Origin of the sequence: Campylobacter sp. 1569 (assembly GCF_024723675.1) — a bacterium.
Taxonomy (GTDB): Bacteria; Campylobacterota; Campylobacteria; order Campylobacterales; family Campylobacteraceae; genus Campylobacter_D; species Campylobacter_D jejuni_C.
The window spans coordinates 1-57,671 of record NZ_JANQDB010000009.1; the positions used below are offsets into that span (position 1 = coordinate 1).

55 protein-coding genes, 1 tRNA gene, 1 other RNA gene and 1 pseudogene (1 of these 58 running past the window's edge) are annotated in these 57,671 nt (G+C 29.9%); 27 read left to right on the plus strand and 31 right to left on the minus strand.

Translation table 11 applies throughout. The annotated features are described in order from the left end of the window. Positions 1–65 precede the first annotated feature (65 nt). Positions 66–1,694 carry a multidrug ABC transporter permease/ATP-binding protein gene (locus CAMP5060_RS05465; protein WP_337218038.1) on the plus strand — a complete coding sequence of 543 codons (1,629 nt, stop codon included), beginning with the start codon at positions 66–68 and terminating at the stop codon, positions 1,692–1,694. Positions 1,695–1,703: 9 nt separating this feature from the next. Then, positions 1,704–2,177, plus strand: a complete 474-nt coding sequence (locus CAMP5060_RS05470) for a GlcG/HbpS family heme-binding protein (RefSeq protein WP_337218039.1) — start codon at positions 1,704–1,706, stop codon at positions 2,175–2,177. A 23-nt stretch (positions 2,178–2,200) separates the two neighbouring features. Here CAMP5060_RS05470 and cgb read toward each other — a convergent pair whose 3' ends face one another. After that, positions 2,201–2,629, minus strand: a complete 429-nt coding sequence (gene cgb, locus CAMP5060_RS05475) for a single-domain globin Cgb (RefSeq protein ID WP_039619438.1) — start codon at positions 2,627–2,629, stop codon at positions 2,201–2,203. Between the two features lie 189 nt (positions 2,630–2,818). On the opposite strand from cgb, the gene CAMP5060_RS05480 reads away from it, so the two are divergent. From CAMP5060_RS05480 to CAMP5060_RS05495, 4 genes are all read left to right on the plus strand, one after another. Further along, complete coding sequence (locus CAMP5060_RS05480) at positions 2,819–3,823, plus strand: extracellular solute-binding protein (RefSeq protein ID WP_214100417.1); 1,005 nt, start codon at positions 2,819–2,821, stop codon at positions 3,821–3,823. A gap of 19 nt (positions 3,824–3,842) precedes the next feature. Next, on the plus strand, positions 3,843–5,426 hold the full coding sequence (locus CAMP5060_RS05485) for an ABC transporter permease (RefSeq protein ID WP_337218040.1): 1,584 nt from the start codon (positions 3,843–3,845) through the stop codon (positions 5,424–5,426). Continuing rightward, entirely contained in the window at positions 5,426–6,424 is a 999-nt protein-coding gene (locus CAMP5060_RS05490) for an ABC transporter ATP-binding protein (protein WP_337218041.1), read from the plus strand. The genes CAMP5060_RS05485 and CAMP5060_RS05490 overlap by 1 nt, the downstream gene beginning before the upstream one ends. A gap of 63 nt (positions 6,425–6,487) precedes the next feature. Then, positions 6,488–7,711, plus strand: a complete 1,224-nt coding sequence (locus tag CAMP5060_RS05495; RefSeq protein WP_214126526.1) for an HD domain-containing protein — start codon at positions 6,488–6,490, stop codon at positions 7,709–7,711. A gap of 4 nt (positions 7,712–7,715) precedes the next feature. Here CAMP5060_RS05495 and ffs read toward each other — a convergent pair. Next, positions 7,716–7,813, minus strand: an RNA gene (gene ffs / locus CAMP5060_RS05500) — signal recognition particle sRNA small type. Positions 7,814–7,865: 52 nt separating this feature from the next. Between ffs and CAMP5060_RS05505 the strand changes: the two genes are divergently transcribed. Continuing rightward, on the plus strand, positions 7,866–8,309 hold the full coding sequence (locus CAMP5060_RS05505; RefSeq protein WP_087699830.1) for a hypothetical protein: 444 nt from the start codon (positions 7,866–7,868) through the stop codon (positions 8,307–8,309). Between the two features lie 10 nt (positions 8,310–8,319). On the opposite strand, the gene CAMP5060_RS05510 is transcribed toward CAMP5060_RS05505, so the two are convergent. The 4 genes from CAMP5060_RS05510 to CAMP5060_RS05525 are packed head-to-tail and all read right to left on the minus strand — an operon-like array spanning position 8,320 to position 13,152. Continuing rightward, a complete protein-coding gene (locus CAMP5060_RS05510; RefSeq protein WP_337217369.1) occupies positions 8,320–9,945 on the minus strand; it encodes a flagellar hook protein FlgE in 1,626 nt (541 codons plus the stop codon). Positions 9,946–9,949: 4 nt separating this feature from the next. After that, on the minus strand, positions 9,950–10,963 hold the full coding sequence (locus CAMP5060_RS05515; RefSeq protein WP_442863348.1) for a flagellar hook capping FlgD N-terminal domain-containing protein: 1,014 nt from the start codon (positions 10,961–10,963) through the stop codon (positions 9,950–9,952). A gap of 50 nt (positions 10,964–11,013) precedes the next feature. After that, complete coding sequence (gene fliK / locus CAMP5060_RS05520) at positions 11,014–12,810, minus strand: flagellar hook-length control protein FliK (RefSeq protein ID WP_337218042.1); 1,797 nt, start codon at positions 12,808–12,810, stop codon at positions 11,014–11,016. Between the two features lie 3 nt (positions 12,811–12,813). Next, positions 12,814–13,152: a hypothetical protein gene (locus CAMP5060_RS05525; protein WP_039619431.1), complete on the minus strand. Its 339-nt coding sequence runs from the start codon at positions 13,150–13,152 to the stop codon at positions 12,814–12,816. A 126-nt stretch (positions 13,153–13,278) separates the two neighbouring features. On the opposite strand from CAMP5060_RS05525, the gene typA reads away from it, so the two are divergent. Both typA and CAMP5060_RS05535 read left to right on the plus strand, forming a co-directional pair. Continuing rightward, positions 13,279–15,087 carry a translational GTPase TypA gene (gene typA / locus CAMP5060_RS05530; protein WP_039629177.1) on the plus strand — a complete coding sequence of 603 codons (1,809 nt, stop codon included), beginning with the start codon at positions 13,279–13,281 and terminating at the stop codon, positions 15,085–15,087. Next, on the plus strand, positions 15,087–15,719 hold the full coding sequence (locus tag CAMP5060_RS05535; RefSeq protein WP_337218043.1) for a poly(A) polymerase: 633 nt from the start codon (positions 15,087–15,089) through the stop codon (positions 15,717–15,719). The genes typA and CAMP5060_RS05535 overlap by 1 nt, the downstream gene beginning before the upstream one ends. Before the next feature lie 11 nt (positions 15,720–15,730). Here CAMP5060_RS05535 and CAMP5060_RS05540 read toward each other — a convergent pair whose 3' ends face one another. Continuing rightward, positions 15,731–16,471, minus strand: coding sequence for a carbonic anhydrase family protein (locus CAMP5060_RS05540; protein WP_337218044.1), 741 nt, complete (start codon positions 16,469–16,471; stop codon positions 15,731–15,733). Positions 16,472–16,589: 118 nt separating this feature from the next. Here CAMP5060_RS05540 and CAMP5060_RS05545 point away from each other — a divergent pair, with 118 nt between their 5' ends. Continuing rightward, the gene (locus CAMP5060_RS05545) at positions 16,590–16,973 is read left to right on the plus strand and encodes a GNAT family N-acetyltransferase (protein WP_337218045.1); all 384 of its coding nucleotides are present in this window, start codon (positions 16,590–16,592) and stop codon (positions 16,971–16,973) included. Here the strand turns inward: CAMP5060_RS05545 and CAMP5060_RS05550 are convergent, their stop codons facing one another. The 9 genes from CAMP5060_RS05550 to CAMP5060_RS05590 form a co-directional block, all read right to left on the minus strand. Continuing rightward, positions 16,974–17,603, minus strand: coding sequence for a protein-L-isoaspartate(D-aspartate) O-methyltransferase (locus tag CAMP5060_RS05550; RefSeq protein ID WP_214126353.1), 630 nt, complete (start codon positions 17,601–17,603; stop codon positions 16,974–16,976). 90 nt (positions 17,604–17,693) lie between these two features. Beyond that, a complete protein-coding gene (gene dsbI, locus CAMP5060_RS05555; protein ID WP_214126332.1) occupies positions 17,694–19,211 on the minus strand; it encodes a disulfide bond formation protein DsbI in 1,518 nt (505 codons plus the stop codon). 11 nt (positions 19,212–19,222) lie between these two features. Next, positions 19,223–19,390, minus strand: coding sequence for a disulfide bond formation protein Dba (dba, locus tag CAMP5060_RS05560; RefSeq protein WP_087699845.1), 168 nt, complete (start codon positions 19,388–19,390; stop codon positions 19,223–19,225). Between the two features lie 124 nt (positions 19,391–19,514). After that, the gene (locus tag CAMP5060_RS05565) at positions 19,515–20,537 is read right to left on the minus strand and encodes a ribonucleotide-diphosphate reductase subunit beta (RefSeq protein ID WP_087699847.1); all 1,023 of its coding nucleotides are present in this window, start codon (positions 20,535–20,537) and stop codon (positions 19,515–19,517) included. Continuing rightward, the gene (locus tag CAMP5060_RS05570) at positions 20,534–20,950 is read right to left on the minus strand and encodes an RDD family protein (RefSeq protein WP_087699849.1); all 417 of its coding nucleotides are present in this window, start codon (positions 20,948–20,950) and stop codon (positions 20,534–20,536) included. The genes CAMP5060_RS05565 and CAMP5060_RS05570 overlap by 4 nt, the downstream gene beginning before the upstream one ends. Then, the gene (pyrE, locus tag CAMP5060_RS05575; RefSeq protein ID WP_337218046.1) at positions 20,950–21,558 is read right to left on the minus strand and encodes an orotate phosphoribosyltransferase; all 609 of its coding nucleotides are present in this window, start codon (positions 21,556–21,558) and stop codon (positions 20,950–20,952) included. The genes CAMP5060_RS05570 and pyrE overlap by 1 nt, the downstream gene beginning before the upstream one ends. Before the next feature lie 2 nt (positions 21,559–21,560). After that, positions 21,561–22,118, minus strand: coding sequence for a ribosome recycling factor (gene frr / locus CAMP5060_RS05580; protein WP_066006378.1), 558 nt, complete (start codon positions 22,116–22,118; stop codon positions 21,561–21,563). A gap of 13 nt (positions 22,119–22,131) precedes the next feature. Beyond that, entirely contained in the window at positions 22,132–22,476 is a 345-nt protein-coding gene (secG, locus tag CAMP5060_RS05585; protein ID WP_337218047.1) for a preprotein translocase subunit SecG, read from the minus strand. 101 nt (positions 22,477–22,577) lie between these two features. Next, entirely contained in the window at positions 22,578–23,279 is a 702-nt protein-coding gene (locus CAMP5060_RS05590) for a Bax inhibitor-1/YccA family protein (RefSeq protein ID WP_087699855.1), read from the minus strand. Between the two features lie 160 nt (positions 23,280–23,439). On the opposite strand from CAMP5060_RS05590, the gene CAMP5060_RS05595 reads away from it, so the two are divergent. Beyond that, on the plus strand, positions 23,440–24,078 hold the full coding sequence (locus CAMP5060_RS05595; RefSeq protein WP_087699857.1) for a carbonic anhydrase: 639 nt from the start codon (positions 23,440–23,442) through the stop codon (positions 24,076–24,078). Further along, positions 24,075–25,946, plus strand: coding sequence for a mechanosensitive ion channel family protein (locus CAMP5060_RS05600; protein WP_087699859.1), 1,872 nt, complete (start codon positions 24,075–24,077; stop codon positions 25,944–25,946). Before CAMP5060_RS05595 ends, CAMP5060_RS05600 begins: the two co-directional genes overlap by 4 nt. Here the strand turns inward: CAMP5060_RS05600 and CAMP5060_RS05605 are convergent. Together CAMP5060_RS05605 and CAMP5060_RS05610 are read right to left on the minus strand one after the other, a co-directional pair. Then, complete coding sequence (locus CAMP5060_RS05605) at positions 25,943–26,257, minus strand: hypothetical protein (RefSeq protein WP_261545158.1); 315 nt, start codon at positions 26,255–26,257, stop codon at positions 25,943–25,945. The genes CAMP5060_RS05600 and CAMP5060_RS05605 overlap by 4 nt on opposite strands. Positions 26,258–26,288: 31 nt before the next feature. Further along, positions 26,289–26,651, minus strand: a complete 363-nt coding sequence (locus CAMP5060_RS05610) for a hypothetical protein (RefSeq protein WP_087699863.1) — start codon at positions 26,649–26,651, stop codon at positions 26,289–26,291. Positions 26,652–26,749: 98 nt separating this feature from the next. On the opposite strand from CAMP5060_RS05610, the gene CAMP5060_RS05615 reads away from it, so the two are divergent. The 4 genes and pseudogenes from CAMP5060_RS05615 (at position 26,750) to CAMP5060_RS08330 (ending at position 36,510) form a co-directional block, all read left to right on the plus strand. Continuing rightward, positions 26,750–32,035 carry an MG2 domain-containing protein gene (locus CAMP5060_RS05615; protein ID WP_337218048.1) on the plus strand — a complete coding sequence of 1,762 codons (5,286 nt, stop codon included), beginning with the start codon at positions 26,750–26,752 and terminating at the stop codon, positions 32,033–32,035. 47 nt (positions 32,036–32,082) lie between these two features. Beyond that, the gene (gene pbpC / locus CAMP5060_RS05620) at positions 32,083–34,236 is read left to right on the plus strand and encodes a penicillin-binding protein 1C (RefSeq protein ID WP_250325601.1); all 2,154 of its coding nucleotides are present in this window, start codon (positions 32,083–32,085) and stop codon (positions 34,234–34,236) included. Positions 34,237–34,428: 192 nt separating this feature from the next. Next, a pseudogene (locus CAMP5060_RS08325) lies at positions 34,429–35,058 on the plus strand (PDC sensor domain-containing protein); the annotation flags it as partial. A 999-nt stretch (positions 35,059–36,057) separates the two neighbouring features. Then, positions 36,058–36,510, plus strand: coding sequence for a methyl-accepting chemotaxis protein (locus CAMP5060_RS08330; protein WP_391527400.1), 453 nt, complete (start codon positions 36,058–36,060; stop codon positions 36,508–36,510). 23 nt (positions 36,511–36,533) lie between these two features. Here the strand turns inward: CAMP5060_RS08330 and CAMP5060_RS05630 are convergent, their stop codons facing one another. Next, entirely contained in the window at positions 36,534–37,517 is a 984-nt protein-coding gene (locus tag CAMP5060_RS05630; protein ID WP_214100431.1) for an argininosuccinate synthase, read from the minus strand. Between the two features lie 65 nt (positions 37,518–37,582). Then, positions 37,583–39,370 (minus strand): DNA primase, encoded by a 1,788-nt coding sequence (gene dnaG, locus CAMP5060_RS05635; protein WP_087699139.1) that lies wholly within the window; start codon positions 39,368–39,370, stop codon positions 37,583–37,585. A 74-nt stretch (positions 39,371–39,444) separates the two neighbouring features. Here dnaG and CAMP5060_RS05640 point away from each other — a divergent pair, with 74 nt between their 5' ends. Genes CAMP5060_RS05640 through CAMP5060_RS05665 form a run of 6 tightly spaced genes read left to right on the plus strand, consistent with a single transcriptional unit; the run spans position 39,445 to position 44,346 of the window. Next, positions 39,445–40,407, plus strand: coding sequence for a hypothetical protein (locus CAMP5060_RS05640; RefSeq protein WP_087699141.1), 963 nt, complete (start codon positions 39,445–39,447; stop codon positions 40,405–40,407). Then, on the plus strand, positions 40,404–40,844 hold the full coding sequence (rnhA, locus tag CAMP5060_RS05645) for a ribonuclease HI (protein ID WP_087699143.1): 441 nt from the start codon (positions 40,404–40,406) through the stop codon (positions 40,842–40,844). Before CAMP5060_RS05640 ends, rnhA begins: the two co-directional genes overlap by 4 nt. After that, positions 40,837–41,505, plus strand: a complete 669-nt coding sequence (gene rnc / locus CAMP5060_RS05650) for a ribonuclease III (protein ID WP_087699145.1) — start codon at positions 40,837–40,839, stop codon at positions 41,503–41,505. The genes rnhA and rnc overlap by 8 nt, the downstream gene beginning before the upstream one ends. Then, positions 41,502–42,590, plus strand: a complete 1,089-nt coding sequence (gene aroC, locus CAMP5060_RS05655; protein ID WP_087699147.1) for a chorismate synthase — start codon at positions 41,502–41,504, stop codon at positions 42,588–42,590. The genes rnc and aroC overlap by 4 nt, the downstream gene beginning before the upstream one ends. A 54-nt stretch (positions 42,591–42,644) precedes the next feature. Next, the gene (locus tag CAMP5060_RS05660; RefSeq protein WP_337218049.1) at positions 42,645–43,688 is read left to right on the plus strand and encodes a Cj0069 family protein; all 1,044 of its coding nucleotides are present in this window, start codon (positions 42,645–42,647) and stop codon (positions 43,686–43,688) included. 31 nt (positions 43,689–43,719) lie between these two features. After that, positions 43,720–44,346 (plus strand): trimeric intracellular cation channel family protein, encoded by a 627-nt coding sequence (locus CAMP5060_RS05665; RefSeq protein ID WP_214100433.1) that lies wholly within the window; start codon positions 43,720–43,722, stop codon positions 44,344–44,346. Here the strand turns inward: CAMP5060_RS05665 and CAMP5060_RS05670 are convergent. The 11 genes from CAMP5060_RS05670 to folE form a co-directional block, all read right to left on the minus strand. Then, positions 44,343–44,786, minus strand: a complete 444-nt coding sequence (locus tag CAMP5060_RS05670; RefSeq protein WP_337218050.1) for a GNAT family N-acetyltransferase — start codon at positions 44,784–44,786, stop codon at positions 44,343–44,345. The two genes, CAMP5060_RS05665 and CAMP5060_RS05670, sit on opposite strands and share 4 nt — an antisense overlap. 63 nt (positions 44,787–44,849) lie before the next feature. Beyond that, positions 44,850–44,924: transfer RNA gene (locus CAMP5060_RS05675), tRNA-Glu, on the minus strand. Positions 44,925–44,980: 56 nt separating this feature from the next. Continuing rightward, positions 44,981–46,135, minus strand: a complete 1,155-nt coding sequence (nhaA, locus tag CAMP5060_RS05680; protein ID WP_087699156.1) for a Na+/H+ antiporter NhaA — start codon at positions 46,133–46,135, stop codon at positions 44,981–44,983. Then, complete coding sequence (nhaA, locus tag CAMP5060_RS05685) at positions 46,132–47,292, minus strand: Na+/H+ antiporter NhaA (protein ID WP_214100434.1); 1,161 nt, start codon at positions 47,290–47,292, stop codon at positions 46,132–46,134. The genes nhaA (CAMP5060_RS05680) and nhaA (CAMP5060_RS05685) overlap by 4 nt, the downstream gene beginning before the upstream one ends. Positions 47,293–47,377: 85 nt before the next feature. After that, positions 47,378–48,349 carry an iron-sulfur cluster assembly scaffold protein gene (locus CAMP5060_RS05690; protein WP_087699159.1) on the minus strand — a complete coding sequence of 324 codons (972 nt, stop codon included), beginning with the start codon at positions 48,347–48,349 and terminating at the stop codon, positions 47,378–47,380. A gap of 10 nt (positions 48,350–48,359) precedes the next feature. Continuing rightward, the gene (locus CAMP5060_RS05695) at positions 48,360–49,538 is read right to left on the minus strand and encodes a NifS family cysteine desulfurase (protein WP_087699161.1); all 1,179 of its coding nucleotides are present in this window, start codon (positions 49,536–49,538) and stop codon (positions 48,360–48,362) included. 127 nt (positions 49,539–49,665) lie between these two features. Then, the gene (locus CAMP5060_RS05700) at positions 49,666–50,826 is read right to left on the minus strand and encodes a hypothetical protein (RefSeq protein ID WP_442863349.1); all 1,161 of its coding nucleotides are present in this window, start codon (positions 50,824–50,826) and stop codon (positions 49,666–49,668) included. Positions 50,827–50,888: 62 nt separating this feature from the next. After that, positions 50,889–51,068, minus strand: coding sequence for a putative motility protein (locus CAMP5060_RS05705; RefSeq protein ID WP_087699165.1), 180 nt, complete (start codon positions 51,066–51,068; stop codon positions 50,889–50,891). Between the two features lie 53 nt (positions 51,069–51,121). Continuing rightward, a complete protein-coding gene (locus CAMP5060_RS05710) occupies positions 51,122–51,610 on the minus strand; it encodes a hypothetical protein (RefSeq protein ID WP_087699167.1) in 489 nt (162 codons plus the stop codon). Between the two features lie 54 nt (positions 51,611–51,664). Continuing rightward, positions 51,665–52,975 (minus strand): flagellar protein export ATPase FliI, encoded by a 1,311-nt coding sequence (gene fliI / locus CAMP5060_RS05715; protein WP_087699169.1) that lies wholly within the window; start codon positions 52,973–52,975, stop codon positions 51,665–51,667. Beyond that, positions 52,975–53,547, minus strand: a complete 573-nt coding sequence (folE, locus tag CAMP5060_RS05720; protein ID WP_012662169.1) for a GTP cyclohydrolase I FolE — start codon at positions 53,545–53,547, stop codon at positions 52,975–52,977. The genes fliI and folE overlap by 1 nt, the downstream gene beginning before the upstream one ends. Before the next feature lie 109 nt (positions 53,548–53,656). On the opposite strand from folE, the gene tig reads away from it, so the two are divergent. The 5 genes in view from tig to CAMP5060_RS05745 are tightly spaced (at most 14 nt apart) and all read left to right on the plus strand, a layout consistent with a single transcriptional unit that may run on beyond the window. Next, a complete protein-coding gene (gene tig, locus CAMP5060_RS05725) occupies positions 53,657–54,976 on the plus strand; it encodes a trigger factor (protein WP_214100435.1) in 1,320 nt (439 codons plus the stop codon). Further along, entirely contained in the window at positions 54,976–55,566 is a 591-nt protein-coding gene (clpP, locus tag CAMP5060_RS05730; protein ID WP_087699173.1) for an ATP-dependent Clp endopeptidase proteolytic subunit ClpP, read from the plus strand. The genes tig and clpP overlap by 1 nt, the downstream gene beginning before the upstream one ends. 14 nt (positions 55,567–55,580) lie before the next feature. Continuing rightward, positions 55,581–56,621: a GGDEF domain-containing protein gene (locus tag CAMP5060_RS05735; RefSeq protein ID WP_087699175.1), complete on the plus strand. Its 1,041-nt coding sequence runs from the start codon at positions 55,581–55,583 to the stop codon at positions 56,619–56,621. Beyond that, positions 56,618–57,142 (plus strand): peptide deformylase, encoded by a 525-nt coding sequence (gene def / locus CAMP5060_RS05740; protein WP_087699176.1) that lies wholly within the window; start codon positions 56,618–56,620, stop codon positions 57,140–57,142. The genes CAMP5060_RS05735 and def overlap by 4 nt, the downstream gene beginning before the upstream one ends. Further along, positions 57,139–57,671, plus strand: partial view of a YifB family Mg chelatase-like AAA ATPase gene (locus CAMP5060_RS05745; RefSeq protein ID WP_214135924.1) — the 5' end (the start) only. The gene runs 976 nt beyond the window's last position; the window shows 533 of its 1,509 coding nt (coding positions 1–533); its start codon is at positions 57,139–57,141; its stop codon lies beyond the right edge, outside the window. Before def ends, CAMP5060_RS05745 begins: the two co-directional genes overlap by 4 nt.

A 57,671-nucleotide genomic window follows, 5' to 3' on the forward strand; every position in this document is an offset into this window, starting at 1 on the left:
AAGGATATATTATATTATCAATAAGTGGTTATAATTTCACATTTATTGCTTGAAAAGGTATCATTGTGAGTTTTTTGTGGATTTTATTTCAAGAAAATAAATTTAAAATCATTCTTTTTTTACTTTTTAGTATTTTTACAAGCTTGTTAGGTGTATTGACTTTAGTTTTTATCAATGAATTTTTATTAAAAACTAGTCTTGAAAACTCAAATATTATCGTGTATTTTGTGCTTTTATTGCTTGTGTTTTTTGCGAGTTCTTCTTTTGTAGAAATTGCTCTAAGCTCGTTTGGGCAAAGTTTTATTTTTAAAATGCAAAGAAGGGTTGTAAAGCAAATTTTAGATACAAGTGTTTTGAGTATTTTAAACACCACCAAAGCAAAGATTTTAGCTTCTTTAAATAATGATGTGCGTAGTATTTCTTTTGGACTTTTAAGACTTCCTGAATTTATACAATCAAGTGTTTTAATTATTTGTGTAAGTGCTTACATAGCTTACCTTTCTTTGGAAATTTTCTTTTTGTGTTTAGCATGGATAGTGTGTGTTTTTTTGGTAGATAATTTTTTGATGAGCAAAGTGTATTTTTATTTTAAAAATGCTAGAGAAAATGATGATGCTTTGCAAAAAAACTATCAAAATATTTTACAAGGACATAAGGAACTAACCTTAAATCCTTTAAGGGCGAAGTATTATTATGAAAATGAGTTTGAAAAAAATGCTCTAAAAAAGAAAAAAAGTTCCACTATGGGAAATATCTTGCATATTTTATCTAACAACTGGAGCAATAGTGCTATGCTAGCTTTAGTAGGAGTGGAGTTTTATATAGCCTTAAGCTATGAGCTTGCTAGTTTGCAAAGTGCTACGACTATTGCTTTGAGTGTGCTTTTTTTAAGAGCGCCACTTGGAGCTATGATAGGAAGTTTTCCTACGCTTATGATGGCAAAAATCGCTTTGGATAAAATTTCAAATTTAAATTTAGAAAATTATTCTCATGAGTTTAAACTCAGTCAAAATAAAAAAACTTGGCAAAAACTTTGTTTTAAAGATGTATCCTTTGCATACAATGAAAAATTTGCACTAAGACCTGTAAATTTTGAGCTTAAAAAAGGCGAATGTGTATTTTTAATAGGTAAAAACGGTAGCGGTAAATCTACTTTTTCTATGATTTTAGCAGGGCTTTTTACAGACTTTAAAGGAAGTATTTTTTTAGATGATGAAAAAATAACTTCAGAAAATATTTATGAGTATAGAAGTTTAATTAGTGCTATTTTTAGTGATTTTCATTTGTTTGAGCATGTTTTAGAAGATGAGAAATTTAGCAAAGAGGACTTGGTATATTGGCTTGAAATTTTAGAGCTAAATGAAAAAGTAGAGCTTGTAGAAAATACTTTTAGCACTATAAAGCTCTCAGCTGGACAAAAAAAGCGTCTAGCTATGCTTAATGCTTTACTTGAAAAAAGGGATATTTTGATCTTAGATGAGTGGGCCGCTGATCAAGATCCTATGTTTAGAAAGTTTTTTTATACTAAACTTTTGCCACTTTTAAAGCAAAAAGGTATTACTATATTTGCTATAACTCATGATGATGTGTATTTTGATATGGCTGATAGAATTTTACTCGCACAAAATGGTCAAATTTGTGAATTAAAAGGCGATATAAAAGAACTATCAAAAAATGCAGTAGAGAAATTTTAAAGGAAAAAAATGAAAAAATTACTCATTTTATGTGTATTTTTAGGAGTAAGTTTGATGGCAAAATCTTTTGAGCTTGTAAAAGAGCCTGTTTTAACTACGCAAATGGTTGAAGGGATTTTGGATCTTGCAAAGAAAGAAGCAAGAAAAAATGGCTTTCATGTAAGCATTACCATAGTAGATAAATCCGGTCAAATTTTAGCGGTTTTAAGAGATGACAAAGCAGGAGTGCATACGCTTAATGCTAGTTATAAAAAAGCTTACACAGCCACTTCACAAAAAAGAGAAACAGCGATTATTTTTAAAGGTGTAAAAGAGGGTAAAATACCTGAAGATATTCGTTATTTAGATGATAAGTTTTCCATTATGCCTGGTGGGGTGCCGATTTTTATAGATGGAGTTGTTGTTGGTGGTATAGGTGTGGGTGGAGCACACTTAGATGAGGATGTAAAAATAGCTAAAGCAGGAATAGCATTTTTACAATAGGCTTTGAAAATCAAAGCCTATGATTACTTAGCTTTTGCATAAATTTCTTTTTCAATGTCTATGTAAAATTGTGCGATAGCTTTGTAAGCTTCTTCCCAAGCTTTTAGTGTAGTTTCATCTGCATTTAATACTACTTTAATAGCCTTTAAAAGACAAGCGCCTACTATAGGGTAATGTTCTTCTTTGACATTTAATTTTGTATGAGTGATAGCTACTTTATCAACAAAGCTTCTCATATTTTCTAAATTTTCTACATTTTTTGCTGCCATTAAAATAGCCATTGCTAAAGCTTTTGGTTGCTCTCCTGAAGCTTGTTTTTCCATATTAAACATAGGTTTTACTTCAGGATATTCTTCAAACATGATTTTATAAAATTCTTTAGTTAAAACTTCACCGTTTTTTTGTAAAACCGGCACACAATCTTTGATGATTTGAATTTGTTCTTGTGTCATTTTTTCTCCTTTGTATATTGTATTTTTGATGATTATATAAAAATGAGAGAAAAAATATCTTGATTTATGTTAATTTTGTATCATTTTATTTTAAAATGATTATGTGTATCAATTTAAGTAAATATAAAGTGAATTATTAATATAATAATCCTTATCAATTTCAAAATTTAAATTAAGGAAATTTATAAAATGAAAGCAAAAGTAGTTTTACTATCTTTACTAGCTGCTATGAGTTTAAGCGCTCAAGAGCTTACGATTTATTCTCATCGTCATTATGATTCTGATAAAGGAATTTTCAAATTATTTCAAGAAAAAACAGGCATTAGTGTAAATGTGGTGCAAGCTAAGGCTAATGAGCTTGCTAAAAGATTAGAAGTTGAAGGTAAAAATTCAAAAGCAGATTTGTTTATGACTGCTGATGCGGGAAATTTAGAACAAGTTCGCACAAATAATCTTTTTGTTTCAGTTAGCTCACCTGAGTTAGAAAAACTTTCTCCAAAAGAATTAAGAGGTAAAAACAACGAATGGTATGCTTTTACAACAAGAGCAAGAATTATCGTTGCTTCTAAAGATAGAGTTAAAGATGGAGAGATTAAAACTTATGAGGATTTAACTGATCCTAAATTTAAAGGTAAAGTTTTAGTAAGAAGTTCAAATAATGTTTATAATATCTCTTTATTAAGTGCAATGATTGATACTTTGGGCAAAGAAAAAGCAAAAGAATGGGCACAAGGCATAGCAAATAATCTTGCGCGCACTCCAAAAGGCGCAGATCGTGATCAAATTCGTGCAATCTATGCCAAAGAAGGCGATGTGGCTATATCAAATAGTTATTATCTAGGACACTTAGCAAATTCAAAAAATCCTAAAGATGTTGAAGCTGCAAATTCAGTAAAAGTGATTTTTCCAAACCAAGATGATAGAGGAACACATATTAACGTAAGCGGTATAGGTGTTTTAAAAACTTCTAAAAATAAAGAAGCTGCGGTTAAATTTATCGAGTTTATGCTTTCAAAAGAAGCACAAGAAATTTTAACAAACCAAAATTATGAGTATCCGGTAAACAAAGAAGTAAAACCTGCTAAAATTTTACAATCATGGGGCGAGTTTAAAATCGAAAAACCAAATTTTGAAGCTTACTGGGGTAATGCTAAAGAAGCTTTAATGATTTTTGATGAAGTTCAATGGAAATAATTTTAAGGAAAAATAAAATTTGAAATTTTTAAGTCTAAGGTGGTCTTTTGCCACCTTTTTTTTCTGTAGTTTAATCATACTGCCTATACTTGCTATTATCTTGCATCTTCCTTTTATAGATATTAATACCTTAAAACATTTGAGTAAAAATGTCTTGCCACGATATATTTTTGGTAGTGCTTTTATATTGTTTGGGACTTTAGTGCTGTGTTTGATTATAGGTTTAGTTAGTGCTTATTTGATAGCTTTTTATAAATTTTTTGGCTCGAAATTTTTTGAATGGTTTTTGATTTTACCTTTGGCTATACCTTCTTATGTGATGGGTTTTGTTTGGATTGATTTGTTTGAATTTCAAGGCTTAATCCCTACTTTTTTAGGTGTTGATAGGCGTATAGATATCATGAATGCTTATGGTGTGATCGTGATTTTATCTTTTGCGCTTTATCCTTATGTGTATTTTTTTGCTAAAAATACCTTTGCTTATGGACTTGGAAATATCATTTTAAGTGCTAAAACGCTTAAGGCTTCTAATTTAAAAACATTTTTTAAAGTGATTTTGCCATTTTGCCGTGTGGGTATAGTGGGTGCTTTGCTGTTGGTGGCTATGGAAGTTTTGAGTGATTATGGCTTGGTAGCGTATTTTGGTGTAGATACTTTTAGTGCAGGAATTTTTAGAACATGGGGAAGTGGTGGCGATGAAGTCAGCGCTGTGGCTTTGAGCGTAGCTTTGCTTGTGTTTATCGCACTTTTAATGCTTTTAGAAAAAATTCAAAGAGGTAAAAAAGGCTTTAATCAAAATGTATTTTTGCTCACTCCAAAAGATGAGTTAAAAGGCTTTAAAGCATTTCTAGCCTTTTTATGGTGCTTTTTAGTGGCATTTTTAGCTTTTGTAGTGCCTATTATATGGCTTGTTTATTGGACTGGGTTTGATTTTATGCAAAATTTAAGCAATGTCTTAATACCTGCATTTTATAGCCTTAGCGTGGCTTTGGCGAGTTCTTTTACTATTGTGGGGGTGGCGTTTTATTTATGTTTTGTGGTGCGTTTAAATGATACAAAAGCTTCTAAAACCATCCTTTGGCTTACGACTTTAGGGTATTCTTTACCTGGAGCTGTGGTGGCTGTGGGAATTTTAGTGATTTTGGGTGTGTTAAATTATATTTTTGATCTTTTGTCTTTTGAATATGCCATAGGTGGTGGATTTTTAGTGTTGTTTTTTGGGTATTTTGTGAGATTTTTAGCTTCAGGGATTTTTGCAACTCAATCAGGCTATGAGCGAATTTCTAAAAATATAGACTATGCAAATTTAACCTTAAAATCAAAACCATTTAAAATTTTTGCTCAAATTCATTTTCCTTTGATGAAGCATTATTTGGCTTTGGCTGTGGTGATTATTTGTGTGGATATTTTAAAAGAATTGCCTATTTCGACTATACTTTCACCTTCAGGCTTTCAAACTCTTTCATCACTTGTGTTTGCTTATAGCGAAAATGAGTTAATTTATAATGTTTCTTTGCCATCTTTGATTATAGTGTTATTTGGGATTATCCCTACATTTTTAATGCATTATTTGCAAAATAAAAACAACCAAAAAGGACAATAATGGAAATCTTAAAAATTGACAATATTTACAAGTCTTTTGGAAAAACAGAGGTTTTAAAAGGAATTTCTTTAAGTTTAAGAGAAGGTGAGATTGTCAGTATTTTGGGAGAAAGTGGCTGTGGTAAGAGTTCTTTGCTTGGTTGTATAGCAGGTTTTTTTGAAATCAATGATGGTAGCATTTATATAGGGGATAAACTAGTTGCTTCTAAGAATGTATATTTAGCCCCACAAGAGCGTGATGTTGGGGTTTTGTTTCAAGATTATGCTTTGTTTCCGCATTTAAATGTAGAAGAAAATATATGCTTTGGTATAAGCTCTTTGGGTAAAAACGAGCAAAAACAAAGACTTGATGAAGTTTTAGAAATTTTAAATTTAAATACACTTTTAAAGCGCTATCCAAATGAACTAAGCGGTGGACAAGCTCAAAGGGTAGCGCTAGCAAGAACCATAGTCGCAAGACCAAAAATCATACTTTTTGATGAGCCTTTTTCAAATTTAAATCACACTTTAAGCGTTAAAATGCGCAAAGAAATCAAAAATATCTTAAAAGAGCATAAGCTTAGTGCTATTTTTGTCACACATGATAAAGATGATGCTTTTTATTTATCAGATAATATCGCTTTGATTAAGGATGGGAAAATTTTAGACTATGGAAGCGCCAAAGAGCTTTTTTACAAGCCTAAAAATATAGATAGTGCTTGCTTTTTGGGCGAGGCATTTTTTATAGATCCAAATACAATTTTAGATGAGAAATTCAAAGCATATTTGCAAAGTAAAAATGGTATTTTACGCCCTAATGATATACAAATTTCAACTTCACAAACTCCTTTAAAAGCTAGCGTTTTAGAATGCGTGTTTTATGGGGATTTTTATGAGCTAAATGTGAGTTTGGAAGGACATATTTTTAGCATTTACCATGATAAAGAGCTTAGTAAAAATGAGGAAATTTATCTTAAGTTAAGCGATAGAGAAAAATTTAACCACTCTAATTCATTTTAAATATATCTAAAATTTGCTAAAGATTATAAAATAAAGTAAAATCACAGCAAAAAAAGGAAATAAATGATTAGTGTAGAATTAATAGAACATATTTTTAAAGCCGCTTCTATATCAAGATGGAATGATTATCCTAGAATGACAAATTTAGTCGAGCTTGATAAACAAGCGCATAAATTTATCATTGCTTATTTCATTGCTAAAATGGAAAAAGATGTGAATATGCGTTTTATTATAGAAGCGGGGATTTTTGAGTTTTTAAGCAGGGTAGTAGTGACTGATATACGCCCTGATGTGTATCATGAGATAACGCGTGCAAAAAATGAGCAAGTAAGTGCTTGGGTATTAAGCAAAATCGCACCGATGATTCAAGATATTGAAAATGGTGCATTTTTAAAACGCTATGAGCTTTTTTTACAAGGTAAAGATTATTCTAAAGAAAGGCTTATTTTAAAAGCTGCTTCGTATTTTGCGACAAGATGGGAGTTTAATATAGTTTATCAAACTAGTTCATTTTTAAGTGATATTGATGAGATTAAGGCTAAGGTTGAAGAAGAATTAGAAGATTATTATGAGTTAATCGGCGCAAGAAAAATCGCCCTTAATCAAAAAATTTCTAAAATAATTGATCTAAGCGGACGTTTGCGTTTTCAAAAAAGATGGGCGCAAACTCCAAGAATTCCAGAAACTGCGGTTTTAGGGCATATGCTTGTGGTGGCTATTTTGTCTTATTTTTATTCTTTAGAAGTAAAAGCATGTGATGGTAGAATAGAAAGCAATTTTTATTGTGCTTTGTTTCATGATTTACCTGAAAGTTTAACTAGAGATATCATCTCTCCGGTAAAATATGGCATAGATGGTTTAAATGAGATCATCAATGAATATGAGATGAAGCTTATTAATGAGAAAATTTTACCTTTTATACCGCTATCTTTTAGAGAAGAATTTAGTTATATACTTGGTATTAGAGAAGGACAAAATGAAGAAAGCGCCTTTGTAAAAAATGAATTTGAAAATCGTATTTTTAATAATAAGCCAAGTGTTTATAGTGGTAGTTTAGATGCTGTTAATGAAGATCGTTTTAAGGCTATTGATGGAAAAGCTTTGAAGTATTGTGATAAACTAGCAGCTTTTATAGAAGCGGCTTTGTCAATTAGCTATGGAGTAAAGTCTAAAGAGCTTGAAAATGGTTTTTTAGGAATGTGTGAGTATTTCAAAACAAATCCGACCATTAATGGGGTAAATTTCTTTAGAATTTGTGAGGATATTAAAGGATATTTTAAACTTTAAAAACCCTCTCCCAGATGACTGCGGCACACACTAAGTCTAAGTGCTCTGCTGTGTTCCCACCCTGAAGCGGTGCTTAAAAATAGCATTGCACAGGTCTAAGAGAAGGCAGTTGAAATAATATCTTAAAATATCTTAAAAAACATTGAGGTGAAGTATGTTGAGTATATTTGCAAACTTTTTATCTAAATTTAGAGAATTTTTTGTTCCAAGTCATTTGTCTTTAGAATTTAGAGCAAAATCTTTTGCTGCTATTATCGTGGCGAATAAAAATATAAAAGCAGAAATTTGGCAAGTTTTAGCTGATATTGCAAATGAAGTTTATCCAAATGATAAAAGCAGACAAGCAATTTTGGTGCAAACTTCTAAAGAATATGTAGATAGAGTTTTAAAAAATGAGCTTAGTTTGGATGCTTTGCTTAAAAATATTGCCTTGCTTTTAAAGAAAAATCCAAGATATGCAAAAAAGATTAATTTTCATAGACTTGAGCGTTTGATGGATAAAAATGAAGAAGAAGCTTTGATACAACTTAGGGTGTATGAGTTTTTTGAGCAAGAAATAAAATATATTTTAGAGAAAAATTCAAAAGAATCAATATGAAAAGCTGAAATTAGCGTTTCATATTGATTGCTTTTTGTATCATTTGATCAGCTGTTGTGATACTTTTACTGCTTGAATCATAGGCTTTTTGTAAGGTGATTAAGTTTGTAAAAGCTACTGATAAATCCACATTAGATTGCTCTAGTTTTCCACCTTCAAAGGTAGCTGTGCTGAAATTTCCATTAGCATCAAGCAAAAAGGTTGGATTACCACTATTTCCTGTTTGCCCATAAAGATTTTCTCCTAGCTTTTCTAAGCCTTGTTCATTTGTAAAATTAAACAAAGCAAGTTTTGCCATAGCTATTTGATCTCCATTTGTAAAAGTCGCTATGATAGTACCATCTGTATTAATAGAATAGTTATTTAAAAATCCCTCACCCTTGCCATCTGTTTGTGTGTGTACCGAAGGTTGTTTATTTTGTAAAGCATGAAGTCCATCATAACCTGAATTTGGTATATTTGGATCATAATAAGAACCAAGATTTATGTTAACCTTTGTGCCATTATTATCTACTGAATTTAAGGTGTTAGATACCAAGGCTCCGGCCTCGTTAAAGGTAATTAAACCTTCGGTAGTTCCGCCTGTTTTGTTGCCATCATTATCATATACTTGAGCAACTGCTTTGTATTCTAAGTCTGTACCATTTTGCGGTAAAACTCTATCTAATTTAACCTTAACCCAGCTAGTAGAACCATCAGGATTAATTAATTTTGCAGAAAGCTCTGAGCTGTCAGCTACTTCTTTTTCTACACTTAAATGAGATGATTCTAATTTAGCTGTTTCTAAATCTACTTTATCTAATTTTTGATTATCAATACTAAAAGCCAAATTCTCATCTAAAGTAGCTTGTAATGTTTGACTAGCACCTTTTTCATCAGTGATTTTAAAATATATAGTATCGCCAGGTTTTAAGCCATAAATTTGCTCATCTTTTACACTTCCTGAAATTTTTACACTACCATCTTCATTTTTGATAAATTCAAATTTAGAAGCATCTACATCTACATTTACCGCTTCTGTTTTAGTGCTTGTATCTAAATTGCCACTCCAAGTGATATTTTGTGTTGGTTGAGGTGGCAAATAAAGATTTTTAGGTACAGAGATAGGTCCTTGAGTATTAACTCCACCTATTTGGAAATTTTCTCCAGGCGTTCCACTCCAAGCTGTGGTAACTTTTTGTCCCATAACTTGACCAAACATATTTGAAACCCTATCGCTTAGTTGAATTTCTTTTAATGATGGATTCATAGTTCCAAGCACATAATTGCCATTTGAATCTACTAAAAAGCCATTTGCATCGGGTTTAAAAGCACCATTTCTAGTATAATAAACTCCATTGGCATTACTTACACCAAAAAAGCCTTTTCCGGCAATTGCTACATCAAATTCATTATCAGTAGAAACTAACGGACCTTGTTCAAAAATATCATTAGTAGCTCCTGCTACACTACCATAACCAGTTTGACCTTTATTGTATGATTGTGTTGTTATGGTGCTATAAAATACATCTTTGAAAGCTACGTCAGAGTATTTAAAACCAACTGTATTGACATTGCTTATATTATGAGCAGTATTGTCTATACCATAACTTTGAGATTTTACTCCATTTACTCCATTATAAAATGCTGTAAACATGATTTTATCCTGTAATCTCTTTAATATCTTCCCATTTAACCCAGCTACCTCCCATACCAACTAGAGCTTCACCTTCTTCAAATCTAACTCCAGTAATAGGATAAGCACCATAAGTTGAGTTCACTGTTGTTCCATCTTCACCTATATAGCTTGCTCTTACATAGTATTTTCCAGATGGCACAGGATTTCCGCTATCATCGGTTCTATCCCAAACAATTTGCTTCATACCAGCACTCATATCTTTAACACTCATTGTTCTTACAGGATCTCCTGCTTCATTGTAAATAGTAAATGTTACAGGTTCACTATCTGATTTATAAGCTGAATCAATCTTAGCTGTTTTTATATCAACACTTGGAGTGTGTCCTACTATTTTAAATGTTTGATCTTCTCCAACTATTGCCTGAACAGTCTCTTCTTGTCCTTTATCGTCCTTCAATTTAATATGTATGGTTTCCCCAGGTTTTGCTACTTCTTTATCAACTTTACCACTAATATCAAGTTTATCTTCACCATTTTTATTAAGTTCAAAACCTTCTATATCAATGTCAGTCTTTTTACCCTTTTGAGGTTCTTTTGGTAAATACATATTAATTTGAAATTGTATATCATCATCTGCTACTACAAGATAATCATCCTTAACCGTTGCGAGTTTTCCAACTGCAGCTAATGCACTCATACCAGTACTTGCTGCAATAGAATTTTGTAATTTAGTCATTGCTACTACAAGTTGAGTCATGGTTTTATTGGTGTTATCTTGCATTTCAAGTGCTGAAAGTTGTGCTGTTTGAGTAAGCATTTTTTCAGTATCCATAGGATCAGTTGGATCTTGATGTTGAAGCTCTATTAGAAGAAGTTTTAAAAATGCATCCTTGTCAAGCTCTGCCCCAGGGTTGTAAATCAACCCGCTATCGTTACCACTCTCATCAGCTCTAGCATTTCCTTTAGTATTTGGCATATCTTTGGTGTTAAGTGCTGCTAAAGGACCTTGAAGAGTTTGTGTATTTATATTTGACATAAAAATCCTTTTTTATATATTTTTAAAGCTTAAAGCAAAAAATATTCCATTTAAAAATATTTTGCTAAAACCATTTCCAAGCTTGGTTTTTCTTGAATTTCTTTTTCAAAATTCACCTTATCTTCTTTATTATTGCTGCTTTTTTGTTTTTGTTGATTATTTTGTTCTTTTCTTTCTTGGTTGTTAAAATTCATTTCTAAATTTGTAAAGCCCATGTTTACAAGAGCATTTTTAAACTCAGCTTGATGTTGTATGAAAAGATTTAAAGTGTTTTGATTAGAATTAAAGCTGATGTTTAGGTTAGATCCTCTTTGGACTAAAGTAACTTCTACTTCCCCAAGATTATGTGGATTTAAAGTTATACTAAAGCGTGTTATAGGTGCTTTATAACTTTCTAGTTTTTCTTTAAATTCTTGAGCAAAATCATTGAAAGTTTCTTTCATAGGAATATTTTGATTTCTTACAAAATTATTAGAAACTCTATTCATTTCTTTCACGTAAGAATTTAAATTTTCTTCATTATGATCACTATCATCTTTTGTAAGTTCTTTGGTGTTTTTGAAAATATCGTTAAAAACATCTGTGTTCTGAGTATTTTTGTCTGTTTTTAATTGTTTGTCTTGAGTATTTAGTAAATTTTCTAAGTTAATTTTCAAATCTTGATTTTGATTTTGTAAATTTTGGATATTTTTTGTATTTGTTAGTTCGGTTTTTAAATCTTTTGAATTTTCTAAAACAGAACTTATTTTTTTACTAAAACTATCTTCGCTGGTGGTTAATTTTTCACTTTTTAATATTTCTTTAAAATCTATCTTTTCTTTGTCTTTAATTTCTTTTTTTAAGTTTGGATTTTGAGTGAGATTGATAAGCTCAATATCATTGGCTTTATCGTTATGTTTATTAGATGTATTTTGAATATTTTTGATTTCTTTTTTCAAGTTTGGATTTTGAGTGAGATTGATAAGCTCAATATCATTGGCTTTATCGTTATGTTTAGTGGTTATATTTTGTATGTTTTTTGTATATTTTATTTCTTTTTCATCTTTATCTTGAATTTTTTCTACTAATTTTTCTTTAAAATCTATATTTTGAATATTATCTTTATTTGGTGTTTTTTCATTTTTTTTAGGAAGTTCTATATTTTTTAAAGCAGAAGAAAGCAAAGAAATACCTTCATTTTCTTTGCTTTTTATATTTTTACCTGAATTTGGTTCTTCTTTTAAAAGTTTAGTGATTTTTTGATTGATTAAATCTTGAAAAACATTAGTATTGTTTTGTTTTTGTGGTTCAATTAAGTCTTTATTGTTTAAATTTGAAGTTTTAAAAAAACCTTTTTTATCAAGATTTGGAAAGGCTTCTTTTAAATCTTTAATTTGTTCAAATTTTATATTTTTGATGTTTAATCCAAGATCTTTTGCTATGTTAAAAAGCTCATTAATATTTTTTATATTTTTTAGCTTGTGCAAGTTTTTTTCAAGAGTTAAAATAGCAGTATTATCTTGCACGAGTTTGTTTAATTTTATATCCTTGCTATCACTTTGTAAAACCTCTAATAAAGAAAGAATTTGCATAAAACTCGTACCTTCAAAAAGTTTTATAGCATCTTTTTCATCTAGTGAAAGTTTATTATTGGTATCTTTTAAGTCTTTATCTTTGCTTGTGTTTTCTTTTTGTGGTGCTTTAAAATCTTTTGATATACTTCCATCTTTTTCATTTATTGCTTGTAACAAGGAATTTAAAAATTCCTCTCCATTGTTTTGTGAATTAGTACTCTCTTTGCTAGGATTTTCATTTTGTGGAGCGATGCTTAATAAATTTAAAGCATCGCCTGCTTGGATATTTGACATTAATTAACCTACTAAAAAATTATTTTTTGCTAAATTTGGAAATAAATTTTGCAATTGTGCTGCACAATCAAGTTTTAAATTTTCATGAGAAAGATTAAAATTTTTAAATATTACTAACAATTCTTCTATATTTTTAGCGTTTAAAACCGCATTTTCATTATGAGCATCATCTAAAATTTCGCTTACTTTGCTTGAAAGCTTTGCATAGTTTAGTTCTTTTTCTTCGTTTGAATTTACAACTTCTAAATAATTTAAAAGTTCCATAAAATGCTTACTATTTAAAACTGAAGTTCCTTGTTTTTCTAAGTTAGCGTTGAAGATTTGAGTATTTAGGTTTGACATATTTTTCTCCTTAAAAATAATTCTTACCCAAACAAAAGCAACAAGTGTTCCAATTTGTTAATCTTAATTTTTAAGCATTTTTTTTATATAATATTAGATTTTAAATTTAAGACTTTGGAGAAAAACTTGGATAATATTAGAAATATAGCCGTTATAGCTCACGTAGATCATGGTAAAACAACGATGGTAGATGAGCTTTTAAAGCAATCAGGAACTTTTAGCGAGCGTGAGCAAATAGCAGAACGCGTAATGGATAGCAATGATATAGAAAAAGAAAGAGGTATTACTATACTTTCTAAAAATACTGCTATTAATTATAAAGGTACTAAGATAAATATTATAGATACTCCAGGCCATGCTGATTTTGGTGGTGAAGTTGAGCGTGTGTTAAAAATGGTTGATGGGGTTTTACTTTTAGTTGATGCACAAGAAGGGGTTATGCCTCAAACTAAATTTGTGGTAAAAAAGGCTTTATCTTTGGGTCTTAAACCTATTGTTGTTATTAATAAAATCGACAAGCCAGCTGCTGATCCTGAAAGAGTAATCAATGAAATTTTTGATCTTTTTGTGGCTTTAGAGGCAAATGATGAACAACTTGATTTTGCAGTGGTTTATGCAGCTGCTAAAAATGGTTATGCAAAACTCGCACTTGAAGATGAAAGCACTAATATGGAGCCATTGTTTAAGACTATACTTGAGCGTGTGCCTGCTCCAAGTGGTAGTGATGAAAATCCTTTACAACTTCAAGTTTTTACTCTAGGTTATGATAATTTCGTTGGTAAAATAGGCATTGCAAGAATTTTTAATGGCAAAGTAAAGAAAAATCAAAATGTAATGCTTGCTAAGGCAGATGGTTCTAAAATCAATGGAAGAATTTCAAAACTTATTGGTTTTATGGGACTAGAAAAAATGGACATTGAAGAAGCAGGGACAGGTGATATCGTTGCGATTGCAGGTTTTGAAGCTTTAGATGTAGGAGATAGCGTGGTAGATCCAAACAACCCTATGCCACTTGATCCTTTACATATAGAAGAGCCAACTTTAAGCATAGTATTTTCAGTAAATGATGGTCCTTTAGCGGGTACTGAAGGCAAGCACGTAACTTCAAATAAAATCGCAGAACGCCTAGAAGCTGAGATGAAAACTAATATTGCTATGAAATATGAAAGTACAGGTGAGGGTAAATTTAAAGTAAGCGGAAGAGGCGAACTTCAAATAACTATCTTGGCTGAAAATATGCGTAGAGAAGGTTTTGAGTTTTGTATGGGAAGACCTGAGGTTATCGTTAAGGTAGAAGATGGGGTTAAAACAGAGCCATTTGAGCATTTAGTGATTGATGTGCCTGATGATTTTACCGGAGTGGTGATTGAAAAACTAGGTAAAAGAAAAGCTGAAATGAAAACTATGACACCAACTGGAGATGGTCAAACAAGACTTGAGTTTGAAATTCCTGCGCGTGGGCTTATAGGATTTAGATCACAATTTTTAACAGATACTAAAGGCGAGGGCGTGATGAACCATAGCTTTTTAGAGTTTCGTCCATTTAGTGGAGCAGTTGAAAAAAGAAATAATGGCGCGTTAATTTCTATGGAAAATGGTGTTGCGCTAGGGTATTCTTTATTTAACTTGCAAGATAGAGGGGTATTGTTTATCGATCCTCAAACAAAAGTATATACAGGTATGATTATAGGTGAGCATTCACGCCCAAATGATTTAGATGTTAATCCTATTAAAGGTAAAAATTTAACTAATGTTAGGGCAAGTGGTAGTGATGATGCGATTAAGCTTGTACCACCTAGAAAATTAAGCCTTGAAAGAGCATTAGAGTGGATAGAAGAAGATGAGCTTGTAGAAGTTACTCCACAAAATATTAGAGTTAGAAAAAGATATCTTGATCCTACTCAAAGAAAAAGAATGGAAAAGGCTAAGTCTTAATGGATTTTGAAGCCATAAGACAAGCTTTAAATAAAAGACTCAAAGCTTTACAAATTTTAGCATTTGCTGAAGCTTTGGTTATATTTTTTCTTGCTTTTCAATTTAGTAAAGATGTGATCATGGCTTTGTTTTTTGCTGTTTTAGCAGGAGTTTTGTTTTTTAGAATTTTAGGAAGAAAGCTTATGTGGGGACGCAACGAGCTTGTGTTTAAAATGTGCGAAGAATTTTTAAAACAAAACAAAGCTAAATTTGACAAACAAGGCTTTGTTCAAAAAGATTTTGAAAAAATTGCGTTTGATTTTTCTTTAAAAACTTATCATTCTCAAAATTCTTTTATTTTTGATGATTTTGTTCTTTATGATGTAAAATTTAAAGATGAATTTGGGAATTTCTTTTGTGGAATTTTGCTTTATAGTAAGAAATTAAAAGAAGATATTAGTTCAAATGAAAGTATTTTTGAAAAAGTAAAAGATAAAGAATTTTCTACACAAAGAGTTTTGAAAAAAGATGATTATTTGCTTATAGCAAGTTTGAAAAATCCTTTTTTTGCTGATTTAAAAATATCTTGCGAGTTAAATTTTAAACTTTTTAGAGCTAATTTAGAAAAAATTCAAGTTTTTATACATGATTAAGTTTAGCTTACTTAATCATTTTGTTCTAAATTATTAATTTCTTGTATTTTTAAATTCTCATTTTTTCCCATTAAATTTTGTATAGTTTGGATTTGGTCTTTAGAAGCATAGTTCATATCTTTTAAAACTATCCAAGTGATTTTTTGATTACAAGGCTTGTTGAGTTTGTTTTTAAAGATATAAAAAGATTGAAGATTATTTGGCAATAACTCATTAGCGCTTAAGCCTTGAACATAAAGCTTATCACCTTCTTTTTTAGGAAAAGCACGGATGATTTTTTTAATAAAAGGATTTTCTATACCTTCTTGTAAAAACAGCACAACCACTGCTATATCACCTTTTTGACTTACATGACTAAAATGAATTTCTAAAGGATAAGATTTTTTATCAATAGAAATCTTTGATGGACTATGGAAGTGAAAATGCGATAAATTATAAGCTGTATTATCTAGCACGATATGACTTCCATTGCTTGCAAAATGCATTTTTATAGTATAACCATCATTTATTAAACCAAAAGAATCATTTGAGTAGTTAAATTCTAAAGAATGATTTTTATTTGTAGCCTTTTTACTATTTATATTGATAAAATCTTGATTTAAACCACTTTCACAATAAATCCAGTTTTTATCTAAATTTTTCCATTTGTCTTTGTCTATAAAATTTCCATGCGAGGCATTTTGAGGCATTTGCTCATAGGCAAAAAGCATGCTAGTGGTAAATAAACCAAAAAGTATTTTTTTAAAACTCATAATATTCCTTTTTTTAGTATAATTATAAAAAAATAAATCCTATAAGAAGCTTATGTTTAAAAATAATTATATTAAAATTAAATATTTTAAAGAAATTACAGATAATATTAAGGATAAATTGATCGATATATGGGAGGATAGTGTAAAACATTCCCATGATTTTTTATCTGACTTTGATAGAGAAAAGATTAAAAATGATCTTTTAAATTCTCAAGTATTTTTTAGTTTAAATTATTTGATTTGCTATGATAAAGACGAAATGATTGGATTTTTAGCATTTGTGGACGATAAAATTGAAATGTTGTTTATAAGATCAAAATATTTTAACAAAGGTATAGGCACCACTTTAATATTTAAAGCTGTAAATGATTATCATTTGAAATATGTTGAAGTAAATAAAGACAATTATAAGGCGTATAAATTTTATCAGAAAAATGGTTTTATACAAGAGGGTGAATATAAAGATGAATATGGTTTTATTGTTTTAAAAATGAAATTTTAACTATTCTTTGCCATCTTTGATAGGCACAAAAAGACATTCATCTAAAACTTCTTTGCTAATCTCACCATCTTTTTTGGTAAATTTAGTGATGAATTGTTGATTTCCTATAAGTAAAGGAGCTACTAAAATTCCGTTATTTTCAAGTTGATCAAATAATACATTTGGGATATGCTCTATATAAGCTGAGAATAAAATTCTATCATAAGGTGCATAATTTTTCCAGCCATTTTGCCCATCATCAAATTTTACATGAATATTAGCATAGTTTAGTTTTTTAAATTTTTCTATAGCGCTAATTGCAAGTTTTTCAATGCGCTCTATGGTAAAAACTCTTCTAATAAGCTTACTTAAAATCGCGGCTTGATACCCGCTACCACAACCTATTTCTAAAACACTATCAGCATTTTTAAAATCAAGCGCCATGGTCATTTTAGCCACAGTTAAAGGCGAGCTTATCCATTGATTGCCCATTAGAGGAAGCGCATCAAGTCTATAAGCATGCATTTTTAAAGGTGAAAAAATTTCTCTTGGAGTAGAACAAAAAGCTTCAAATAATTCTTCATTGATGAAAGTATTTTTGCGAATTTCTTCTGCCATAGTTTGACATTGTTTTTGTTCAAATATATGAATCAATAAGCACTCCTTGATAAAAAGCGTTATTTTATCTTAAATTTTATTTATCTAGCTTTAAAATCCTTAAGGCGTAAAAACGCCTTAAGATTAATCAAGTGTATAAAGGATGTTTGACCCATCTTGATAAGATAAGATGTGTGCTTTGCCATCTTTAAAGAATAAGCTTCTTGCATTAGTTATATTTTCTGGATAAGAAATAGTTTTTACAACTTCTTCTTTATCTAGATCAATTACAGCAATAACATTATGCTTTTTACTTAATGCATAAATCTTGCCATCTTTAAATGCCATTGAAGTTACATAAAGATCGCCCAAAGTTTTTCCTTCTTTTAGTTCAGCTTTAGGAGTAAACTCAGCTGAAAGAACTCTATCTGCTAAAGAAATTTTAGAAATTACAAAAGTTTTAGCGTCTTTATTATTTGGAACAGTTGCTGTATACATATATTTTCCATCGGTAGTTGTACTTAAAATATGATGGAATTTAGCTCTAACTGTATCAATTCTACCACGACCAAGATCTTTACCTTGCCCTTCGAAATTATTTGCTCCTCTCATAAAATCAGCATATTGTAAAGCTTCATCTGCATTAGGATTTTGAGCAAATCTTAAGAAAGATTTATTAGAACCCATTAAGATGTATTTGTTATCTAAATAAGGAATAATTCCTACGATAGGATTAATTGTAGCTGAAAAATATGGATCTAATAGAAAATCAACTTTAGTACTAAAATTATCATCTAAGAAAAATACTTCCCATTTAGAACTTGCAACATACTCTCCATTAATATAATCAAGAGTATTAATAGGCTTAGGAAAATCAATTTTTGTTTCATTTGTTATTTTTAGATTTTCATCAATACTTGCAAATGGAGCATTGCTGATATTATTATCAAACTGAATGCCTAGTTTTTCACTAGCAGGTGCAAAAGCAAAATCAGGTTCTTTAACATCGCGTTTTCCTAAGAAAGAAACACTTTTCCAGCTTTTACTCCAACCTGAATCATCCCAAATGATGTATTTAGGATTTAAACTAAAGCGAACTGGATCACCTTGCCCACTATATGGAATAGGACCAGTGCTTACGAAAGCTTGGAATACATTTGAAGCTACAATAAAAGCAACAATAACCATAGCGGCTAAGTTAAATTTAGTTAATTTTCTAAAGCTAGCTCCTTCCATTTCTTTTTCAAAAGATCCAAATTTTGGAGCAAAAGCAAAAATAACACCTAGTAGTAAAACAACCGCCCAAAACACTACTTCAGCCCAAAAATAAGTGTGTAGACCAAAAATAGGTAAACCAAAACCTTGATCAAGATCACGATGTGCGTGACCACTTATATGATTAAATGATTGCCATAAACCAAACGCAGTTGCAAATAAAAGGAATGCTAAAAATTTACCTTTCATGCCATAACGCACAACAAATAAAGCCGCTACACCAATATAAATCATTGATTCTCTTTGACCCCAGCAAGAAGTACAAGGGCTATCACCTAGCATATAGCCAAAAATTAAATTTGCAATTCCAACAGGTAATAAAATTATTAAAAAACCTGCCATGCACATTAAAAAATAAAAGAATTTAGTTTTATTAATATCATACATATTCGTCACCTTTATAGATTCATTAGGCCTAAGATTGCGCCTGATTTACGACCTAAATAGTCAAATACCATAATAGCCCATGAAATTACAAGTATAGAAAAAGCTAACTTTTCTTTTTCAGGTTTAGCTATCATGAGAACTATGGCAACAAAAATTAATAAAAGTTCTAAAAACTCCATAATTACTCCTTATGATTAAAATAAAAACCGCGGATTTTACTGTATTAGAATAAATAAAAATAAAATATTAAATTAAATAAAATTTTTAGTTTAAGAAATATAAAATTTTGGGTAGTTTTGTGACTTAAAAGTCATCAAAACTCAAACTTCCCTTGGAATAATTTGTAACTTTGCTTTCAAAGAAATTGCTTTTTTGATCATTAAATTTAGAAAAATCATCCACCCATTTAATAGGATGTTTTGCATTATAAATTTTATCAAGATTAATAGCGATTAGTCTTTGATCAACAAGATAGTGAATATACTCTTCTATAATATCATCTGTAAAGCCCATGATTTGATTTTGAGTGATGTATTTACCCCATTTGATTTCAAGTTCGCCTGCTTTTTTAAACATATCATAGATTTTGCTTATATTAGTATCATTAAATAAATCAGGTCTTTCTTTACGTACAGAATTAATCATATTTTGAAATAATAACAAATGAGTAATCTCATCTCTTTGTATAAAGCGTATCATTTGCGCTGATCCTAGCATTTTCCCTGCGCGTGCTAAAGCATAAATAGCGGTAAAACCGCTATAAAAATATACCCCTTCTAAAATTTGATTTGCTACCATAGCAAGCAAGAGTTTATTATCATCTACTTCGCCAGCTAGTTCTTCATAAATACTTGAAATGAAATCATTTTTTTCTCTTAAAGTTTCATCGTGTTTTTCCATTTCATAAATTAAGTCTGTATTTTCACAGATTGCTTCAACCATTACCGCATAAGATTTTGAGTGGTTTGCTTCCTCATAAGCTTGTCTTGCTAAAACTGCATTGATTTCAGGTGCTGTGATGTAAGGATTAATATTATCAGCAAGATTGTTTGTTTGAAAACTATCCATTGAGATAAGTTGAGACCAAACTAAATCATACATTCTTTTTTCTGCTACGGTTAGATTACAGCGATAATCAAGCGCGTCTTTGGTTGTATCTACTTCTTTTGGAAACCAAGTATTTGCTTCCATTAAATCCCAAAGTTTTAAAGCCCAAGTATATTTTGCTTTGGTGAAATTTAAAATCCCATGAGGATTACCATTGAATACTTTTCTATCATTTAAAGTTTCATTTGATTTTGGGTTGTAAATTCTTTTTCTATTCATTTTTCTACCTTTGTTACAATAACACTTTGGCTTAAAATATCATGCAAAGCCAAAGTATCTTTTCTTAAAAAACTTACCAAAAAGCCAATTAATAAACCAAAACTTACGATAAAAATAATATAGCGTAAAAGTATTCTAAAAAAATTAAGTTTTTGGCCATTTTTAAGATCAATCAAGTATAAATCATAAGCTTTAAGTCCAGGGCTTTGGGCTTTTTTCGCTAAAAATAAGGCTTGTAAAAGCCCAAAAATTAAAGAACATAAAAAAATTATAAGTTGATTGTTTAAAAAGGCTTCTTTGGAACCAAGTGTAAAATAAAACAAATATAAAATAGGCACATAAAGCAAAAATAGATCAATCAAAAAAGCTTTAAATCTTAAAAAGCGAGTAGCTATTTTTGCTTTAGTTTTCATTAGTTTCCACGACTACCAGGTTTGATAGCTTTGGTGCCTTTTTCACAAAGTGGGCAAGTATTTGCATCATAGATGTCAAATTCGAAATTTCCTAATGCAAAAAGTGGTAAATTTTCAGGTAATTTTGCATTTTCTTTTCTTGGGTTATTTAAATTTTTTACCGCGCAAAAACCACGATTTGCTAAAGCTGCAAAGCCAACTACCTCCCCACCTAAACTCTCGATGATTTTCGCACTCTCAAGTGCTGAACCACCTGTTGTGATAATATCTTCACAAACGATAAATTTTTCGCCTTTTTTTACTTCAAAACCACGTCTAAGACTCATCGTTCCTTCTACGCGTTCAGTGAAAATAAAACGTTTATTACAAGCTCTAGCAAGCTCATAACCTGCTAAAATTCCACCTAAAGCAGGAGAACAAATACTATCAAATTTAATGTTAAAACTAGCAATAACTTTTGCAAGCTCCTCACAAAGCTCACCCGCTAGTTTCGGATTTTCTAAAACTTTAGCACTTTGAAGGTAAAACTCAGAGTGTTTTCCTGAGCTCAGTAAGAAATGCCCTTGTAAATATGCCCCACAATCTTTATAAATTTGTTCTAAGTTCATTATCAAACCTTTAAAAGTTCTACTTCTTTATTTTTAACTAATTCATCTACTTTTGCTGTGTAGTTATCAGTTTGCTTTTGAACTTCATCATAAGCTTTTTTAGCCTCATCTTCTGAAATTGCTTTATCTTTTTCTAATTTTTTAACCGCATCATTTGCATCTTTTCTAATATTTCTAATAGCTACTTTAGCTTTTTCTCCCATAGCTTTAGCATTTTTAGCATTTTCTTCTCTTTGTTCTCTTGTCATAGGAGGGAAGAATAATTTTACACTTTCGCCATCATTGTTTGGATTTACCCCTATGTTTGCTGCAGCTATAGCACTTTCTATAGCTTTTAGCATTGATTTCTCCCAAGGAGTAATACTAATGGTTGAAGCATCGGTTGCTAAAACCGTTGCTACTTGATTAAGCGGGGTTGCACTACCATAATAATCTACATGAATATGATCAAGTATGTTGATATTTACTTTACCAGTTCTTATAGTGGTAAAATCTTTTTTTAAAGCCTCTAGACTTTTGTCTGATTGTTGTTTTTGCTTAGTATAAATTTCATTTAGCATGGTATTTCCTTTTTTATTTGCTAGTATTGCTTTCACTAATCGGAGCATTTGGTGCGACTGGAATGCTAGTTGTGTTTGTTTCGGGTGCTTTTGGTAAAATTTGTTCTGCTTTTTCAGCAAGTGAATTAGAATTAGCGTTATTATACATATAACTTAGAGCAATTGTGTTGGCAATAAGTAAAATACCCATCACAAAAGTAAATTTGGCTAAAAATCCTGCAGGACCTTTTGCACCAAATAAACTTTCATTGCTTCCACTATAAGCTCCAAGTCCTATACTTGAACTTTTTTGTAATAAAACCGCAATACAAATAATCACAACAATTGCAAATTGCAAAATAATTAAAAGAGTAGTCATGAATTTTCCTTATTGAAAATAAAATGAGTATTTTAACTTAAAAAGTTTGATAAAAACTTGAAAGAGGTAAATAAAATTTGCGAGAAAAAATCTCGCAAATTTTATCTGCTATTAAAACTTCTTAAAATATTAAGAAGAGAGATGAAAAGGTTGATAAAATCAAGATAAAGTGCAACTGCACCTTCGATTGGTGTTTCATAATTGCCTCTAATGATGTTTTGAGTATCATAAAGGATGTAAAAAGAAAATAAAATCGCACCAATTCCAGAAATTGCTAAACTCACAAGTGAGCTTTGGAAAAATAGATTAATTAAAGAAGCTACTACGATAACGATTAAAGCTATAAAAAGCATTTTTCCCATCATAGTAAAATCTTTTTTTGTATTCATAGCAAATACACTTAAAGCACCAAAAGCTACTGTTGTTAAAGCAAAAGCTTGAGCGATAATACTAGCTCCTGCAGGAAGTGCTAAAACTGAATAAAGAAGTGGTGTTAAAGTAAGTCCTGAAACAAAAGTAAAGGCAAAAAGTAAAATTAAATTAAGTGGAGCCTCTCTTTTTTTCCATTGTAATGCAAACAATAAACCAATTTCAACGATAAATAAAATCCAAAAAGTTGCTTGAGATTGTGCAAATAAATGTGCTAAGGCAAAAATTCCTATGTAAGCACCTGCTGTTGCAGCCAACAATGAAGCAGCAAAAAGCTGATAAGTTTGTTTTATAAAAATGCTCAAATCGCTTCTAGCATAACCTTCAAATTCTTGAGTTTTAGAGTTAGAATAATCTCTATCATAAAGACTCATTAAAATCCTCCAATAATTTTTAAAACTAAAATTTACAAAAAAAAGATAAATGAAAGATTAAAACCACATAAAAATGCAATAAAAAATAAATTTAATCGATTTGTTTTAAGTAAAAATAATTTAGTATAATTCTTTATTAAAATGCAAAAAAGGACTTTTATTGAAAGACTTGATTAATGGTGCTTTAAAATTTATGCAAGAAGATTTTAAAGAGCATGCAGAACTTTTTAAAAGTTTAAAAAATAAGCAAAATCCTCATACGCTTTTTATAGGTTGTGCTGATTCAAGAGTAATACCAAATTTAATTACCAATACGGGTCCAGGAGAGCTTTTTGTTATAAGAAATATAGGCAATATAGTCCCACCTTATAGGGTAGGAGATGATTTTTTGGCAACTACTTCAGCTATTGAATATGCTTTTAATTCTTTGCATATAAAAAATGTTATAGTTTGTGGGCATAGTAATTGTGGAGGATGTGCGGCTTTGTATGCAAATGAAAATGATTTAAAAAATATGCCCAATGTTAAAAAATGGCTTACTTTGCTTGAGTCTATAAAAAGTAAAGTTTTGCAAGTAGCAGGAAGTGATTTAGCTATGCGTGCTTGGATGACAGAAAAAATGAATTTGGTTAATTCTTTACAAAATTTATTAACCTATCCAGGCATAGAAGATGCTTTAAATAAAAAAGAAATCGAACTTCATGCTTGGTATTATATTATCGAGACAGGAGAAATTTATGAATATGATTTTAATTTTGAAAATTTTATTTTAATTCAAGAGAGGATAAAAAAAGCATGAAAAAATTTTTTACTATAGTGATATTATGTTGTTTTATTAATATATTATATGCGCAAGAAAAAAATTCTTTAGAACATAAAGATAGTATTTTTACTTTAGTGCAAAATTACATAGAGCTTAATTTGCTTTTAGAAAGTTTTAAAAATAGTGATGTAAATAATACTGAGTTTCAAGATAATATTAAAGAAATAGAAAAGCAAAAAACTACGCTTTTGACTGCCCTTCCTTTAAAAATGGTATCTCAAAAAATTGATGATAAAGAAGCAAAAGATTTTTTAAAAACTAAAAATATTTTACAAAGAAGTGTTGAAAATGCACAGGCTAAAAAAAGATATTATGAGTATGTAGATAATAAAATAAAGCTTTTAAATTTAACTTCTGCAGAACATTTTTATCTTTGTATCTTTGAGCTAGAAAAGATTTTTGCTCAAGGAGCACAAAGTCAAGAAATAAAAAATGTTATTGATAAAAGTATTGACATGCTTAAGGAAGATTTGGTATTTAACTTTACCTTAGATAAAGAAAAAATTAATGATATTACCCAGCTTAGAACTTTAGAAACTAATGAAAATAATTTAAGAAATACTATCAAATCTTATAATGAAATTTTAGTTTATTTAAGAAACAATGCAAATCTACTTGAGACAAATTTTTTATTTACAGGTTTAGGGTTACAAAATGCAATTAATTACATCAATGAGCAAACTTCTATTAGCGGTGTGAATGTTGGAAAGATAGTTATTTCTGTTATTGTTATTGTTTTATTTTATTCTTTGAAATTTTATCTCGCAAAGATTTTGTATTTTATGTTAATACGTTTGTTTGGAAAAAATTCAGCTAATATGGAAATAAAAACCCATTTTTTGGAAAAGCTTCAAGGGCCGGTAGGTTGGTTTTTATTTGCTTATGCTATTGGAATTTGTTTTACTATTTTTTATTATCCTGCGCCTGTAGATATAAGAGTTAGCAATGTTTTATCTATAGTTTATACCATTTTAACTGCTTGGCTTGTGATAAATATTTTTGATAGCTATGGTATGGTAATAGTGGCAAAGCTTGCTGAAAAAAGTGGTAAGCGTGAAGTTGTGAATTTAATCATTAAAATTTTATATTTTATTATCATAGTAATAGCTGTTTTATTTGTTTTGGCTCATTTAGGTTTTAATATTTCGGCATTGATTGCATCTTTGGGTATTGGCGGTTTAGCTGTGGCATTAGCAGCTAAAGATATTATCGCAAATTTCTTTGCTTCTGTACTTTTGCTTTTTGATAATAGCTTTAATCAAGGCGATTGGGTTGAAATTTCAGGTATAGAAGGAACTATAGTTGAAATTGGACTCAGAAAAACAACCATTAGGACTTTTGATAATTCTTTGGTGTTTTTACCAAACTCAACCATAATGGGAACAAACATAAAAAATTGGAGTAAAAGAAAAATAGGACGCCATGTAAAATTATTTGTTGGTGTAACTTATGATGCAAAACCTGAACAACTTGAACAATGTGTAGAAGATATAAGATATTTACTAGCCACTAGCCCTTTGATAGCTCAAGTTGATGATAGTGCGTTAAATCACGGTGGAACACGTGCTAGATATAGACAAAATTTAGTTTCAGTAAATGATTTAGAAGGTTATAAAAATAGTACTTATGTAGCTGTGAGCGGTTTTGGTGCTAGTTCTATTGATATAGAGGTGTATTTTTATACTAAAGCAGTAGATGCTGCAGGTTTTAGAGCAGCAAGACAAAGCATTTTGCTTGAGTTAATGAAAATTGTTGAAAGAAATAAATTAAGTTTTGCTTTTCCTTCTCAAAGCCTTTATATAGAAAAAATCAACAAAGAAGATAAAGAAGAGTTATTATCTTAATAAGCTCTTCTTTGATCATCGCACTCTACTACTATTTTTTCAGCGATGATAATACTTCCATTTTTGCTGCCTTTAATTTTAACAAGGCTTCCTTTTTTTAGATCTTGCACATTGGCTTGTTTTTTATTGCTTCCAAAAATTCTGCAGTTATAAATATCTATATTTGTTTGGGGTAAAATGGTAATAATTAAGTTATTATCAAAACTTGTTTGAATACTTAATGTGTGTGCAGAGGTGTTTTTTAATATACCTTGAACTTTATAAGCAAATGTAAAAGTGCTAATGCAAATTAATATAAGAAAAAAACGCATTAAAATAACTCCTTTTTAGGAGTTATTTTGCTTAATAAGCTCTTTTTTTGCATTCGATTTTGATTTCTTTAGCGGTTATATTTTGAACTTGATTTGGAGTTTGTGGATTTGGTGTTGTTTGGGCATAGCCGTGAAAAACTTCAGCTTCTATAAAAGTTCCTACTTTTAAGTCTCTAAAGGTGCCGTATTTATCCATACCAAAAATACCACAATCATCCATATCAATTTCTGTATTTGGTAAAATTTTTATATTCATTTTCTCTCCATAAGTAGTGTCAATTAAAATAGTCTTTGCGCCATCATTTACATCTACAATTACCCCATAAATTCCATCTGCATAAGCAAAGCCTGAAAGGCTTAAAGCTGCTAATAACGTAGTGATTTTCTTTTTCATTTTTTCTCCTTTATTTTTATGCAAGAATTATATAATTTTTTGAGTGAAGCAAGAGTGAATTTAGATATAATTTGAAAAATTTACTAAATGAGGTATATATGAGAGGATTTTTACACTATTTTTTTGCTTTTTTACTTGCAGGTTTATTAGTTGCTTGTTCTAAAAATGAGGATAAAAGTTCTGCTATAAGAGCTTATGGCTTTAATGAAAATACACAGAGTGTTTTTGTAGAGTTTAACACTAATATTATTAACCAAGAAATAGGTGTTATAAAAGAAAGAGAGATTGTTGTTAATAATCAAAAGACAAAAGTTAAATACGAGTTTGAAACGCCTACAAGATTAAATATTTTAACAACTTTGAAAGCAAACCAAAAATACGATATTTTTATAGATTTAAATGATATTTTAGCTGATGAAAAAGTACATTTAAAAGTACAAACTCCTTTTGAAAAGCTAGATATTAAAGGATATTTTCAAAACATTTCAAATGATGAAAGTATGTTAGTCTTAAATATTCAAAGTTTTTATACTCTTAATAAAGACGAGTTGTTAAAAGCTATTAAAATTACTACACAAGAAAAAGAAATTCAAGTAGATAAAATTATCATTCAAGGTGATATAGCAAGTGTGTATTCTAAAGCACTTAATATTAAAAATACTAATACTAATATAAAAGTAGTTTTTGATAAAAATATTTTAGGTTTAGAAAACAATATAGATTTAGAGTATATTTTGCTTGCAAAGAGTGAATTTGTTTTTCAAAATGCAAATATAGTTAATAAAAACATAGAATTACTTTTTTCTCAAAATATCTCACAAGATCAAAATCTAAAAGAATTGATTTTTATTGACCCTGAAGTAGATTTTAAAGCATTGGCTTTTGGAAATAAAATCAAACTCACAGGAGGTTTTTCTCCGAATAAAACTTATGAAATTCAACTTGCTCAAGGAATTAAAAGTGCTAATGGAATTGGCACAAAAGAAAATTATAAAACTCAAGTAAGTTTAAAAGACTATGAGCCTTCTATAAGTTTTACAAATCAAGGAGTATTTTTATCTAGTAAAGCAAGCAAAAAAATAGCTTTTAAGAGTATGAATGTTAAAAAAGTTCATTTGGAAGTTTATCAAGTCTTTTCAAACAACCTAAGTGAATATTTAAGATATAAAAACCTTCAAGGTGCAAAAAATTTAAGTGATTATGATAGTGATATTTTTTCAGAGAGTGATTACACTAGCGAAGTAGTATTAAAAAAGGATTTTGATATAAAAAACACTAAAAATCAATGGCAAGAAAATGAAATAGTACTTGATGGTTTAAAAGATTTAAGTGGTGTATTTATAGTCAAGCTTTATTTTAAAGAAGAAGATGTCGATTATGTTTTTGATGAGGGAATGGAGAGTTGGAAAAAATATAGATTTTTCAACCAAAAGGCAAAAGTAAGTAAGAACTTAATTTTTTCAGATATAGCTTTAATTACTCAAAATTTAAATAAAAAGCTTTTTGTAGATGTGAGGGATTTTACCACGCAAAAGGCTTTGAGTGGGGTTAGGGTTGATATAATTAGCAAAAGCAATCAAATTTTAGCTTCTAAAATGAGCGATGATAATGGTTTAGCTGTTTTTGATGATATTGATGAGTCAAGAGCTTTATTTATCATTGCTTCAAAAGATAAGCAAGCTTCTGTTTTACGTTTAAGTTCGCCTTTATTATATGATGGTTTTGATGTTGATGGTTTTGATTTGACTTCTCAAAATAAAGTATTTATTTACACAGAAAGAGGGGTTTATAGACCAGGTGATGCTATCCATTTAACTATGGTTGCAAGAAATGATAAAGGAGCTGTTAATCACCCTATATTTTTAAGTTTTTTTGATCCACGCAATAAAAAGCTTTTAGATAAAATCAAGCTTGATCCTTTGAGCAATGGAACTTTTTATAAAAAGATTTCACTTAGTCAACAAGCTTTAAGCGGAGTGTATTTAGCTAGGGTTGAATTTGCAAATGCGGTTTTTGATAAAGAAATTTTAGTGCAAAATATAGTGCCAAATCGTATAAAAGTATCCATGCAAGCTCCAAAAACCATAAAAGAAAATGAAAAATTAGATTTTAATATTAGCTCAAAATATCTTTTTGGAGCACCAGCAAGTAATTTACAATATCAAGCTGATTTATTTGTGAATAAAAAAGAATATAAAAATTCAAAATATCCAGAGTATATTTTTTCAAATCCTAGTGTTTTAGTGCAAAAATATCAAGATAATTTAAAAGGTATTTTAGATGAAAATGGCTTTGTAAAGCAAGAATTTGCTTTAAATGATTTTTTTAAAAATACTCCATATAATCTTGAAGCTAACATAAGGGCTAGGGTTTTTGAAAAAGGTTCAAGATCGGTTGAAGCGCTTGTGAATTCACAAGTGATATTGCATGAGTATTTTGTGGGTATTAAGCGTTTAAAAAATCACTATTTAAGCTCGGGTTCTATTATCAATTTTGAAGCCATTGTGGGTGATTTAGATGAGAATTTAATAGCAAATAGGGAAATTAAATACACTATTTATGCAAATGATTATTCTTGGTGGTGGGATTATGATAATTATGATGATTTTTTAAAATCGCTCAAAAAAGATAAAAACACACAAATCATTACTCAAGGAACTATTTTAAGCAAAGATAAACCAGTTAAAATTGAGTTTGATCCAAAAGAATACCATGGTGAAATGTTCATAGAACTTGAAGATACACAAAGTAAAACAAGCACAGGAGAGTTTTTTTATATTAGTAGTTTTGGTGCGCCAAGTAATGCTGATATAGTGAGTTCTTTAAAGATTAAAAGTGATAAAAAAGAATACAAACCAAATGAAACAGCTTATATAGAATTTGAAAGTGTTAAGGGTGCAAAAGCTATTGTTACTTTAAATGATAATGCAAAGATTTTAAAACGCTTTGTGATAGATACACATGAAGATATTACAAAGGTTGAAATTCCTATTCTTAAAGAATATATGCCAAATGTTTATGTGAGCGTGATTTTACTTCAAGATTATGATCAATATACTAATGATAGAGCCTTAAGACTTTTTGGCGTGGTGCCTTTAAATGTAGTAGATGAACAAAGTAAAATCGAGCTTGATTTAAAAGCACCGGATAAAATCATGCCAAAACAAGATTTTGAAGTAGAAATTCAAAGTAAAAATAAACAAAGTTATACTTATACACTAGCTATTGTAGATGAAGGTTTGCTTGATGTGAATGCTTTTAAAACTCCAGATATTTGGGGGTATTTTTATCAAAAAATTCGCTTCAATATGAGCATATATGATACCTATGATAAAATCATTGCTAAAAATATTTCTAATGCTTCTAAGGTATTAACTACAGGTGGTGATGTTTTCTTAGAAAGTAGAGCAAATAAAAGCAAAAACGATGAAAAAGCAAGACGCTTTAAACCGGTTGTATTGTTTCAAGAGCCAGTGCAAAGTGATGAAAATGGTTATGCAAAATTAAAATTTAATATGCCATCATACTTAGGTTCGGTTAGAGTTATGGTGGTGGCAAACAACTTAGCAGGTTTTGGCAGTGTTTCTAAAGATATCCAAGTTAGTGCACCTGCTGTGATGCTTGAAACTTTACCAAGGGCTTTAAGACTTGATGATGAGTTTAAGCTTTTGGTGCAAGTATTTAAGGTAGATGATGATGTAAAAAATGCAAAACTTAAACTAAAAACAAAAAATTCACTCATAAATTTTGAAAACGATGAAATTTTGATTGATTTTGGCAATGAAAAAAGCAAAGATATTTATGTTAATGCAAAAGTAAATTCAAACAAGCTTGGAGTAGAAGAAATAGAGTTAAGTTTAAATGTAAAAGATTACACCTATACTCAAAATACGCAAATTGATATAAAAGCTATAAATACCATTACTTATGAGGGTAAATCTTTTAAAATTCCTGCAAATACTTCTATGGAGTTTAAAATTACACAAGATTATATTAATCCAGTGGCGTTTTTGAGTGTGAGTTCTAAGCCTATTTTGAATATAAATCATAGACTAAAATACTTGCAAAATTATCCTTATGGATGTATAGAACAAAGCACTTCAGCAGTTTTACCACAACTTTTTTTGCAAAAACTTGATCAAGGAGCAAATGAACAAAAAAATATCAACAATATTAATACATTGTTAAGTAAATATGCAAATTTTCAAACTGCTAATGGTGGCTTTGCTTATTGGCAAGGACTTAAAGATTCTGATGCTTGGGGAAGTAACTATGCAGGTATGTTTATGATTTTGGCTAAAGAAAGAGGCTATTATGTGAGTGAGGGAATGTTTAAAGCATGGCTTGATTATCAAAAACGCTATGTTTTAAAAGCTCAAACAAATAAAGAAATTAGAATAAATTCTTTATATCTTTTAGCTTTAGCCAAAGAGCCAAATTTAAGCATAATGAATGCTATTTATGAAGATAGTGCTTATTTGCAAAGCTTAAACAATGTAAGTCTTTGGCAACTTAGCGCAGCTTATAAATTAGCAGGTTTTGATGAGGTAGCTTTAAATATAGCTAAAAACTTAAGCACAAAGCCTGATGAAAAAACTAATTACACTTATACTTATGGATCTTTTTTAAGAGATGAAGCTATTATTGCAAATGCGTATAAAATAATCTATGGTAAAGATAATGATGAATTATTAGATGATATTAAAAAAACTTTAGAAAGCCAAGCTTGGCTTAGCACTCAAAGCACAGGCTATGCTTTATATGCTTTGGCAAATAGCTTTAGTGATGAAAGCTCTAAAGTTATCAATGCAAGAGTAAAAATTAATGGTGAGAGTAAAAAGCTCAATGCAAGTTTTTCTAAATTTGAGTTTAATCAAGGCAGTGCTTTGATAGAAGCTAAAGAAGATACTTTTGTACATTTTGGAGTAGAGGGTATTAAAAAAGGTATTGCTGAGCCTTTTGCACAGCGTATGTATATAGAAAGAAGTTTTTATGATGAAAATGGAAATGAAATAGATGAAAGTGCTATAAAAAGCTCTCAAATTTTTTATATGAAATTAAAAATATCAAATAAAAATTATCCAGGTGCTTCTAATATAGCTTTAACTCAAATTTTACCAAGTGGATGGGAGATAGTGCAGGATCTTTTAGATGATGAAACTCCTGATTTTGTGAAAAATTCTTATTATGATTTTGTTGATATAAGAGATGATAAGATCATGTATTTCTTCCCTTTATATTCTGATGAATCAAGAGAATTTTTTGTGAAATTAAGCGCTGTTACTCCGGGTGTTTATACTTTGAGTGGAGCTTATGCTGAAGCAATGTATGACAATGCCTATAGAACTTTAAGTGAGAGTAAAAAAGTCAAAGTAGTGCAGTGAAAATTAAAATAAGCCTTGCGATATGCTTTTTAAGCCTATGTTTTTACATGGGCTTGATTTATTTTAGTTTTGATAGCAAGGATTTATTTAAAGGCACTTATAGTAAGGTTTTGCTTGATAAAAATAAAGAAATTCTTAGTGTATTTTTAGATGCTAATGAACAATGGCATTTAGAGAGTGAGTTTATACCGCAAAAATTAAAAAGTGCAGTTATTTTATATGAAGATAAAAATTTTTATTCTCATTATGGAGTAGATTTTTTAGCACTTATAAGAGCTTTTAAAAATAATCTTTTTTCAAGTAAAAGAAGTGGTGCAAGTACAATTTCTATGCAAACAATCAAACTGCTAGAGCAAAACAAACGCACATATTTTAATAAATTTAATGAAATCATCAAAGCTTTTGCTTTAGAAAGTGCTTATGAAAAAGATGAAATTCTAAAGCTTTATTTAAACAATGCTCCTTATGGAGGAAATTTAGTAGGTGTTGCAAGTGCTGGTTTGTTTTATTTTGAAAAAGATTTAAAAGATCTTACTTGGAGTGAAGCAGCTTTGCTTGCTGTGCTTCCTAATAATCCGGGTTTAATTAATCTTGAAAAAAACAAAGATAGACTTTTAAAAAAACGTAATGCCTTACTTGATAGGCTTTTTGAAAAGGGATATTTTTCTAAAGATATTTTAACTCTTGCAAAGGCTGAAAAACTTCCTAGCTTTAAAGCAAGAAAAAACTTAGCTCCGCATTTAGCGCGTAGGCTTTTAGTAGATAAAGAAAAAATCATTTCTAGTATAGATAAAAAGATTCAAATCAAATTCGAAGAAAAAGCCAAAGAATATTCTTATAAACTACAACAAAAAGGCATAAAAAATTTAGCTATATTGTTAGCAGATACTAAAACAAATAAAGTTTTAGCTTATGTAGGCTCTAATGATTTTTATGATTTTGCAAGTTTTGGTCAAGTTGATGGGGTGATAGCAAAGCGTAGTGTGGGTTCAACTTTAAAACCTTTACTTTTTGCTTTTGCCATAGATGAAGGGCTTATAGTGCCTGAATCTTTAGTGCTTGATGTGCCTACATTTTTTTCCAATTTTGCTCCACAAAATGCAAATAAAAAATACCATGGTTTTATTAGCGTAAAAGAATCTTTACAAAAATCACTTAATATTCCTTTTGTAAGCTTACTTGCAGAATATGGGTATGAGAAGTTTTTTTATAAACTCAAAGATATTTTAGATTTTGAAGATGAAAATTTTAAAAAATATGGACTTTCTTTGATTTTGGGTACAAAAGAGTTTAGTTTAGAAGATATGGTAAAAATTTATCTAGGACTTGGAAATTATGGAAATTTTAAAGAGCTTTTATATGAAGAAAATGCATTTACTAAAGAAGATAAAAAACTTATTAGTGATGGAGCAAGCTTTTTAACCTTGCAAACTTTAAAGGATTTAGATAGAGTGGGTTTGAAACAGTATGATTTTAATACTATCATCTCTTGGAAAACAGGCACAAGTTATGGCAGAAAAGATGCTTGGGCTATAGGAACTTCTCCAAAATATACTTTAGGAGTATGGGTTGGAAATTTTAATGGCGAAGCAAATGCAAATTTATATGGTGTAAGTATAGCAGGGGAATTGTTTTTTGAGCTTTTAGCTTTACTTGATAGAGTTAATTTAGAATTTGAAAAACCTAATGATTTAGTTACTATCAAAATTGAAAATCAAACAGGATATAGATATGATTATAAATTTGGCTTTAAAGAAGTACTTTACCCACAAAGTGCAAATATCTTAAGAACTTCACCATTTTTAAAAGAAGTTTTTATGTACAAAAACAAAGAAGTTGATTCTTTAGATAAAAATTTTATTCACGCAAAGAAAAAGATTATATTAAATTTACCTTCTAACGCTCAAGCTTTTTTTGCTAAAGAAAAACAAAATTTACAAAGTTCTAACCAAAATTTAAAAATCATATATCCATTAAATAATCTTAATATTGTTTTGCCAAAAGACTTAAAAAGTAAGCAAAAACTACTGGTAAAACTTGTAAATCCTAAAAAAGAAAAGCTTTTTTGGTATTTAAATCAGGAATTGATTTTCGAAGGTAAAGAAGAGACTTTGCCTTTAGACTTAAAAAAAGGTAAATATGTTCTTTGTATTATCAGTGAAGATGGAACAAGTGATTTTATAAAATTTAATATATTTTAAATACAAATAATAAAAATTATTAGCTAAAAATCCATTCCCCCCCCCCCAGTTTTTAGGTTTTTGAGTAAAATAGTTAGAATTATTTACAATTATTTTAAAATATAACAAAAATATAATAATTTTTATATTTATTTAATAATAAGTATTTATAATTACGAAAAAATTTTACTAATTAATTTTCAAGGAGAAAAAATGCGTAATTGGAGTCTTGGCGTTAAAATTGTTGCAATAACAATTATCACTGTTATTTTAATTTTGAGTATTTTGTCTTTGATTATTATTAATCGCTCTACATCTGTATTGAACACTCAAATTGAAAATACACTTGTAGCATCTGTGCATCGTTACGGTAATCAAGCTGAAGCTTCTATAAAATCTTTATTTGTAAGCGCTATAGGTACTCAAAGAACTTTAAATAATCTTATTTCAGAAGGTGCCATAAATCCAAAAAGAATAGAAAATATTCTTGGAGAGGCTATTGATGCTAATAGGGAGATTGCTTATGGTTATTATTTTTTGCAAGATGGAACAGCATATAGAAATTTAGGTGTTGATGATAAATATTTTACAAACCAAAATGAATTTATGATTTTAATGCGTGATGCTGATATTGTAAATTCTGGTGGTATGCAAACTTTAGCGGCAAGCCAAGAAATTTCTTCTACAAGAGCTATTAAAAGTTTAATGGGTGGGGATAAACTTTATTTTGGAGAACCAAGATGGTATAACATCCATGGAAATAAATTTTTAGGACTTAACGTAGCAGCTCCTATTACAGATAAAAAAGGTAAAGCAATAGGTGTTGTTGGAATGCTATATGATTTAAATTCTATAGCAGTTTTCCTAAATGATTCTTCTAGATCTATATTTAAAGGCTCAAGAAGAATTTTATTAGCAAGCAATGGTGTACTAGCTACACATCAAAATGCTGATTTTGTAACTAAAAAAATTACCGAAGTAAATAAAAATGCAACTCATATTATAGAAGCACAAAAAGATATTCAAGTAAAACCTATTGATTATGTTTCAGATAGTGGAGAAGAATATCATGGTGCTATTAAAGTATTTGAAGTATGGCCAAATACTGGAATTCATTGGGCAATGTTAGCTATTGTGCCAAATGAAACGGTTTATGCACCTATTGTAGAGCTTAGAAATATTATTATAATTTGTTCTGTTATAGCTATTGTATTTATTATTATCGTGATTGGAAGTTCTATAAAAAGAATAGTTTCAACAAGAGTGCAAAGACTTCAAGATCATTTGATGAAATTCTTTAGATATCTAAATCATGAGTTAGCAACTGTAGAAGTTTTAACTCCTAGATATAACGATGAGCTTGGAAAAATGGCATTAATGATTAATGATAATGTTCAATATATCCATACTTGTTTAGAAAAAGATGAAATAACAGTCCAAAATATTTTAGAAGTTTCTTTTGATATAGAAAAAGGATACTTTACTCAAAGAATTGAATCAAATCCAGTCAATCCAAAACTTGTGGAATTAAAAGAAGTTTTAAATAAAATGTTTGATGATATGGAGAAAAAAATTGGTAAAGATATGAATAATATAGAAAGGGTTTTTAAAAGTTTCCAAAATCTTGATTTTTCAGATAAAATAGAAGATGCACAAGGTGACATGGAGAGATTTTTAAATTCTGTTGGAGAAGAGATTAAGAAAATGCTTCAAACTTCTTTAAATCAAGGAGAAGTATTGCAACAAAAAGCTGATTCATTAAAAGAAAGCGTTACTCAACTTAATGAAGGAGCGCAAAAACAAGCTGATTCTTTACAAGAAAGTGCGGCCGCAGTTGAAGAAATGAGTGCTTCTATGAATGCAGTGGCAGCAAGAACTGAAGAGGTTATTAAACAAAGTAGTGATATTAAAGATGTAACTGATGTTATCAGAGATATTGCAGATCAAATTAACCTACTTGCATTAAATGCTGCTATTGAAGCTGCACGTGCAGGTGAGCATGGACGTGGCTTTGCTGTTGTTGCTGATGAAGTTAGAAACCTAGCAGAAAGAACTCAAAAGTCTTTAGGTGAGATTGAAGCTAATACTAATATCTTAGTTCAATCTATTAATGAAATGGGTGAGAGTATTAAAGAGCAAGCTTTAGGGATTTCACAAATCAATCAAGCTGTTTCAGTAATAGATGGTTTAACTAAAGAAAACTCACAAATTGCACATGCAACTAATTCTGTAGCAAATGAGGTTGATTTAATGTCGGCTGAAATAGTGGCAGATGTTAGAAGAAAGAAATTTTAAAAAACTACCCTTTAAAGGGTAGTTTAATTTATAAAATACTCTTGAATTTTGTTTTTATCTTCAAAGGCCATACTTTGAAAAATTTTATCTTTAAAGCCTATTTTGTATTTTGTATTATTTTGAGTTTTAGCATAAGTTAGGGCTATGCTAAATGCAAGATCAAGATCTTGAGGATTGATATTTTCATCCACTAAAGAATAAGCACCTATTAAATCAAAGAGTTTTAATTCTTCATATTTTTGAGTTTTTAATTCTTTTAAAAATTGATTTTCTAGCTCATTTCTACCTATTATCATTTTAGAGCCATTTGGAAGTCTTAAATGACGTCCGTATTTTAAAAGTTGTGCATCATTAACTTGCATATTTTTATCAAATTTAATGAAATCTTTGATTTTATTTGAAAAACTCTCAAGTGTAAGCAAGCATCCACCACCTGGACTTTCAAAATCTTCAAAACCAAATTTGGCAGCTAGTTCAAGTTGTCTTTTTCTACTTCTTCCGCTTATGTTTTCTAACTTTTCTCTATCAACCCAACCCTCACGCTCAGGTTTGGTTAAAGGTAAATTTTTAGCACACATTGGACGCAAGATTAAATCTTCTTCATCAAGAGCTAGTTTCTTTACCTTAGCCATAGCATCATTTCTTTGGCTCATAGGACGTTGACCAACTACTTCTCCTGTGATGATAAAACTTGCATTTTCATCTTTTAACATAGAAAGAGCGGTTTTAAACATAAAAGCATGGCAATCTATACAGGGGTTAAAATGTTTTCCATAGCCATATTGAGGATTAAATAAAACTTCTTGTAAGTATGCATTTCTCACATCTATCATCTCAAAACTAGCCCCTGCCATAGCAGCGCGTTTTGCCATGAGTTCGCTTTTATCACTTGTGCCACCAAAGCCTATATTGATATTTAAAGCTTTTACTTCTATACCTTGAGAGCTTATGAGTTTTATAGCAAGCATAGAATCAAGCCCACCACTAAAAAGTGCTAATGCTTTCATTTTTTCCTTTCGAAATTTTTGGCATATTGTAATAAATGTTTTTTAATTTTTATACAAGTTTTTATTTAAAAAACTTCTTCTTCAAAGTTATGATGAATTGCTTTTTTATCTTTTATATTTTTTTGCAATCTACTTAAAAATAATTCTAAGCTTTCCTCATCATCTAAAAATTGTATATTTTTTAAAACTTCCATTAGATGATTAAAAAATTTTTCATCGTTTTGATAGTTTTTTTTGATTTTTTCTAAATTTTGATTGAGTAAATTATAAATTTGCTTTTTAAGTGCTTGCTTTAAGTTTATATTTTTTAATTTATTAAAATAAGCAAAATTAATTTTGCAAATAGCATATAAAAATTCTTCTAAATTGCTTAAAATTTTAATATTTTCAACCTCATAAAGTTCTCTTATACTAGGATCATTAAAGTCTTTTTGTTCTAAAATAGCTTTAGCAATGTCTTGATGTAAGAAATATTCTTTTGTGCTTAAAAGTTTAAAAAGTCCTATGGCTTTTTGGTTTTCATATAAAAATTTCAAAAGCTCCAACTCGCTTATATTATTGATTTTGCTTTGTTTGATGGGATTGGTAAAGTTTATATTTTTTCTTGTATTTTTAGAAAGCCTTATATCACTAACATTTACACCTAAAAGATTTGCCACTAAAGTAGTGTAGGAATTTGCTATTAAAGGTTCAAGACTAAAGGTATATTTTTGTACCTCTTCTAAAGCCTTTTGCTTGCTAAGTGCTGAGTTTAAATCAAAATTTGTGATTAAACTTCTTATATAAAATTCTCCAAGTTCTATACCTTTTTCTAAAATATTAAAAAGTAATTTTTCTTGATGGCTTGCTACGAGTTCAGCCGGATCTTTTCCACCTTCTATTAAGACTACTTTTCCATCAATTTTTGCTAAACTTAGCAAATGTGCTGAACGCACAGCAGCATTAAGTCCTGCATTATCATTATCAAAGCACAAAATCACTCTTGCTTCTAGTCTTTTTATTAAAGGTATGTGATTTTCACCTAAAGCTGTTCCTAAAACTGCTACAGCATTTTTAAATCCTGCTTTATGAAAGGCTATAGCGTCCATATAACCCTCGCAAATTATCATTTCTTTTTGCTTATAAATAGCATCTTTTGCTAAATTGAGTGCATAAAAAACGCGTGATTTGTCAAAAAGTTTACTTTGGGGTGAATTAACATATTTTGCCATATTGTTTTCATCTAAAGTTCTACCACCAAAACCTATGAGTAAATTTTTATGATCATAAATACTAAAAGTAATGCGGTTGATAAAACTTGCATAAGCACCATTTTCATTTTGTTTTATTGCACCTACTTCTAGGGCTTCTTCTTGAGTGATTTGTTCATTTTGTAAAAGTCTTAGTGTTTCATTAGAGCTTGGTGCAAATCCTAGTTCAAAGGTTCTAATATCTTCATCATTTAAACCTCTTTTATAAAGATAAACTAAAGCTTCTTTATTTTTAGCTAAATTTTGTTTATAAAAAGCATTAAGAATAGGTAAGATATGGATGATGGATTTTTTGTTATCTTGTTTTTGTGAGGTGTAAGTAAGTGAAAAATTACTCCACGAAGCGACTTTTTCCACTGCTTCAACAAAGTTTAATTTCTCATAATCCATTACAAATTTAAAAACATTACCCCCAGCCTTACATGCAAAACAATGATAAAATCCTTTAATGGAATTAATATGCATACTAGGATTTTTATCATCATGAAAAGGGCAAACGCATACATAGCTTGAGCCTTGTTTTTTCACTTCAACATAGTGAGCTATGATATCAACAATATCTGTTTTTTGTAAAAGTTGTTCTATACTTGCTTGTTCTATCATCTTTAAACCTTAAAGAAAATTATATAAGCATTTAGCTATAATTGTTATAAATTTGAAAATTAAGTTGCAAGGTTATGGATTTTTTCTTTGTAGAATACCGCGATCCTTTATTTGGTCTTATTGTTTTAACCGCTTTAGTTTTTATCATAGCTAGCTCACATTATATATGGCGTATTTTTGCAAATAAGGACCAAAAAAGCAAACTTGATCGCTTTGTAAAAAAATTTGAAATTAACTCTACACATCAACAAATTTTAAAAAATGCTAATTTAAGCATTGAAAATTTAAATTTTTTAGCTCAAATTTTTACTAAAAGTGGTGAATTTGAAAAAGCTGTAGGGATTTATCTTATAGCTTTGCAAAAAGCAAATGAGGCAAGCCAAAAAGAGTTTATCTTTTTTTCGCTAGCACAAGTTTATTTAAAAGCAGGATTTTTAGAGCGTAGCGTAGAAGCTTTATTGAATGCTTTAAAAATCAAAGCACGCAATAAAGAAAGCTTAAAACTTTTGAAAATTGTTTATTTAAAACTTAAAGATTATGATAAGGTTTTAGATGTTTTAGAATGTTTGTTTGAGCTAGGAGAAAATATATATGCAGAAAAAGCTTTAATAAAGGCTTTGAAAATTCAAACAAGCTCTAAAGAGCAAGAGCAAAAAATAAAAGAAATTTTAGCTTTAAGTAAGAATAATGAGTTTATTTTAAGACTTTGCTTTTTGCATTATAAAGACAAACTTACTCAAATGCCTAAATTTGAAAATATCATTGATTTGCTTAATGAATGCAAAAGCCCGCTTAATCTTGAAGATGAAAAATATCATGAGTTTTTTTATGCAAAAAATTTAAGTACAAAATCTATTTCTATCAAAAATCATAAACTAAAAATTTTAAAAATTTTAAATGATAATGAGTTAAGTGCAAATCTTAGCTTTACTTATGTGTGTAATAATTGTAAAAATCAAAGTCCTTTGTTTTTTTACCATTGTCCATTTTGCTATGAATTTGGAAAATGTGAGATTTATTATGAGGTAAAAGCTTGAAAAATATTGAAATTTATACTGATGGCTCTTGTTTAAACAACCCTGGTTTTGGAGGGTGGGCTTATGTTTTAACTTATAAAAATTACCAAAAAGAACAAAGCGGGGCTTGTGAGAATACAACAAATAATCGTATGGAGTTAATGGCTATTATAGAAGCTTTAAAAGCTTTAAAAGAACCTTGTGAGGTAAAATTATACACAGATTCAAATTTAATGGTGCAAAGTATTAATGAGTGGCTTGAAGGTTGGGTAAAAAAAGATTTTAAGGGTAAAAAAAATATTGATCTTTGGAAAGAGTATTTAAAAGTAGCTAAAGATCATAAAATAACTGCTTTTTGGATCAAAGCACACAATGGCCATGAATTAAATGAGCGTTGTGATGAGCTAGCAAGAAATGCAGCCTTAAAGCTCCAAGAAGAAAGGTCAATAAATGCTTAAAAAACTCCAAGAAAGACTAAATTATCATTTTAAAAATGAGCAATTACTCATCGAAGCTTTGACGCATAAAAGTTACAAAAAGCCTTATAACAACGAAAGATTAGAGTTTTTAGGTGATGCGGTGATGGATTTAGTGGTAGGGGAGTTTTTGTTTTTTAAATTTCAAAAAGACTCAGAAGGGAACCTTTCTAAGCTTAGAGCAGCTTTGGTGAATGAAAAATCTTTTGCAACCTTAGCGCAAAAACTTGATCTTGGAACATGTATTTTTATGTCTATTGCAGAAGAAAACAACGATGGACGCAATAAGCCTTCCATACTTTCTGATGCTTTTGAAGCACTAATGGGAGCTTTGTATTTAGAAATAGGTTTTGAAAAAACTAAAAATATAGCATTAAATTTGCTTAATGAAGTTTATCCGCATATTGACACGCAAAGTTTGTTTAAAGATTATAAAACAAGATTGCAAGAAATTACACAAGCAAATATGGCGGGCACTCCTGAGTATATTGTAGTAAAGGCTTTTGGGCCTGATCATAAAAAGCAATTTGAAATTGCAGTAAAAATTCAAGGCATAGAAGTAGCAAGATCTACAGCAGGTAGTAAAAAAGAAGCCCAGCAACAATGTGCTAAAATCGCACTTGAAAAATTAGGAAAACTATGAATAGCTTTGGAGTAAGATTTAAATTTACAAGCTTTGGCGAATCTCATGGTCAAGCTATAGGTTGTGTGATAGATGGTATGCCAGCAGGGGTGAAGTTTGACTTTGATTTTTTACAAGAAATGCTAGATAAAAGAAAACCAGGTCAAAATAAATTTAGTACTCCTAGAAAAGAAGAAGATAAAGCTCAAGTTTTAAGTGGAGTTTTTGAAGGTTATACAACAGGAACTCCTATAAGTGTTTTGGTGTATAATGAAAATACACGTTCAAAAGATTATGAAAAAGATGTATTTCGTCCAGGGCATGCTGATTTTACTTATTATCACAAATATGGTATTAGAGATTATAGAGGTGGTGGAAGAGCTAGCGCTAGAGAAAGTGTAGCAAGAGTAGCAGCAGGAGCTTTAGCTTGTATGCTTTTAAAAGAGTTTGATATAGAAATAATGAGCGGAGTTTTTGGAGTAGGAAGTATTGATAGTAAACTTAGCAATGATGAGTTTGATTTTGATTATGCTAAAAATAGTGAAGTTTATGCTTTAGATAAAAATTTAGAACAAAACTTTAAAGATGAAATTTTGAAAGCCAAAAAGGCTAAAAATAGTATAGGTGCAAGAGTTTTTACTAGAGTAAAAAATCCTATCAAAGGCTTAGGTGAGCCTTTGTATGATAAACTTGATTCAAAACTTGCTCATGCAATCATGGGTATAAATGCGGTTAAAGCTGTAGAAATAGGAAGTGGTATTCAAAGTAGTTATATGAATGGAAATGAAAATAATGATGAATTAAAATATGGAGTGTTTTTAAGCAATCATAGCGGAGGATTGTTGGGTGGAATTTCTAATGGAAATTTTATTGATATAAAAACATATTTTAAACCAACCCCTTCTATATTTTTGCCCCAACAAACACAAAATATTCAAGGAGAAAATATTATACATGAGTTAAAAGGTAGACACGATCCTTGTGTAGGTATAAGAGGTAGTGTTGTAGTAAATGCTATGGTAGCAGTTTGCATGGCCGATGCTTTACTTTTAAATGCAAGCTCAAATTTGCAAAATTTACAACGTATTTATGGAAAAAATAAATAAAAATTTAATACTTGTTTTGATATGATGATAAAATATCTTTAAAAAGGGAGCAATATGAAAAAAAATATCGTATTTTTTGAAGTTAGAGGTGGTAGTGACAAAGGTGAAGATGGCCATAGAAAAGATACTATGCCTATGGTAAATGCTTTAAAAGAACAAGGTTGGAATGCTGAGGTTATCTTCTTTGAAGTAGAAAAAAAAGATGAAATTTATGAATATGTAAAAAATAATGCTGATGCTTATGTTTCTAGAATCAACCCAGGAAATTTAAAAGAAGAAAATGAGTATTTTGATATGCTTAGAAAACTTTGTGCAAATGGGGTTATAGGCATGTCTCATCCTGATGCGATGATAGGATATGGTGCTAAAGATGCTTTGACTAAGCTAAATAAAACTGCTTTAGTACCTGAAGATACTTATGCATATTATGATATTAAAACTTTTAAAGAAAGTTTCCCAAAAACTTTAGCAAAAGGTGAGAGGGTTTTAAAACAAAATCGTGGCTCAACTGGAGAGGGAATTTGGCGTGTTAGATTGATAGATGAGCTACCAGTAGGGGCTGTGAGCGTGCCATTAAACGCAAAAATCAAATGTACAGAAGCTAAAGATAACCACACAGAAGAAAGAGAGCTTGGTGAGTTTATGGATTTTTGTGAGCAATACATTGTAGGCGATAATGGTATGCTTGTAGATATGACTTTCTTACCGCGTATTAAAGAAGGTGAGATTAGAATTTTAATGCTTTATCATACTCCAATTTATGTAGTGCATAAAAAACCTGCAGAAGGTGCTGATGCATTTTCTGCTACACTTTTTTCAGGTGCAAAATATAGATATGATGAACCAAAAGATTGGCAAGAGTTGGTAGATTGGTTTTTAGCAACATTGCCAGAAATTCGCTCAAAACTTGGAAATTACGATATTCCTTTGATTTGGACAGCGGATTTTATCTTAGATACAGATGAAAATGGTAAAGATAAATATGTTTTAGGTGAGATTAATTGCTCTTGTGTAGGATTTACTTCTCCTGCTGAATTTGTTGAGCCGATTGCTAAAAAAGTAGCTCAAAATATTATTAATATCGTAAGTAAAAACTAACCCTTGTTTAAACAAGGGTTTTTAACTCATTATGCTTTTAACTATACTTTATATTATCGGAATTACCGTTGATGCAATGACAGGAGCTATTGCTGCAGGAAGGCATAAAATGGATCTTTTTGGAGTGATATTTATAGCTTTAGTAACAGCCATTGGTGGAGGTTCGATTAGAGATATTTTACTTGATCATCATCCACTAACTTGGATCAAAACTCCTGAGTATGTGATTTTAATTTGTGTTGCAGCTATGATTACAACAAAAATTGCTAAATATGTTATAAGGCTTGAAAAACTTTTTTTGATTTTAGATGCTATAGGTTTGGTTGTTTTTAGTGTTTTAGGTGCACAAATTGCAATAGAAATGGGATATGGTTTTATAGTGGCTGTGAGTTCAGCCGTGATTACTGGTGTGTTTGGTGGGATATTAAGAGATATATTATGTGCTAGGATACCACTTGTGTTTCAAAAAGAAATTTATGCAGGTGTTGCTATATTAACAGGGGCTTTGTATTATATATTGTATATTTTGGGTGTAGATGAGTTATGGGTAATTCTTACTTCGTTGATTGTAGGAACTATAGCAAGGCTTTTGGCAATATACTATGGCTTAAGTTTGCCTATATTTTCTTTTAAAGATGGGGAAAATAAAGAAGGTTAAAATTCTATCTTATAGACTCTTAAAGGATAAGCTTCATTATCTACAATATTTTCAATAAAAATTCCATCATACTTTTCATAAAATCCTACAAGCTCTGTTAGTAGGTAAAATTTATTTATATTCTTTGTTTTTAAATCATTTTTTATAAATTTTAGCAATTGACTAGATATTTTATTTCCTCTATAATTTTCTTCAACATATAAAGCACATAAATTTGGTTCTAAATCTTTTCTTTTGTGAAAATCATTTTGTATAATCCCAGCTCCAGCTATGATTGTATTTTTATCTAAAACCAAATACCACTGAGGAATTGTTTGGCTATTAAAACTATTTTTTATACTTTTAAAATAAATCTTTTCATCAATGTCCCATTTTTCAGAAAACCATTTAGAAGCTTTTATTAATAGGTCTTTTTTATTTGATATATTAATTATACGCACAAATAAAAAAATCTCCTTATGGGAATGAAATTTATGATATTTTTATATTAGAATTTAAAAGAGTGGTGACCCATACGAGACTCGAACTCGTGTTACCGCCGTGAAAGGGCGATGTCCTAACCGCTAGACGAATGGGCCAATTAAATATAAATAAGAAATGAAATTATATCTTATTTAATTTAAAAAAAACTTAATTACTTAATAAAGCGTAAGTAAATATATCCAAATACACCAGAAGCTAATGAAGCTAATAAAATTGCAAAGTTATCCACAAAATTAAATATATCACTAACTTCATAAGCAAGTGCATCTATAAAAAAACTCATCGTAAAACCTATGCCTGTAAGTATGCAAACTCCATAGAGCTGTTTAAAATTTGCATCTTTTGGTAATTTTGCAAGTTTAAATTTAATTGCCATATAAGCAAATCCAAAAACACCGAGTTGTTTTCCGATAAAAAGTCCTAAAAATATACCCATGCTTACACCACTAAATAGCATATGAGTTTGGATTTTAGAAAGATCAACCCCTGCGTTAGCAAAAGCAAAAATGGGAAGTATGACAAAAGCAATCCAAAATTTTAATCCATGTTCGATTTCTTCCAATAAAGCATGATTATTTTTTGTATATACAGGAATAAATAAAGCGGTAATAATACCGGCTAAAGTCGCATGAACTCCACTTTTTAATACACTAAGCCAAAGTAAAGTGCCAAGTATATAGTAAAAAGATTTTCTTTCATTACCTAGACGATTTAATACAAATAAACCTATAATGCAACAAAATGCTACAAAAAAAGCCAAAGTAGAAAGTTCGCTAGTATAAAAAATAGCAATGATTAAAATAGCTCCTACATCATCAAAAATTGCTAAAGACACTAAAAATATTTTTAAAGAACTTGGTATGCGTTGTTTTAACATGGCAAGTATAACTAAAGCGAAGGCGGTGTCAGTAGCTGTTGGTATAGCCCAACCCTTTAAAACATAAGCGTCGTTAAAATTAATAGCGCAAAATATTAAAGCAGGTACTACTATACCACCTATAGCAGCCATTAAAGGTAGAGTGATATTGCTAAGAGTTTTAAATTCACCTTGAACAAATTCTTTTTTTAATTCAAGTCCTATAGCAAAGAAAAAAATTGCAATAAGCCCATCATTAATCCATAGTAATGAGGGTTTAAATAACTCCCATACTCCTACTTTTATACCCATTTCCACGCTAAGAAAATCCATATAATGTTGTCCATAGGGACTATTTTTAAGCATAAGAGCAAGGATTGTTGCTCCTAAAAGCAATAACCCTCCTAATATTTCTAATGATAAAAATTTTTGATAATTCTTAATTTTCATTTTTTAAAGCTATATATAAGTTTTAGATAAAAATATCCTATTACAGCACTTAATAGTGAAGCAACTAAAATGGCTAATTTATCCGAATATGCGAAAATATTGCTGTTTTGATAAGCTAATCCATCTATAAAAAAGCTCATCGTAAAACCTATGCCTGTAAGTATACAAACTCCATAGAGTTGTTTAAAATTAACATTTTGTGGAAGCTTTGCTAGCCCCAATTTTATACTAATATATGAAAATAAAAATACTCCAATTTGCTTTCCTAAAAATAAGCCTAAGATAATTCCTAGGCTAACTGAAGAAAACATAAAGCCTGGATCCATATCTTTTAAATCAACTCCTGCATTTGCAAAAGCAAAAATAGGTAATATAAAGTAACTCACCCAAGGCGCTAAATCGTGTTCAATTTCTTTCAAAAATGATTTTCCATTTTTTGTCTCAAGTGGTATAAATAAAGCAGTAATCACACCTGCTAAAGTTGCATGCACTCCACTTTTTAACATACTTATCCAAAATACTATAGCTATGATGATATAAAAAGATTTTTTAGTAACGTGGAAATGATTTAAGAGATAAAGTGCCAACATGCATACTAAAGCAGCAATCATAGCAAAAACCGATAGTTCGCTTGTGTAAAATAAAGCGATTACAATAATTGCACCCAGATCATCAAATATAGCTAAAGAAAGTAAAAATAGCTTTAAAGAACTTGGCACTTTTTTGCCTAAAAGCATTAAAATTCCAACTGCAAAAGCTACATCAGTAGCTGTTGGTATAGCCCAACCTTGTAAAGCAAAAGTATCTTTATAATTAAAAAATGCAAAAATTAAAGCAGGCACTATCATGCCACCAAGTGCAGCAAATACAGGTAGGGACATAGCTTTTATACTATTGAGTTGTCCTTTTGTAACTTCGTATTTTAGTTCAAGTCCTATAGCAAAGAAAAAAATCGCAATAAGCCCATCATTAATCCATAAAAGTAGAGGTTTAAAAATTTCTAAGCTACCTGCTTGAAATCCGAATGGAATATTTAAAAAATTGGTATATTGATCTGTTAAAGAGCTGTTTTGTAAAATTAATGCAAGTACAGTAAAAAATATTAGCAAAACGCCAGGAAAAGTTTCACTTTTGACAAGTGTATGAATTCTATGCATAAATCAAACCTTTTATTTTTACTAAAAAGGAGTATTTTAACATAAAAAGGTTTGATTTTTATATAAAAACTAATACAAAAAACTTTTAAACAGGTATAACGCGTATATTTGGGCTAAGTTCTTCTTGTAAAATATTTTCTATAGCATATAAGGTTGCGCCACTCCCACTTGAACAGCCACTACATGCTCCAAGATAGCGTATATATACATCTATATTTTTATTTTCACTTTTTTGTATATCAATTACTTCTAAATCTCCACCATCTCCGTGTAACATTGGACGTACATCACTATCTAAAACAGCCTCTACTGCTTTTAATTGTTTAACCATGGTCATATCATCAAAAGCAATATCAGCTTTACTTTGATCTTTTAATCTTTCTCTTTCCATTTCAGCTCTAGTTTCAGCTAAAATATCTACAAGATAATAATCTTTTTTCTCATGTCCACCAGATTTTATACAAGATTTACAAAAAGCACCTGCTTTGGTAAATTGTGTGATTTCTTCTACTGTATGTAAATCATTTAGTTTAATTACTTCTTTGATAGTTCCAAGGCTTACCCTAGCACATTCACAAACTATGATTTGATCTTCAAAGTCCTCAGGATTAACTCCTTTGTAATGTGCTGCAGCTTGTTTGATAACATCATAAGCCATAACCGAACAATGCATTTTTTGCGGTGGTACTGCAGGGGTTTGCGGATTATCTCTCATAGCAAATTCAACATCTAAATTTGTAATTTTTACAGCCTCATCTACGGTTTTACCTATACAAAGATCAACCATAGTATCACTACTTGCTATTGCTGTACCACAACCAAAGCTTTTAAATTTCGCATCAATAATTTTATCTGTTTTTTCATCCACTAGCCAATAAAGTCTAACTGCATCACCACAGCTTTCGGCTCCAAAATCTGCAACAATAAGTTTTGCGTTTGCTTTTTGTGCATCTTCTTGTGTAAATTCTCCCATATGTCGAGGATTATTCATTCTATCTTGTACCTTTTGAGAATACTCATCCCAAATTGATCCGCCAATTAAATTATTCTTTGCCATTTTTTATCCTTTAAATATTTTCAGGCTTATATGCATAAGTACTTGAGATTGCTCTAAGTCTTTGTGTTGCTTTTTTTATTTGCTCTGCTGTATAATCAATTTCATCTTCTGTATTAAATCTTGATAAAGAAAGTCTTAAGGCAGTATGAGCTAAATCATTTTCAGCACCAATTGCTTCCATGATAGGATTACTCTCAAGTGCTTCGCTAGCACAGGCTGAACCAGTACTTGCTGCTATACCATTTTTATTTAAATCCCAAAGCATAGCTTCGCCTTCTACGCCTTTAATGCTAGCTAAGATGGTATTAGGAACTCTTCTTGATCTATCTCCAACTACACTTGTATCAGGCATAGCTAAAATTAAATCTTCTAATTTATCTCTTAATCTTCTAATGTGTGAGTTTTCAAAATCAAGCATAGTATTTGCAATTCTTAAAGCTTCTGCCATTGCTATAATATACGGCACATTTAAAGTTCCACTTCTTCTACCACCCATATGCTCACCACCATGTAAAAGTGGAGTTAATTCTATATCTTTTTTAATATAAAGTCCACCTACACCTTTTGGGCCATGGAATTTATGTGCAGAAAATGAAGCAAAATCAACCCCAGTTTTTGCAAAATTAACCTTGATTTTTCCAACAGCTTGAGTTGCATCAGTATGAAATAATGCTCCATATTCATGAGCAATTTGAACCATTTCTTCTATAGGAAAAATCATACCAGTTTCGTTATTTGCCCACATAATACTCACTAGGGCAGTTTTATCTGAAATAGCTTCTTTTAGATCTTTTACACTAGAAACACCCTCATGATCAACGCCAAGCTCTATGACCTTAACCCCTAAGGATTTTAAAAACATAGCACTAGCAGCTACTGCAGGATGTTCCACGCTAGAAATGATTACTTCATTTCTATCACTATTTAAAATTCTATCAAAATACACACCTTTTAATACCCAATTAATACTCTCTGTAGCACAGGAAGTGATAATGATATCATCTAAATCACTTGCCCCAAGTCCTGTATAAAGTTTATCCATAGCTTCTTTTAAAGCAGGGTGAGTTGCGCTACCCCATTGATGAAGGCTATTTGGATTACCATAATATTCTTTTAAAAAAGGTTTCATAAGCTCGTAAGCTTCTGGTGCAAGTTGTGTTGTTGCATTATTATCTAAATATACTTTCAAATTATACTCCTTTAATTAGGATAATTTTTATCTTTTTTGTTAATATACACTAAAATATTAAATTTAATATTAAATCAAGTAAGTTTTTAACTTGTGCAAAAATTTTTGTTATTATTTTAGCACAAGTTTAAGCCATAGCGTTTAAATAAGAGTGTAAAATTTTATTAATACTTGCTTGCCTTTTGCGATTTTCTAAAAATTGAGTATCTAAAAGTTCTTTTTGAGTATTGATTTTTTCAAGATCAATATTAGGATTGTTTTGATTGAATTCTTCTTTTAAAACTTCAATTTCTTTACTAACTTGTTCGCTATAAAGACTATAAATAGAACTTGAATTTGCAAATTCTTGCATGTTGATACTATGTTGATAGTTAATGTATTGTTGAAAAAAAACCGAAAGTTTATCTTCTGAAGTATTGTTTTTATCCACCCCATTAATATGCAAGTATAAATCAAAACTCATTTTTTCTTTATTGCTTTCACTTAGATAATCTTGCATACTCATTTGACCTCTCATGAGTTTTTGAAAATTTATATTAGAAGATATATCTAATTCAATAGGAGATAAAAAGAAATTAGCCTTTTGATGGTTTTGTTCTTTTAAATCATGGTAAATATAATTAAGCAATAATCCACTTTTAGAAACTGCACCTTGACGGTTTAGATAAGGTTTTATAATAGGATTGCTAGCTGTGTTTTCTATGCTTGTATTAAAAGCAAAATCACCTATTTTATTATCAAGCATTAAAGTATTTAAATTTTTATTTGTCTCTTTTGCACTTTGTAGACTTTTAGCATTTTCATAAACTTTTAAAATTTTTCCTTCATAAGTGTAACTATAGCCTTGATTTAACTCTGAAATTTGAGCTTTATTTAAAAAGCTATTATCATTTTTTTGAAATTCATGATTAATGGTTTTTAATGTATTATGATAAGTATTTAAAAGTCTTGGTAAGTCTATTTTATTATAGTTTAAATTCTCATCAAGCTTTATAAGTTGCTTTGAAATCTCTCTTATACTTTTTATGTTAATATCATAATCAAGAGGCAAAGCAGCTGTTTTATTAAGATCTTTTTCAAAAAAACCTTGCTCGTTGATTCTAAAACCAAATTCACTTGCATAGGTTATCTTGTAATCTAAATTAGAACCTTTGATATCAAGTAAATCACTTTTAATATTAGTATTTTCTTTTTTTTCTTCTGTGTGTTCAGTTTTTACAAAAGGATAATTTGCAAAATTCTGATATGGATTAACATTAGAATTTATAAACATAACTCTTCTCTTCAAAAATATTGCTTAACTGCAAAAAAGCAAAAGTTATGCCAAAATTTTTGAATCGAAGAGAAAATTTAAGCGTAAATGTCAAGTAATCCTGAACTAGTGCTAGGAGTAGTAGTTGGAGTAGGGTTTGCATTTACGCCTTCAAGTACTTGCATTACTGCATTTTCATTGGCTTCTATGGTTTTTTTCATCATAGTAGTTGCAATGTTAAGCATTAAACTTGCTTGATTGTTAGTAACTTCGCCCATAACATACTCCTTTTGTTTGGATTAGTAATATTATCGGCAAAGTTTGGTTAATATTAAGCTATATTGTAAATTTTTGATAAGTAATGATTGTGGGTGTTTTCTTTGGCTTCAAGCGTATCGATATAGTTTTTAAACTCATCCATATCTTTAAAAAGATTTTTCATTATAGTACTGATTTCGCTAGAGAAATTTTGAAGATTGCTTTGCGTTTTTAAATATCTCTCTATTTGATAAATTCTAGCAATCTCTCTTTCATATTCATCTTGAGTCATTCTTTTTGAGTTAAATTCCTCATTCAAAATCTTTTTATCATTAATAATAAAAGATTTTTTTTGATTATTGATTTTAAACTCAACTATAAAATTTTCTTTTGAAGCAATAATTTTTAAATATTTTAATTTAGCTTTACCTTCTAATAGATCAAAACATACACATTCTAAAAACATATGTGTAAAGATTTCTCTTTCAAAAATATTTTGACAAATATCAGTATATTTTAAACCTAAGTTTTGTTGGTGATCTAAAAATGCTACATTTGACATGATCCATCCTTTTTTCATGACTTTTTATCATGAAAAAAGCAAGAATCATTCCAATTATTGCATATCAATCATCTTAAGCATATTAATCGTGTCTTCAAATTCAAAGCTTTCTTCAGGATTTTGGCTTAGAAATTGTTGCATAAAATCTTTCTTGGTAATAGCTTGATCAAGTTCTTTATCAGTACCTTTTTGGTAAGCACCAATTCTAAGTAAAACCTCATTTTCTTTAAGCAAAGAATTTAAACGCTTAAATTTTCTAGCAGCTAGCTTGTGCTCATCACTAATAATATCTCCCATAACCCTTGAAGCTGAATTTTGTATATTTATAGGTGGATAAATTCCAAAGTCAGTGAGTTCGCGACTAAGTACTATATGCCCATCTAGGATAGATCTACTTTGATCGGCTATTGGATCACTCATATCATCTCCATCCACAAGCACGGTAAAAAAAGCTGTTATAGTACCTTTACCTTCTTCTTTTCCTGCACGTTCCATAAGCTGAGGTAAAAGACTTAAAACGCTTGGTGGATAACCTTTTGTTGTAGGTGGTTCACCTAGAGCTAGGCCTATTTCTCTTTGAGCCATAGCAAAACGCGTTACACTATCCATGATAAACAATACATCTTTACCTTGTTCTTTAAAATACTCAGCCACACTCATAGCGCAAAATGCTCCGTATTTTCTCATTAGCGCACTATCATCGCTTGTTGCAACGATAATCACGGTATCATCAAGCTTGCCACCAAGATTTTTTTGTATAAATTCAGGAATTTCTCTACCACGCTCACCGATTAAAGCTATGACTTTAATGGGAGCTTTGGAATTTTTTACTATCATGCCCATAAGAGTTGATTTGCCAACCCCACTTCCTGCAAAAATCCCAAGTTTTTGTCCTACCCCGCAAGTTAAAAGCGCATCTATTGTTTTAACACCTACTGGGAAAACTTCTTCTATTAAACCTCGTTTCATCGCATCGATAGGTGCACGCATAATAGGCATAAATTTACTTGCCTCAATCGGTCCTTTACCATCTTTTGGTCGCATAAAAGGATCAACTACTCTTCCCAAAAGTTCATCACTAACTCCTATTTGCATACCCGCATCATTAATAAAAGCACGATCGCCTATTTTAAAACCTTCTACAAAACCAAAAGGACTCAAATAGCTTAAATTTTCATCTACTTCTACCACCATAGCCATAGCTTCTTTGCTCTCATCTTCACTAGAAACTATTTTAATGATATCACCTATGCTAGTTTTTAAGCCATTTATTTCTATACTAGTGCTTGAAATTTTAGTAATTTGCCCAAAAACGCTAGCAAGATTTTGTGAAGCAATTTTGCTACGAAGTTTTTCTAAGCCCATTAAAATCTGACCTGTTTTGCTGAGTTAATTAAGGTAAAAAATTCTTTTCTTGTTTTTTCACTTTTTAAAAAACTACCTCTTAAGGCTGAAGTGCTAGTGGTAGAATTTGCCTTTTGCACTCCACGCATTTCAACACACATATGTCTTGCTTCAATAACCACTCCAACACCTTTTGCACCTACATGTTCCATCAAAGCTTCTGCGATTTGTTCTGTGAGTTGTTCTTGAATTTGCAAGCGTCTTGCAAAAACTTCCACAAGGCGTGGAATTTTACTAAGCCCTACAACTTTTTTATCTGGTATATACGCAACATGTACGCGCCCAAAGAAAGGCAAAAGATGATGTTCACAAAGACTATAAAATTCTATATCTCTTACTAAAACCATTTCATTGTTTGAGCTTTCAAATAAGGCATCATTTAGTATTTGTTTTGGATCTTGTTTATAACCACTATTTAAAAATTCAAAAGCTTTAAAAACTCTTGTAGGAGTTTTTAAAAGTCCTTCTCTTTGTGGATTTTCTCCGATAATTTCTAACATATTTTTTACTGATTGTTCAAATTTTTCTTGCATTTTTTCTCCATCAAAAATTAAAATTTTAACATATTTTTATTTTTATATAAAGTGATAAGGAAAATTTTGGTATATTATCAAAAAATTTTATTTAAAAAGGGAAAATATTATGGAAGTTACAGCAAAACTAATTGATTTTGCAAATGCAAATGCTACTGTGAAAATCGCTCAAGGAGCTATTAAAGCAGAAGTTGAAAAATTAGCTAAAAAAGCATCTAAAACTATGAAAATGGATGGTTTTAGAGCAGGAAAAGTTCCTGTTGCTGCTATACTTAAAAGATATGAAAAAGAGCTTACAAGAGATGCGGAGCAAGATCTTTTAAGAAATGCTGTAGATGGTGCTTTAAAAGAAGTTAAAAAAGAGGCTAAAGATTTAGTAGGTGAACCATATTTTGAAAAATTTGATAGAAAAGATGGTGCTATTGAAGCTCAAATGGTATTATCTTTTAGACCAGAAGTAAAATTAGATGGATATGAAGAACTAATTCCAACTTATAATACACCAAAAGTAACTCAAAAAGAAATTGACGCAAAAAAAGAAGAATTATTAAAAAGATTTGCAACTCCTGAAGCGATTAAAGAGGCAAGAGCTTTAAAAGAAGGCGATTTTGCTAAATTTGATTTTGAAGGTTTTGTTGATGGTAAAGCTTTTGATGGCGGAAAAGCTCAAAATTATGTTTTAGAAATTGGTTCAAAACAATTCATACCAGGATTTGAAGAAGGTATGATTGGTTTAAAAGCAGGCGAGGAAAAAGATATTAATGTAACTTTTCCAAAAGAATATGGTGCAGCACATTTAGCAGGAAAAGATGCGGTATTTAAAGTAAAAATTCATGAAATTCAAGAACTTAAAATGCCTGAATTAAATGAAGAGCTTTTAAAAAGCTTGTTGCCTGAAGAAAAAGAACCAAGTGTTGAAAAATTAGACGCAAAATTAAAAGAGCAACTAAAAAATGAAAAAATCTTTAAACTTATCAATGATGAGCTTAAAAATCAATTTGCAGAAGCTTTGGTAGCTAAATTTGACTTTGTTTTACCAAGAAATATAGTAGAGCAAGAAACAGATATGCAATTTAGAAGCTCTTTAAGAACTTTAAGCGAAGAAGAATTAAAAGAATTTAAAGATGAAGCTAAATATAAAGAAAAAAGAGAAAGTTTTAAAGAAGATGCACAAAAAAGCGTAAAATTAACTTTCATTATAGATGAGTTAGCAAAACTTAGAAATGTTACAGTAAGTGATCAAGAATTAATCCAAGCGATTTATTTTGAAGCTTATAGATATGGCTTTAACCCACAAGAACATTTAGATAATTATAAAAAACAAGGTGCATTACCTGCAATTAAAATGTCTTTAATTGAAGAAAAACTTTTTGCTGATATTTTCAAAAAAAACGATAAAAAGAAAACTGAAAAAGAAAGTGAAAAATAATGAGCTCATACATACCTTATGTAGTTGAAAAAACAAGCAGGGGCGAAAGAAGCTATGATATATACTCAAGGCTTTTAAAAGATAGGATTATTATGTTAAGTGGTGAGATTAATGATGATCTTGCTGCTTCTATCGTAGCTCAGCTTTTATTTTTAGAGGCTGAAGATCCTCAAAAAGATATTTATCTTTATATTAACTCACCAGGCGGGGTTGTAACCAGTGGATTTAGTATTTATGATACGATGAATTATATTAAAGCTGATGTAAGTACTATTTGTATTGGTCAAGCTGCTTCTATGGGTGCATTTTTACTTAGTTGTGGTGCTCCAGGGAAAAGATTTGCATTGCCAAATTCAAGAATTATGATCCATCAACCACTAGGTGGTGCAAGAGGGCAAGCAACTGATATAGAAATTCAAGCAAAAGAAATTCTAAGATTAAAAGCAATTTTAAATGATATTTTGGCTAAAAACACCAAACAAAAACTCTCTAAAATAGAAAAAGACACTGATAGAGACTTTTTTATGAGTGCTGTGGAAGCTAAAGAATATGGCTTAATCGATAAGGTTTTGGAAAAAAGTTTTAAATAAGGAAAAACATAGCAATGTTAGATGATGATTTATTTGCTGATTTAAATTTAAGTAGTGATCCAACTCCAGCCAAAGAAGCTCCAAAAATTCAAAAAATTAGTGGAGGTGAATTTGAAAAATTTGCAAAGTCTATTTTGACTGAGCTTGTAAAAGATAATGTACCTCCAACACCAACTAATTATGGAGTTTATTTTCAAAAAATGCTTGAAGAGCGTCCGGTGGCTTTTAAGAAAAAAGTTAGCGAGATTATGGAATTTGAGCAAAATGATGATGGTATCAAACGTGCAAATATAGAGCAAGAAATCAAAAAAAGTTTTAGTTCTACTTCGGCATTATTGCAATACATTGCTATGATTTATAGGCATCTTGAAACAGTTAAAGATATGCTAAGAAGACGTAATTCAGAGCTTGCAATTAGCACAGGTAATTTAGCAGTTTCTAATGTAATTCACGCTCTTGAAGCAGATCTTTCAAGGTTTTCTAGCATTTTAGATAAATACTCAGATGAGATTAAAGAAAATTTTGATGAGGTTAGACAAACTTATAAACATATAGAAGAGCAAAGTGATTTTGACTCTAAATTTGGAGTTTATAATAAAAAATACTTTTTAGAAAATTTAGAAAAAAGCATTGAAAGTAATGCAAAATATAATTATCATACTTCCTTAATATTTTTTAGAGTAAAAGAAGAAATTCTTGAGCAAACTTATACTCAAAAAGAAAAAAATGCTTTCTTAAAAGGTGTGTGTAGGATTTTTAGTAAAAATGTCTCTTCAAGCGATATAGTAGCCCATTGTGGAAACAATGTCTTTGCTATGATGATTTCTCATACAAATTTAGAAAAAGCACAAGAAATATGCAATAAAATATTAGAATCTTTAGAAAATTCCAATTTTTTTCTAGCAGATAAAGAAATAGAAGTAGATGTTGAAGTGGCTATAAGTGCTGTTAATCAAGACAGCAAAAGCGAAGAATTAATAGAAAAATGTATTGAAGCTTTAAAAGATTCAGGAAAAAATTTAGAACCCTTTATAATAGTGGAAAAAGAAAAATGATAAGAGAGATAATTACCTATCCTAATCCAAGATTATTTTTAGAGTCAAAAAAAGTAGAAAATTTTGATAAAGACTTACATGTGCTTTTAGATGACATGTATGAAACAATGATAGCTAATAAGGGCGTAGGTTTAGCGGCTATTCAAGTTGATGTGCCAATTAGAGCTTTGCTTGTAGATATTGGTGATGAAGAAGGTAAGCAAAAAGAAGACAAGCAAACCCTTTTAGAAATTATTAATCCCATTATAACACCTTTAGATGATGAAAAAATTTCTTGCAATGAGGGTTGTTTAAGCATACCAGGTTTTTATGAAGATGTAATGCGTTATAAAAATATACAACTTGATTATCAAGATAGATTTGGTAAGCCACAAAGTTTACAAGCACATGATTTTTTAGCGGTGGCTATTCAACATGAAGTTGATCATCTTGATGGACATTTATTTATAGAAAAACTTTCTTTTTTAAAGCGCCAAAAATTTGACAAAGACTTTAAGAAAAAATCCAAAAAGAACAAATGAAAAAACTAAAATGTGCAAGTTTTTCTACAGAGCTTGATATTATCGATGTAGAATCAACTTTCACAAGAGGTTTGCCAGGTTTTAGTATAGTAGGTCTTGCAAATTCCACTATTAAAGAAAGCACAGAAAGAGTTAAGGCAACTTTATTAAGTCAAAATTTCAATTTTCCAGCACAAAAAATAACTATTAACTTAAGTCCTTCAGATATCCCTAAAAATGGCTCTCATTTTGACTTAGCCATTGCGATTTTGATTTTATTTCAAAAAGAAAATTTAGATGACTTTTTTGTTTTTGGGGAACTTGGTTTAGATGGAAGTATAAAAAGTACTGCTAGTTTATTTTCTATCTTGCTTTTTTTAAGTGCAAAAGTACAAAATGCCAAGGTAGTGGTGCCAAAAGCCATAGCACAAAAAGCTTCAATGATACCTAATTTAACAATTTATGCTTTGGAAAATTTAGTCCAAGCTATGGATTTTTTTAAAGAAAAAAATTATGAGAATTATCATATAAATAATGCTCATCCTTTATT

Bases quoted from the DNA above. Each gene is read 5' to 3' on its own strand.
- pyrE (WP_337218046.1), bottom strand. From the start codon at position 21,558: ATGAACTTAGAACAAATTTATAAAGATTGTGGGGCATATTTACAAGGG.
- CAMP5060_RS05735 (WP_087699175.1), top strand. From the start codon at position 55,581: ATGTTAGATGATGATTTATTTGCTGATTTAAATTTAAGTAGTGATCCA.
- CAMP5060_RS05605 (WP_261545158.1), bottom strand. From the start codon at position 26,257: ATGCGTTTTTTTCTTATATTAATTTGCATTAGCACTTTTACATTTGCT.
- CAMP5060_RS05630 (WP_214100431.1), bottom strand. From the start codon at position 37,517: ATGAAAGCATTAGCACTTTTTAGTGGTGGGCTTGATTCTATGCTTGCT.
- CAMP5060_RS05710 (WP_087699167.1), bottom strand. From the start codon at position 51,610: ATGTCAAATGTAGCATTTTTAGATCACCAACAAAACTTAGGTTTAAAA.
- CAMP5060_RS05540 (WP_337218044.1), bottom strand. From the start codon at position 16,471: ATGAGTTTTAAAAAAATACTTTTTGGTTTATTTACCACTAGCATGCTT.
- pbpC (WP_250325601.1), top strand. From the start codon at position 32,083: ATGGGCTTGATTTATTTTAGTTTTGATAGCAAGGATTTATTTAAAGGC.
- dsbI (WP_214126332.1), bottom strand. From the start codon at position 19,211: ATGTATGATATTAATAAAACTAAATTCTTTTATTTTTTAATGTGCATG.
- clpP (WP_087699173.1), top strand. From the start codon at position 54,976: ATGAGCTCATACATACCTTATGTAGTTGAAAAAACAAGCAGGGGCGAA.
- CAMP5060_RS05660 (WP_337218049.1), top strand. From the start codon at position 42,645: ATGAAAAAAAATATCGTATTTTTTGAAGTTAGAGGTGGTAGTGACAAA.
- CAMP5060_RS05490 (WP_337218041.1), top strand. From the start codon at position 5,426: ATGGAAATCTTAAAAATTGACAATATTTACAAGTCTTTTGGAAAAACA.
- cgb (WP_039619438.1), bottom strand. From the start codon at position 2,629: ATGACACAAGAACAAATTCAAATCATCAAAGATTGTGTGCCGGTTTTA.
- CAMP5060_RS05640 (WP_087699141.1), top strand. From the start codon at position 39,445: ATGGATTTTTTCTTTGTAGAATACCGCGATCCTTTATTTGGTCTTATT.
- CAMP5060_RS08330 (WP_391527400.1), top strand. From the start codon at position 36,058: ATGAGTGCTTCTATGAATGCAGTGGCAGCAAGAACTGAAGAGGTTATT.
- CAMP5060_RS05515 (WP_442863348.1), bottom strand. From the start codon at position 10,963: ATGTCAAATATAAATACACAAACTCTTCAAGGTCCTTTAGCAGCACTT.
- CAMP5060_RS05665 (WP_214100433.1), top strand. From the start codon at position 43,720: ATGCTTTTAACTATACTTTATATTATCGGAATTACCGTTGATGCAATG.
- folE (WP_012662169.1), bottom strand. From the start codon at position 53,547: ATGCAAGAAAAATTTGAACAATCAGTAAAAAATATGTTAGAAATTATC.
- CAMP5060_RS05705 (WP_087699165.1), bottom strand. From the start codon at position 51,068: ATGGGCGAAGTTACTAACAATCAAGCAAGTTTAATGCTTAACATTGCA.
- CAMP5060_RS05510 (WP_337217369.1), bottom strand. From the start codon at position 9,945: ATGTTTACAGCATTTTATAATGGAGTAAATGGAGTAAAATCTCAAAGT.
- CAMP5060_RS05535 (WP_337218043.1), top strand. From the start codon at position 15,087: ATGGATTTTGAAGCCATAAGACAAGCTTTAAATAAAAGACTCAAAGCT.
- CAMP5060_RS05565 (WP_087699847.1), bottom strand. From the start codon at position 20,537: ATGAATAGAAAAAGAATTTACAACCCAAAATCAAATGAAACTTTAAAT.
- CAMP5060_RS05590 (WP_087699855.1), bottom strand. From the start codon at position 23,279: ATGAGTCTTTATGATAGAGATTATTCTAACTCTAAAACTCAAGAATTT.
- CAMP5060_RS05505 (WP_087699830.1), top strand. From the start codon at position 7,866: ATGTTGAGTATATTTGCAAACTTTTTATCTAAATTTAGAGAATTTTTT.
- CAMP5060_RS05480 (WP_214100417.1), top strand. From the start codon at position 2,819: ATGAAAGCAAAAGTAGTTTTACTATCTTTACTAGCTGCTATGAGTTTA.
- def (WP_087699176.1), top strand. From the start codon at position 56,618: ATGATAAGAGAGATAATTACCTATCCTAATCCAAGATTATTTTTAGAG.
- dba (WP_087699845.1), bottom strand. From the start codon at position 19,390: ATGGAGTTTTTAGAACTTTTATTAATTTTTGTTGCCATAGTTCTCATG.
- nhaA (WP_214100434.1), bottom strand. From the start codon at position 47,292: ATGCATAGAATTCATACACTTGTCAAAAGTGAAACTTTTCCTGGCGTT.
- aroC (WP_087699147.1), top strand. From the start codon at position 41,502: ATGAATAGCTTTGGAGTAAGATTTAAATTTACAAGCTTTGGCGAATCT.
- fliK (WP_337218042.1), bottom strand. From the start codon at position 12,810: ATGTCAAATATCCAAGCAGGCGATGCTTTAAATTTATTAAGCATCGCT.
- fliI (WP_087699169.1), bottom strand. From the start codon at position 52,975: ATGGGCTTAGAAAAACTTCGTAGCAAAATTGCTTCACAAAATCTTGCT.
- secG (WP_337218047.1), bottom strand. From the start codon at position 22,476: ATGACTACTCTTTTAATTATTTTGCAATTTGCAATTGTTGTGATTATT.
- CAMP5060_RS05495 (WP_214126526.1), top strand. From the start codon at position 6,488: ATGATTAGTGTAGAATTAATAGAACATATTTTTAAAGCCGCTTCTATA.
- rnc (WP_087699145.1), top strand. From the start codon at position 40,837: ATGCTTAAAAAACTCCAAGAAAGACTAAATTATCATTTTAAAAATGAG.
- frr (WP_066006378.1), bottom strand. From the start codon at position 22,118: ATGCTAAATGAAATTTATACTAAGCAAAAACAACAATCAGACAAAAGT.
- dnaG (WP_087699139.1), bottom strand. From the start codon at position 39,370: ATGATAGAACAAGCAAGTATAGAACAACTTTTACAAAAAACAGATATT.
- CAMP5060_RS05600 (WP_087699859.1), top strand. From the start codon at position 24,075: ATGAAAAAATTTTTTACTATAGTGATATTATGTTGTTTTATTAATATA.
- tig (WP_214100435.1), top strand. From the start codon at position 53,657: ATGGAAGTTACAGCAAAACTAATTGATTTTGCAAATGCAAATGCTACT.
- CAMP5060_RS05615 (WP_337218048.1), top strand. From the start codon at position 26,750: ATGAGAGGATTTTTACACTATTTTTTTGCTTTTTTACTTGCAGGTTTA.
- CAMP5060_RS05570 (WP_087699849.1), bottom strand. From the start codon at position 20,950: ATGAAAACTAAAGCAAAAATAGCTACTCGCTTTTTAAGATTTAAAGCT.
- nhaA (WP_087699156.1), bottom strand. From the start codon at position 46,135: ATGAAAATTAAGAATTATCAAAAATTTTTATCATTAGAAATATTAGGA.
- CAMP5060_RS05690 (WP_087699159.1), bottom strand. From the start codon at position 48,349: ATGGCAAAGAATAATTTAATTGGCGGATCAATTTGGGATGAGTATTCT.
- CAMP5060_RS05525 (WP_039619431.1), bottom strand. From the start codon at position 13,152: ATGTCAAACCTAAATACTCAAATCTTCAACGCTAACTTAGAAAAACAA.
- CAMP5060_RS05470 (WP_337218039.1), top strand. From the start codon at position 1,704: ATGAAAAAATTACTCATTTTATGTGTATTTTTAGGAGTAAGTTTGATG.
- CAMP5060_RS05610 (WP_087699863.1), bottom strand. From the start codon at position 26,651: ATGAAAAAGAAAATCACTACGTTATTAGCAGCTTTAAGCCTTTCAGGC.